The sequence below is a fragment of the Pseudomonas sp. QD4 genome (assembly GCF_049199125.1).
GTDB lineage: Bacteria > Pseudomonadota > Gammaproteobacteria > Pseudomonadales > Pseudomonadaceae > Aquipseudomonas.
The window spans coordinates 170,448-222,615 of record NZ_JBLZOM010000007.1 but is presented as its reverse complement, the minus strand read 5'-3'; the positions used below and the strand labels follow the sequence as shown (position 1 = coordinate 222,615).

Here is a 52,168-nt window from a genome sequence, read left to right as displayed (position 1 = left end):
TATCGATGCTGGATTTTTGCAGCTTGGGAAAGGCCTCTTCATATTGTCGCCACTCTGACCCCAGAGTCTTTTTCCAATCGGTATTGGCTTTGATGCCATAGCCGTAGCAAATATGAACAGCCGTCTCACATTTAAGGCCTTCAATTGCCCTTTCCAGGGTGGCCACCCCCCAGTCGTTCACCTCATCAAAGAACACGTTAAAGGCGGGCTCATCAAATTGGATAATATCAACACCGGCAGCCTCTAATTCCCTGGCTTCCTGATTGAGGATTTTGGCAAACTCCCAAGCCAGTTTTTCGCGACTTTTATAATGGTTGTCATAAAGCGTATCGATCATCGTCATGGGGCCTGGCAGCGCCCATTTAATGGGTTGCGTGGTCTGCTGCCGCAGGAACTTGGCATCTTCAACAAAAACGGGCTTTTGTCGAGTCACCGCACCCACGACCGTCGGTACGCTGGCATCATAGCGATCACGAATTCTAACGGTCTCGCGTTTCTCAAAGTCTACGCCGCTGAGGTGTTCAATAAACGTAGTTACAAAGTGTTGACGGGTTTGTTCGCCATCACTGACAATATCAATGCCGGCTTGTTGTTGTTCTTGCAATGCCAAACGCAAGGCATCCTGTTTGCCCTCGATCAATTCCTCATTTTGCAATTTCCAGGGTGACCAGAGTGTCTCAGGTTGTGCAAGCCAAGAGGGTTTGGGCAAACTGCCGGCAGTGGAGGTGGGCAATAGTTTTTTCATGATAAATGACCTTGTGATTTTAATGAGTCAAAGCGCGTAATTGGCAGACCACTGCTCTAGAACGGTCTGGTAGGGTTTGATGAAGTTTTCCTCAACAAACTTGCCCTGCTCAATAGCCAGACGGTTACGTTCTTCTCGATCATAAACAATCAGCGTTAATGAATAATCCTGGTGTTTCAAGCTGGGCTGATAGGATTTTCCGGCCGCTGAATTCGCATTGTAAATCTCAGGGCGGTAAATCTTTTGGAAGGTGTCCATCGTGCTGATGGTGCTGATTAGCTCAAGATTGGTGTAATCACTAAGCAAGTCGCCTGAAAAATAAAAGGCCAAAGGTGCGACACTGTTTGCAGGCATGAAGTAGCGAACTTTCAAGCCCATTTTCTTGAAGTAGTCATCAGTCAAGGAGTATTCATCTTGCTGGTATTCAATGCCCAATACAGGATGCTGGTTTTCAGTCCGGTGATAGGTCTTGCTGCTCGAAACGCTCAGGCATATGACAGGCGGTTTATTGAAGTGGTCTTTGTAGGTGTTTGAGTTTACGAAGCTCTTGAATAGCTTTGCATGCAGATCTCCAAAATTATCCGGAGTGCTGAATCCTGGCTGATCCTTGTTGTGTCCCAACAACAGCACGCTAAAGTCATAATCTCGCACATAAGAGGAGAAGTTATTGCCTACGATGCCCTCAAAGCGTTCATTGGTCTTTCGGTCAACGATGTTTGTTTTCAATATTTCAATCAGGGGGATGGCGTTGCCACTGCTCTCAACATCGATATCCATCTCGACGGAAATGATTTCAAGCTCGACAGTATAACGATCGCCTTTGGGATTATCCCAATGCGCCAAGGCGTTGAAGCGGTTGTCAATCATCCTCAGGGTGTTGCGTAAATTCTCTTGTCGGCTCTTTCCTCTGGCCAAGTTGGCAAAGTTGGTAGTGATGCGCGTTTTTTCGGAGGGGTGATAATTCTCGTCGAAATAAATGCTTTTAATGGTAAATTTAAATTCTTTGCTCATTATAATATTGCGCCTTAATTTCTGAGATAAAGCATTGATTTTTATGGCTTTATACTCAGTGATATTTGTATTATCTGTAATTAGGACGTATTTTATGCTGAGCCAATGCTTGAGTGAAAATGAATTGATTTCACTAAATCGTTAGCCATATTCATGATGTGTTGTACAGCCAGTCGTAAAAGACCCTGTCACGCAGATGGGGAGTGGCACGGCAGTGGCCGAGTTGAGCGGGATCTTTGTTTGAACGCACGAACACCGGGCTTGTCCGTGCGCTAGCTCAAGGAAAAAAGCTCGGGAGATACGAGTCGTTGACCCAACGTCAACAAACTGGAAGTGTTGCAGTTATTGGAACTTGGCATGTCCGTGTCAAAGCTGGGCAAAGACTTCTGACGTCCCGCCAGACCATTATTGGGATTAGCGGGAAAGCCAAGGATGAAATTTATCAGATATCCCTTCAGCACCTATAAAAGATACTAAAAGCTTGGGGGAACATAAGGAATATTTTGGCATTTGCCGTGAAATATTTCCCCATTCTGAATTTTGAAAAGCACTATTTTTCTGGCTTTATTGACCGTCGCTTCAAGTGTGCAGTCGGAACTATGACCGACATTCTCGTAATACTCGGTATAGGTCAAACCGTTCGCTCCCGGTGTCAAGGAAGTTCCGGCCGCTTCAGTGGTCGACCACTGAGATGATTTGTACCACGTCATAACGACAAGTGTGCCTGCGTCAGGACTTTGCGTTGCCTTCATCGTATCGGGCCTGCCAAAAAAATTCAGCGCCTCTTGGGCATCGCGACCTTCCCAACGATTTTGAGCAATGACGGAACAGCCACTGCTGATCATTATGCTTGATATTGCCAGTATTAAAGAAAGCGGTTTAATCCATTTATTTGTCATGGTTTTTTACTTATCTGGCCTTTGCGGGTGGGGGGTTGTCTAGCATCTGCTCCAACTCTTCCATTGGGCTCTTTGGCGGTGCTTGTAACTCGGTGATCATCCCAAGCATTTTCATCTGATCGAACTTGCCCAATGACAGCATGCCGTTGAAGACTCGATCCTGGGGGTTGCACACAAAGGCAAATGTATATAAAAGCGCCTTGTCATCCAACGTATGCCATTCATTGGAAACCTTCAAATCCCGGCGTGCGTTACTCGTTCTCTCTATTGATGTTCCTTTAAGAAAGCGCGCTCTGTGCTTGGAGCACTGGACTTCAACTGAATAGACATCCGCCAATGGCTTGGCTGGGTCGGCGAAAACCTGGTTAACGTTTACTGACTGAAACCCATCCGCCGCTTGACTTCGTGGTGTCATGGAAGTGAGATCGGCGACAAACACTATGTTGTTTTTGCCCGTGCCTGTGCTAAAGACACTCCACCAGTCGCCAATGGGATTCGCTTTGTCAGCTATCGCTGAAGTGGAGGCTGTGAGCAGCAATGTGAGTGTTATGACGCCTTTATTTAATCTCAAAAATTCTGACATGCTGCGTCCTACCTCCTGGAATATAAATTTGACATCTGTTTGCATGAAGAAATTAAGTCATCACGCTAAAAATTTAACCCGCCAACCAAGTGGCTTGCCCTGGCGATAGTTTGTGGTCAGCACGATGCTGCCATGCTCGTAGCGTTTGGTGATGAAGTTAAAAGATCAAGTCAGCTTCATTACGACCAAAAATCAAATAATACATTTCATCGATCATCATCAGCTTCGAGCGTTGAACTACCCAGGCAAACGCCGCTAGTGATGCCGTGCGACCCGTTGCAGCGTCAAATTGGCAGCAGTAGTCGGGACTATGATTGTCGCAGGAGCGAAGAGTCAACTAGCACACATGTGCTATTCCAAGCGCTTAAAGCAACTCTGAAAACGACCTCTCGATCTTGTGAAATTCCCACCACGCACAAACGAAACAGTGGGCCTGCTTGACCAGGGGATTTTGGTTTCGGCGGTCCAAAAAGCAGGCCTTTGCACCTGGCTGAGGTGTGGGGGACTGGCTACCACAACGGACGTTAAAGAAAGCAGGGGAGGAGTGGGGTGTCAGGGAAGTCGCTCCTTGAGCATAGGCACGGATACAAAGGTCACTCGTAAAAAACACTTATAAATCAATCAATTAAGTGATTTTCAAGAATTCAAGATACAAAACATTTCAAAACTCCCGTGTACAGGTGCGGAATGCCAAGCGTAATTTCACCCTCAAGCTGTGCGGTCAACGCTGTTGGGTCTGCAATGGAATTCAGCCTGTAGCATCCCGGATCTTCATGCCTTCACCGGGTTTGCACCTACAACAATAGAGGGAGCTATCCGTGAACTGCATTTTCTGTGCAATCGCCAAGAAAGAATCACCGGCTGCCGTTGTCTACGAAGACGAGCAGTGCCTGGCATTTCTCTCCATCCAGCCGATTACTCCTGGCCATGTCCTGGTCATTCCCAAGGCCCACGCAAGTGGCCTGGGTGATATCCCTCCTGAAACCTGTGGCCACATGATGCGTGTGGGTCAACGGGTGGCGGCCGCCCTGCGTGAAAGCGGCTTGAGCCTCAACGAACAACCCTGTGAAGGTATCAACCTGCTGCTGTGCGATGGCGCTGTGGCTGGGCAAACCGTGGGGCACGCCCACCTGCATGTGCTGGCGCGCTTTGTCGGTGATGGTTTCAACCTGGGGCATGCGGACCTGCCACTCGCGACGCCCCAAGTGTTGGGCGAGCGCGCAGAGCAGATCCGTCGAGCCTTGACCGCGTTGCCACCGGTTTAACTGTAAGTTTCTTTTAGTTTAAAGGCACGCCCGTAATAAGAGGGTTGGGTGCCTTGCTGTGCGCAGTCCGTAAATCATCAACTTGTAGGTGTCTACGCAAGGAGGCGAAGCTATGTATTGTACTGTGGAAACTTAAGTTGCGCTGGGCTGAACTAAATACTACAGATCACAACAAGAAGGGGGTTCTCATGCCGTCACTCGCCAGTAATAAGGCTGCCTTGCCTTCGGCAAGTATGCAGTTGGTAAAAGATGATTCAGCCGGATCGGCCATCTACAGTTTCTATGATTCAGTACTCCAAGAGTTGTGTCAGTCTGACAAGGTTAAAGTCAGGCAAGTGGTTACTCCTGCACAGTTTATCGAACTGTCTCGTGCCCGCAGTCGGTTGTACGGGCAACGAAAGATTTACTACAAAACGCTGTTTGGTAACTCGGTCGATGAAAGCGTCTGCCTGGATGAATACGATTCCCGTTCTTACGTGTTTGCCTTTTATTATGACGGTGAAATTATCGGCACCCAGCGTATTACGCCTTTTCCTCATGAGTCGGGCGAGTTCATCAGCCATGAACAACTGGTGCAGTTCTCCGGGCCCAATTACGAGCGTGAATGCGTTGAACTCTCGCGACTTATTGTCGACAAGCATTCCCCGGTCAAGAACGTGGTCAACGGATTGGCCATGACTGGCGCCTCGCTGGTCGCCCTGGAAGGCGGCTACAAAACGTTCATCACCTACGTAAAGCCGAGACTTGCGCCAAAGTTTGACAGCTTCGTCTTTGATCAGGACGGTATTTTCTTCCAAATCAAGGCTCGCGGCGATCATTACTACGCCCTGTACAAAGGCGATCTGTTGCCGTCGGTCACGCCTTTCTTCGGCCTGCAAAGCTGCCCCGCAGACCTGAAGGACGTTGATGACTTGATTCGCTACACCTTGGCCGCCCGTACCGCTATGCACTCACTGGCGGTATGAGCATCCCCAAATAACGACAACATTGAGGTTGATCCAAGATGGAAGCCAGGAACAAAGAAGTGGTTATCGAGTTTTACGAGCGCATGTTTGGCCAGCGTGAACTGGCGGTCGCCGATACATTGATTGCCGAGGAATATGTACAACACAATAACGTATTTATTCCGCCGCGCCGGGAAGGCTTCAAGACCTACTTTACGCAGTTCTTCAAGACGTTCCCCGAGTCGGGTACCAGCATTGAACGGGTCTGTGCGGAAGGCGACTATGTGTTCCTGTATGCCAAACATTGGGCCAAGCACAAGTTCTTCACCGTGAATTACAAGGTGATCGATATTTATCGTGTGGAGAACGGTGTGTTGATGGAACACTGGGACACTATCGAAGGCTTGGGGTTCTTCTCCAAATTCATCTACATCATTAAGTCCGTGTTGCGCCTGTAAGTCCGTGTTCGCCTGAAAGTAAAAAAAGCGTCATAAGCGATTTATCAACCCCCCCAAGGAAGAGAGTGAAATGACTGAAGTGACCGAGTTTCGCAAAGAGCTGAAAGCCGTCTGTGATGCCGAATGGGAAAAGATCAAGGTCGGCCGTTTTTTCCAGATGATGAAGCGCCCAGAGTTGCAGCGTGAGCTCTACATCAAGTCGATTGTTCAGGTGTATCACTACACCAAGAACAACGCGATCAACCAAGCGGTGGCGTGCTGGAACCAGGACCACAAAAAGGTCGGCTTGCTGCGCTTTGCGATGAAGCATGCGCTGGAAGAACTGGGCCATGAAAACATGGCGTACAACGACCTGATCGCCATTGGCGTCGACAAGTCCGAGTTCGAAAAACCAATGCTGCCGGCCACCGAAGCGTTCTACGGTTACCTGGATTTCGTCTCTGTATGCCGCGGCATCATTCCACGGCTGGGCTACAGCTTCTGGGCCGAAGACTGCTACGAGCACCTCGAGCCATTGATGGACGTATGCAAAAACCATCTCAAGCTGACCGATAAAGAACTGACCTTCTTCGTCGCCCACGCGATCATCGACGAGAAACACTCCGAGCAAGTCAACGCAGCCATCGACCGCTGGGTCGAGACCGACGAAGAAAAAGAGGCGGTCAAACAAGTCGCACGCACCACGGTTTACTTGATGGGCAAGATCCTCGAGTCGGTCGCCGACGAGTTCTAAGTCTTGGCAACAGGCGTCCTCGCGCACCCCGCTGCGTGAGGACTTTTTTACATGGCGTGCACAACAATAAAAACGATCGGTTGGTCATGGCGCTTGTCGAACCGCCTGGCTGCCACGGTCAATCCACTAGGAGGTGCCATGAGTAGCAATAGCGACATGATTACCTGGGGCATGATGCTGCGCAAAATCCCCTCGATCACCCGGGCCATTCCTCGGCTCGTCAGGGGAGTCAAAGCGTCCAAGCTCAAGGTCGATCAGCCCTGCGGCCTGGGTTGGGCCTTCGAACAGGCGGTTGCGCGCAACCCTCAGGGACCGGCGCTGCTCTACAAGGACAATCGTTTCAGTTATGAACAGGTCAACCAGTGGGCCAACCGTTTCGCCCATTACTTGCTTGCCCGTGGCCTGAAAAAAGGCGACGTGGTCGGCATCTTTATTGAAAACCGCCCGGAATTGCTGGTCAGCGTGCTGGCCGTCAGCAAGATCGGCGGTATCTGCGCCATGCTCAACACCTCGCAGACCAAAAATGTCCTGATCCACAGTTTGAACCTGGTCAATCCCTCGGCGATTATCGTCGGCGAAGAGTTGGTGCCATCCTTTGACGCGGTGCGTAACGACATCGCCATCGATGAGCTGAGCACGTTCTTCCTGGCTGACACCGATACCACTCGCGATGCGGGCATCGCGCCCGAGGGTTACGTCAACCTGACCCGCGTCAGCGAAGAGCATTCCACCGCCAATCCGGCGAGCACCCAGCAGGTCTATTTCGACGACGCTTGCTTCTACATTTACACCTCCGGCACCACCGGTTTGCCCAAGGCTGGAGTGTTCAAGCACGGGCGCTGGATGAAAGCCTACGGCAGCTTCGGCATGATCGCCCTGGATATGCGCCCCGATGACATCGTTTATTGCACCTTGCCGCTCTATCACGGCACCGGGCTGTGCGTGAGCTGGGGCTCGGCATTGGCCGGCGCCTCGGGTTTCGCCATCCGCCGCAAATTCAGCGCCAGTCAGTTCTGGGATGACGCGCGCAAATTCAAGGCCACCACCATTTGCTACGTCGGTGAATTGTGTCGTTACCTGATCGACCAGCCTCCCGCGCGCAACGATGGCGACAACCCGGTGGTGAAAATGATTGGCAACGGCCTGCGCCCAGGCGTGTGGATCGACTTCAAGACTCGCTTCAACATCGAGCGGGTCTGCGAGTTGTATGCCGCCAGTGACGGCAACATCGGCTTTACCAACATCCTTAATTTCGACAACACCATCGGCTTTGCTCTCAACACCTGGTCGCTGGTGGAGTACGAACACGACACCGGTGAGCCGCGGCGCGGCGCGAACGGTTTCATGCAGAAAGTCGGCAAGGGTGGCCAAGGCTTGTTGCTGGCCAAGATCGACGACAACGCCCCGTTCGACGGTTACACCGATCCGGAGAAGAACAAAAAAGTAGTGCTGTACGACGTTTTCGAAAAGGGTGATCGCTACTTCAACAGCGGCGACTTGATTCGCGATATCGGCTTTGGCCACGCTCAATTCGTCGACCGCCTGGGGGACACTTACCGCTGGAAGGGCGAAAACGTCTCCACCACCGAAGTCGAAAACATCATGGTGCAACACCCCCACATCGCCGAAGCCGTGGCCTACGGTGTGGAAATCAAAAACACCAACGGTCGCGCCGGGATGGCCGCCATCACCCCAACGGCCCCGCTGGAGCAACTGGACTTTTGCGACTTGCTGCGCTTCGTCAAAAGCCAGATGCCTCACTACGCGGTCCCGATGTTCCTGCGTATCAAGACCTGCATGGAAACCACCGGCACGTTCAAATACCAGAAAACCAAGCTAAAGACCGAAGCCTTCGACCCCAGCCAAACCGGCGAAGACCCGGTCTACGCCTGGCTACCGGGCACCGAAACCTACGTGCGCGTGACCGAGCAGGTGCTGCAGGACATTCATGGCGGCAAGTTCCGTTATTGAAGAGCAACTGCGCGAGGGTTAAACCACAAGGCCGGCATCACTAAGTAATGCTGCTCACTTAAGCGGAGCAGCATTGCTGGATGCCTGGGCAGGAAGGCGGTAGATTCAGCCCCCAAAGGATGAAACACACCTGTGGAGTGGATTTTGCGCAAACTGATTGTTGTGCTTGTGCTCGGTTTTTCGTGCAGTTTTCCCGCCATTGCGGGTGATGGCAGGGCGGTCGAAGTCTCGGCCTTTGGAGCGATTGTTTCATCGAGCCTTGCTGTGACTCTTTCCCCCGTGACGCTGACCGAAGACAGTCAAGAAAGTAGTCGGAATAGTTCAAACAGAGGCGACCGAAAGATAGTTGCCGCTCGCAATGATGCTGCAGCTTTCGTCGCGAGTGATGGCGTTATTAGAGGCGCAAACCTGGAGGCGGCATTCGAGGTTTTACGGACTCAGAATGCGATGGGTACAGTCAGCGACATCGAGCTGGCTGAAGCCGTTCTGGTTTACCAATTGCGCTAGAAGAATGGAGTTTCGATGACGGGTAGCCGACCCGCCGCTGCGCTTTTTCGTCTCACGCACCCCAGGTGTGTGGTTCGCTAGTGCGAGCTGTGCAGTGTCGAGCCGCGCCCGGTATGCGTCGTGGTCAGCGATGTTTGAATACGCTTCCGTTGGTGCGCTGCCCGGTGATCGTCATGTCATCCATTTCCCACACTTCGGTGCGGTTTCTGAATACTTGCCGACGGGCCCCTTTCTCTTCTAATACCTGCGCTGCCATCTGGCCGGCCATTCCCTCTGGATCGACCATGGTGGTTACGACGCGCTTAAAAGCGCGAGTTTGGTAAAAAATTTGCTAGTGTTTATCCGCGTGATAACCAGACGGTTTTCAAGAGCATTACCTTTAAAAAAGGGTGCGGATATCCATGACCAATGCGACGCCAGCCATCAAGCTCAGCACACTCAGGCAAATTGCCCCCTATCTGAGTATGCGCGGGGTGTCGCCACTGGAGTTCTTTCGGCGCTTTGGTATTTCCCCGCATGTTTTTCAAAACCCTGAAGCTTGGGTATCGCGAGCGGCCTGCTTTCATATCGCCAATGAAATGGCTGCCGTCGCACAGGACCCCTTCGGCGGAGCGATGATTGGGCACCTGACCGATGTGCGCTCAACCGGCATGTGGGGCGAGTTGATATTGGGCTCGACCAACCTCGCTCAGGCGTGTGCAGCGGCGGCGGTCCATACGAACCTGGTGCATCAGGGAAGCGAAGTAAAAATTGTCACCGAAGGCCGCACGGCGAAACTGATCCAACATTTTACCGGGCACCACGGGGCTGATCCGAAGCAGGTCATTTTCGGCACTCTGGCGGTGCTTAGAAAAGTGCCGCTCATGTCCGGCGCGCCTGGCGCTATACGGGTGTATCTAAAAAACTCGAGAGAGCGAGGCGACGAGGCGCTTGAAGAGTACCTGGGCCCGAACCTGGTCATGAACGCTGAGTACAACATGATCGAATTTGATCGTGAGTTACTCGAGATTCCCCTGCAACCTGTTCGAGATGTTGCCTGGAAAACCACCCAAGCCTTGAAGTCGACGGCTGACACCGCTGACGTGCTCGTCCAGCAGATCGCGAATCAGGAACTTTCCAAACTTGTCACTGTTTCAAGAAAGATTGGACTGTCTGCTCGAACCCTTCAGCGGCGCCTCGAATATTGCGGCATCGACTTCGACGCTTTACGTGACGAGACCCGTCGCAGTGAAGCCCAGCAGTTGATTGCCTGCGGCAGATACAGCGCAACCGAAATTGCCTACATGGTCGGCTACAGCGATCCAGCGCACTTTACGCGCGCCTTCAAGCGTTGGACGGGAAGCCCGCCGTCTCACTATCGCGCCCTCTTGAAACAAGACCAGAACATCCTCGTTTAACCCCTCTCCCAAAAAATTGGCCTCTTTGCGCGGCGGCCTTCTCGTACGCGCTCGCATTGCTTTTGGCACCAAATGGCAAGTTTGCGCCAAGGCGTTCTTATACAGTCAAAAAATCAACGCCAACTAATAAAATCAAGGGGTTCAAATGTCCCATTCATCCACGGCCAGCATCTTTGCCATGGCGCTGGTCGCTGCTGGAAGTGCTAACGCTCAGTCATCGCCAGAGGCGGCGATACCGGTGGGTGTCGATAACTTTATCCGTGCCGAGTCCGACCTCTACTTGGGGAAAATAGTGGCGAGTGGCAGTTTGGGCCGGTTTGTTCACAGCCGCGAAGCGGTACCCATCGACGCCCAGAATGTGGTCCGGATGAATCGGGACACACTCTATTCGTCAGCCGTGTTCGATCTCGATGCAGGCCCCGTCACCATCACCTTGCCAGAGTCTGGCGGGCGGTTCATATCGATGGCGATTATCAATGAAGATCACTACGTGCCCTTCGTTACGTACGGCGCCGGGAGTCGGACACTGACCAAAGAGGCCGTCGGTACACGCTATGTATTTGTTGCTGTGCGCACGTTCTTCGATCCCGCAGATCGCCAAGACCTTGAACAGGTACATGCACTGCAGGATGCAATCACGGTCAGCCAGGCCAGGGTGGGGGAGTTTGTAGTACCTAAGTGGGACCAGGCGAGCCAGACAAAGGTGCGTGAGGCCCTGGAGGTCCTGGGTTCGACGATTCCTGACTACAACCAATCCTTTGGCCCCAAGGGCACGGTCAATCCAATCCATCACTTGATCGGCACAGCAACGGGGTGGGGTGGGAACCCAGCCAAGGACGCTATCTACCTCGGTGGCGTGATGCCTGAGAACGATGGGAAAACCGTTTACCGGCTCACAGTTGGAGATGTACCGGTCAAGAGCTTTTGGTCGGTCAGTGTTTATAACGCCGACGGTTATTTCCAGAAGAACCCCTTTGACGCCTATTCGTTGAACAACCTCACCGCCAAAAAAAGTGCGGACGGCTCGATTGTTATCCAGTTCGGCGGTTGCGACGCGAGTATCGCTAATTGCCTGCCTACCCCACCTGGCTGGAACTACACCGTCAGGCTTTATCAGCCGAGCGAACAAATACTGAATGGCCAATGGCGCTTCCCGAAGCCGCAGCCCGTCGCGCTCTAATTCATAACGCCTGACGTTTATAACTCGGCATAAACGCCCATCAATACGTGTTGTTTACACCAAAGGAAGGAAACGATGACCACCACCGGCGGTTCAAACTTTTTCAAGTATCAAGCGACGCTCATGATAAGTGCGACCCTTGCGTTTTCGACGGTGTTGCCTGTTCACGCAGACGATTCAGGTGAGCCCTCCGTGACCGTGGGTGGCGGACTCGCCGTTGGCCCGCTGTATGAAGGTTCCTCACACTACGCCTCGTTCCCGTCACTGAAACTCAAAGCGGTTTTGCCGACTGAAAACTGGGGCAAGTTCACCGCAGCCTTCCCGGACGGACTGCGCTGGGACTTGCCGGGGTTGTCGCCTTTCGGCATCGCCCTGTTGCTGGGTTACGACCAGGGACGCAAGGAAAGAATCCACACTCTGGGCGGTCGTGATGACTACCTGAAGGGCATGGGCAACCTGGACAGCACCGCTCTTGTTGGAGCGGAAGCGTATTGGGTTCTGTCGGCCGGTCGTCTGTTTGTTCGTGGCCTGCAAGCCAGCCAGAGCCGCGACTACGGTGGCGAGAGCCTGGGGCGTACCGCGTTTCTGGAAGCCGGTTTCGCCACTGCATACGCGCTGTCTTCAACATTGACCCTGGACTCGACGCTGTACGGCACCTGGAGCAATGAGAAAGACATGATGGCGCGCTTCGGCGTCACCGCCCAACAAGCTGCGCGCACCGGCTTCGACGAGTACCACCCGGGTGGCGGCATGCGTGACGTGACCTTAAAGCTGGGCCTCACGTGGCAATGGCAACCACAGTTGGCACTGGAAGGCGGCATCAAGACCTACGCGCTGGTCTCTGATGCCCGCAACAGCCCGCTGACGGGTGAAAACGTGGGCGCAGGCGCCTATCTGAATGCCCTTTACCGGTTTTGATAAGGGAACACTCGATGAAAACAGTACATAAGCAGTTGGGGCTGGCCAGCCTGCTCTGGTCGGGACTGGTGCTTGCCGATGCCGCGGCCACAAAGGTTACGGACCCTCACTTCAAGCTGGCCCCGGGTTATCTGAACTCGGCAGACTTGCCGCTGCGCCTGGCGTTGCTGGGCGCCCCACCTAAGCCCGACTCTGCGGCGCTTGCACGGGATGAGGAGGCTCGGCGAGCAGCAGTGTCACTACGCGGTACGGCGCGGGAAAAACTCGCCGCGGCGGATGCAGAGCTGTCATTCCCGGGCCCGGCCAACGCATTCTCCTGCGCGATGGGCACCCCGATCAGCGAGAAAAGTACACCGCATCTCTACACCCTGATGCAGCGCACCCTGACCGATGCGGGAGGCTCCACCTATGCCGGGAAGAATGCCTACAACCGCACCCGCCCCTTCGTGGCACACAACGAAGGAACCTGTCGCAAAGACATGGAACCGCTGTTGCGCACGGATGGTTCCTGGCCTTCCGGCCACTCCGCCGCCGGTTGGGCCTGGGGCCTGTTGCTGGCCGAGATTCAACCTGAACGTGCAACCGAGTTGATGACCCGCGGGTTGTCATTCGGCCAGAGCCGAATCATCTGCAACGCACACTGGCAGAGCGACGTCGATGCAGGCCGCATCATGGGCGCTGCGACGGTAGCAAGCTTGCATAGCAATCCGGCGTTCCTGGCGGATCTGGCGGCCGCGAAGGAAGAGGTCAAGGCCGCGCAAAAAGCCGGTTTGAAGCCTGCAGAGGACTGTGCGGCCGAGGGCGTGGCGCTCTCGCTGACTCAGCACTGATTGGGGGAAGCACCATCATGTACCGTGACAACCCTCCCTCGGCTCTGCTGCGAAAGCACGCACGTCTGGCCCTACTGGCTAGCGCCTGTATCTGCGTCGGGCCCGCCATGGCGGCAGACAACGATGACTGGACGTTCAACGGCGGACCTTATGTATGGGGCGCAGGCATTCGTGGACACGTGGGTCATAGCAGCACTGGAACCCAATTCATAAAATCCGATTTTTCCGATATCGCCAAGACGGTCGATATGTCGGTGATGCTGATGGGGGAGGCGCGTCGGGGCCCCTACAGCGTGCTCGCCGACCTGATGTACATCGACACCGACACCCGCAACCGCTTGCCCGGGGGCGCCAAACTTGAGGTGCAAAGCAAGACCGCCTCCGGGTTCCTGGGTGGCGGCTACACAGTGTTGGGCGATGAAACCCGTCGACTGGAAGTCGCCGGTGGCGTACGCGTCTGGTACAGCGGTACCACCCTCAGCTTCCATGGTGGACCGCTGGGTGGCTTATCGGGCTCTGATAATGCGACCTGGGCAGACGCCATGGCGGGCCTGCGTGGGCACTATGCCGTGAACGATCGATTCTGGTTGTCGTCCTGGGGGATGGCGGGCGCCGGGCAGTCTCGGGAAGACTGGGATCTGGCAGCGCTGGCAGGCTGGGAATTTTTGCCCGGCTTTTCGGCGGTGGTCGGTTACCGGGCGATGGGGGTGAATTATCGCCATGATGGCTTCGTCTACGACATCGTCCAGAAGGGGCCTTTGCTGGGTATCAGTGGGCGCTTCTGAAGCCTTATATCGTTTTGATTTCACTCGAAAGGACTGTCGCGGAGACCCGGCATATGGTTCAAGAATTCAACCACCACCGTGAATGGATGGCAGCGCTTGATAAGTACGAGAAACTGCTGATTGAAAATCCCAGTCTCCGCTGGGAAGAGTTGCCGGGCGATCAGCACACCCGTATGGCACTCGGACTGTACAAGCTCAAGTGTTTCGCCGGGCGGATGCTCGAAGGCGATACGGCAATCTGGGCCAGACTGGAAGCCATGGACCAGGTTCGGCTCCATTTGATTAGCGAGCATCACTGGACCCTGCATGACGTGCGGCAGATACAGGACGAAGAGGATTTTGTGTTCCTGCTTCATGATGAATTGGAACAGATGAAGTTGACCAAGCAAGAGGCTGAACCTGTTCGCCAGTGGACGGATCATCTTGGGACACGGGCGGAGTACCAGCAGCACTACCGGGATTGCGCGTCATAGTGGGGCTCGATATTGCAACTCGCGCCAGTAGCAAGCCTTGCGCGTATACCCGGCAGCCCAGCTTTCGCGGGTAGCGTCACTCTGCCAGCCAATAATTGGCTCGTGTGCGCCAGCGACTCAACGAAGCGGCTCAAGTCTTCAGTGACCACTGTGGGTTTGCGCTGCAGGAGTGTTGAGGAATAGGCGCTGGGCATCGGCAACCAGGCATAGCTCTACGAGGATAACGCCACAGACTCGATGGACTGTTTAGCTTGGGCGATGCTGAGCCCACTCGGCAAGCTCGCGCCATTCTTGGCCGCAAGGATCTCGGCCATCACGCTGACGGCGATTTCTGCAGGCGTCTTACTGCCAATGTAGAGGCCGATTGGCCCGTGCAGGCGTTCAAGCGACGCCTCGGTCTCACCAAAATGCTCGATCAGGCGTTCGCGGCGCAGCTGGCTGTTGCGCCGCGAGCCGATGGCGCCGATGTAGAATGCCGGGCCGTGGAGGGCTTCGAGCAGGGCCAGATCATCGAGTTTGGGGTCATGGCTCAACGCGACGATGCAGGTGCGCAGATCCACCGCGAAGTCCCGTACCACGTCATCCGGCATGCCAACGATGCGTTCCACGCCGTCTACCGCCCAGGTCTCGATGTACTCGGGACGCGGATCGCACACCGCCACCTTGAAACCATTGAACAACGCCATGGTGGCCAGATACTCGGCCAGCGCACCGGCACCGATCATGAGCATCCGATAGCCTGGCCCCAGGGTATTGAGCATCTGCGAATCATCGAAGCTGAATTGCTCCGGCGTCGCGGTCGACTCAAGTGCGACCTGACCGGTCGCCAGCGCCAGGCGACGGCGAACCAGTTGACCGGCGTCCAGTTGCACCAGCAACGCGTCAAGAGACTGCCACGACGGGTTGAACTCAAGGATCAGTTCAAGCGTGCCACCACAGGGCAAGCCAAAGCGATGCGCCTCATCGGCGCTGACGCCATAACGCACCACTTGCGGCGCGCTGTCGCGAAAAGCGTTGCCGCCATGGGCCGTGGTATAGCGATGGATCAGATCGTCTTCGATGCAGCCACCTGACACGCTGCCCACCACGCGACCGTCGTCACGCAAGGCCATCATCGACCCCGTCGGGCGTGGCGAAGAACCCCAGGTGCGCGCCACCGTGGCGAGCAACACACGCTCGCCGGCGGCTAGCCAGCCCCGCGCGGTGCGCAGAACCAGCAAGTCGATGCTTTCCATCAAAATCTCCTCTTAGCGCATGTGCAGGATGATCGGGCTGCTGCTGGCCGGGTCGGTGTGTTCACGCAGTTTGCCCACCGTCTGCGCATCAACCGCACTGCCCTGATTGCCCCAGGTGCTGCGCATGAAGGTCAGCACTTCGGCGATCTGCTGATCCGACAACTGCTCACGGAAGGCCGGCATGCGATAAGCGTCCGGCACGCCGGCAGCCACCACACGTTGCGAACCATTCAGGGTGATGTTGATCGCTGAAGCGCTCTCCTTGGCCAGTGCAGAGGTGGCGCCCGCCAGCGGCGGCATCCATTCAGGTTGTCCCTTGCCGTCCAGGCCGTGGCACGAAGCACAGCGCGTCTCGTAGGTGTGGGTGCCAGGGGCATTCAGACGCGTCGCTGCCGAGGCCTCTTGATACTGCCAAGGCTGCCCGTCGCGCTGGCGGTCGCCGGGCAATGACTTGAGATAGCGGGCAATGGCCGTCAGGTCGTCATCGGTCATGAATTGCGTGGAGTTGTTGAAGGCTTCGGTCATCGAGCCGTAGACCACCGCGTGTTTGTTGCGACCGGTCTTGAGGAATTGCACGATCTCCGGCTCGCTCCAGCGGCCCAGGCCAGTATTGTGATCATCCCGCAGGCTCGGCGCGTACCAGCCATCAAGCAAGGCACCCGCGAGGAACGGCGTGCCGGATTCATCCAGTGCCTTCTCGTTGAACGCCAGGCCACGCGGGGTATGGCAACTGCCGCAGTGCGCTGCGCCTTGAACGAGGTAAGCGCCACGGTTCCACACGTCATCCTGCGACGGTTTGGCCACATAAGGCTCGGCGTCGACAAACACCCCGTTCCACAGTGCAATCGGCCAACGCAGGTTCAGCGGAAACGGAATCGCACTCGGGATGTTCGCCTGTTTCACCGGCGCCACGCCTTTCATGAAGAACGCATACAGCGCACGCACGTCATCGTCACTGAGCTTGGCGTAGGACGGGTAGGGCATCGCCGGATACAGACGGCGACTCTCGGGCGCCACGCCGTGGCGCACGGCCCGGTCAAAGTCCGCCAGGCTGTAGTGGCCAATGCCGGTTTCCGTGTCCGGGGTGACATTGGTCGCATGGATCGCGCCCAGCGGCGTGGCCATTTCCAGTCCGCCAGCGAATGGTGCACCGCCCGGCACGCTGTGGCAGGCCACGCAATCGCTGAGTCTGGCGACGTATTCGCCGCGGGCGACCAGTGCCGGGTCGATGTCGGCCACGGCGATCGGATGGTTTTCAAGGCGCGAGACAGGCTCGCGGGTGACGTACCAGGTCAGCAGGCCTGCCGCGACCAGGCACGGCACCGCCAGCCAGCCAGCGGTTCTTGCGAATCGACTGTTGTTCATGAACGCTCCGGCGCTGATCAGGTGAAGGTGTGTCGGCTCATGGGCAGGCTGCGCACCCGCTGGCCGGTTAGCCTTGCCACCGCATTGGCGACGGCGGGCGCCACGGCGGGCAACGGCGGTTCGCCGATACCGCCCATTTTTTCCCCGCTCTCGACCACACGCACGTGTACCCGAGCCATCCGCGCAGGCGGCAGGATCGGATACAAATCGTAATTGCGCGCCCGGGGTTTGCCATCAATCCACACTGACTCCTCCACCAGCGTCTGGGACAGTCCCAGCGCCACGGCGCCATTGACCTGAGCGTCGACAATCGCCGGATTGACGATGCTGCCCGGGTCAATCGCCTGCCAGATGTCGTGCACCTTGACCTGGCCGTTCTCGATGGACACCTCGGCGATCACCGCCGTCTCTGTACCGAACGGCGAAGCCATGGCCACGCCGCGCGCACGTCGGCTGCCATCCTCGGCAGTAAACGGCCCGCGTTTCCAGCCGCCCGACAGCTCACCCACCGCCTGCAGCAACGTGGTCAGCCGTGTGTTGTCGCGCAGCAAATGCAGGCGCAGGTCGAACGGGTCCTTGCCACCCTTGTCGGCCAGTTCATCAAGGAACGATTCATAGAAGAAGTCGTTGAGGGAATTGCCCACCGAACGCCAGTAACCGAGCATGGCCGGACCTTTGACGTAGATCTGTGCGATGCGCTTGTTGGGGACCGCATAGGACTTGCCCGACAACCCTTCAAGCGCCGTCGGATCAAGCTTTTCACCTTGCTTGCCAGCGAGGGCTTCGGTCGGGCCTTCGGTGGCACTGATCGCTTCGATTGCCAGCGGCCAGCCGTCGCTGTCCAGCGCAGCGCGGAAATTCACTGCGGCAACGGGACGGAGCACATCACGCAGGAACTCTTCCTCGCGACTCCAAATCAGTTTGACCGGACGGCCAACCGCCTTGGACAGCGCGATCGCCTGAGGGTAGGGACTGGCCGAGTCGTAGAGAAAATGCCGGCCGAAGAACCCGCCCAGCAGCGGCGAATGCAAGGTGATGCGCGACGGATCCAGGCCCGTGCGTTTGGCGATGTCGGCACGGAACATGTCCGGCGCCTGATTCGGCAACCAGACTTCCAGCGAGCCGTCCGGATTGAATCGGGCCAGTGCAGAAGGCGGTTCCAGTTGGCCGTGGTTCAAGTATTGGTTGTGGTAAGTGGCGTCGACCCGGGTCTTGGTCCCCTTGAGAATCGACGCCACGTCGCCTTCATTTTCATCATCTTTGGCGGGGCCTTTATCTTCAGCGAGGCGCTTGAACCAGGCATCGCTGGAAAAGTCGGCGGGCATCGGCCGCACGTTGCTGTCGGCCGTTGGCTCCTGCCAGTCGACCTGGATCGCCTCGACGGCACGTTTGGCGTGCCACCAACGCTCGGCGACCACCGCCACGGCGCCCGGCAGACGGTGCACGGAATGCACGCCTTTCATGGCCTTGACCTGGTCTTCGTTGCGCAGGTTGCCCACCGTCATTCCCAGGCGCGGGGCATGTTGCACGGCAGCATGCAGCATGCCGTCGACCTTCAGATCGATGGTGTAAAGCGCCTTGCCCGTGGACTTGTCGTAAGCATCGATGCGCTTCACCGGTTTGCCGATCCAGCGGAACGTGCTCGGATCACGCAGTTGCACGGAGGCCGGATCGGGAACCGGCAGATCCATCGCGCGTTCGGCCAGTTCACCGTAGGCCAGCGAGCGCCCCGACTTGGCATGCACGACTTTGCCTGGCTCGGTGCTCAACTCGTGCACTGACACCCCAAGCTGCTGCGCGCCCGCCTGCAGCAGCATGGCGCGGGCAAGGGCACCGAGGCGGCGCATGACCGGGTAACTCATGCGCACCGACATGCTGCCGCCGGTGATGCGCATGCCGTTCTCCATCACCACATAGGCCTCGCCGGGCGGGGCGGCTTCCACCAGAAAGGTCGCCGGGTCGGCATCCAGTTCTTCACCGACGATCTGCGCCATTGCGGTGAATGTACCTTGTCCGCCTTCCATGAACGGGCAGAGCAAGCGCACGCGGTTGTCCGGGCGGATCTCGAGAAACGCCGGGACCTGCGTGCCGCGCTCGGCCGTCGCCGCCGTTGCTGCTGCAGCTTGCACGCGAGTCGCGCCAAGTGGCAGACCGAAACCGAGGACCAGTGCACCGACGGCGGTACCGGTCAGAAAACGTCTGCGCGAAACATTGATCGGTTCGTGCAGGTCCAGTGCCGAGGCGTGCTGTGAAGGGTCGATATGAACGTTCATCACGCGTCTCCCTTGGCGGCAAGTTCATGCACGGCGGCATGAATGGCGTTGTAAGTGCCGCAGCGGCACAGGTTGACCATCGCCGCCTCGATCTGCGCATCACTGGGTTTGGGGTTGTGTTTGAGCAGCGCGGTGGCGGCCATGACTTGCCCGGACTGGCAGTAGCCACACTGGGCGACCTGCAGATCGACCCAGGTCGAGACCACCCGCTTGCCCACTTCATCGGCTTCGATGGCCTCAATGGTGGTGACCTCGCGGCCGACCACGCCAGCCACCGGCGTGACGCAGGAGCGCACGACGTTGCCGTCCACCAGCACCGAGCAGGCGCCGCATTGCGCCAGTCCACAGCCGTACTTGGTCCCGGTCATGCCCAAGTCATCGCGGATCACCCACAGCAAGGGCGTATCGGCGTCGGCATCGACCTGATAGGTCTTCTGGTTGATTCGAAGTTCCATGGTTCACCCGCTTGATCATCGGTTGACGTGCATTGTTATGAGCGGTGACACGCGGCGAGGCGCATCACCGGTGACGCTGGTTTTTGTTCAGTTCGCTGCGGTGCCGAGTGCTTCTGCCTCGTATGGCTGCCCACGTAGAAGCGCAATGTCACGACTGGGCGCGGTACCGAACAGCCGGCCATATTCGCGGCTGAACTGCGAAGGGCTTTCATAGCCGACTGCAAATGCAGCCCGCGAGACGTCCAGGTGCTCCATCAACATTAGTCGACGAGCCTCGTTCAGCCGCAGCCATTTCTGGTACTGCAGCGGGCTCATGCCGGTGAGCTGACGGAAATGATGGTGAAAGGTCGGGGCGCTCATCTGCACCCGTGCGGCCAGATCGTCGATGCGCAGGGCATCGGTGTAGTTGACCTTGAGCCAGTCGATGGCCTTGGCGATGCGATAACCCTGACCATCGACGGCAGTGATTTGTCGTAGCCGCGCGCCTTGATCGGTATGGAGCAGCCGATAGTGGATTTCTCGCAGAATCAGCGGCGCCAGGACCGGGATCGCCTCGGGTTCATCCAGCAATGCCAGCAGGCGATCGAGCGCGTCCTCCAGAGCACAAGACAGGCTGCCGATCCCGGCGCCCGTACCCATTGATTGCTGGCGCTTCGCAGGCAAGCCGCTCTTGGTGATGACCTCGGCAAGCATGCTGATATCCAGTTTGAGTACGAGACCGACACAGGGCTGTTCGGGACTGGCAAGCATCACTTCGGAGTTGGCGGGCAGGTCCAGTGAGGTGACCAGAAACCGTGAAGGGTCGTAGTTGTAGCCCTCACCACCGACCCACAAGCGCTTTTCGCCGCGACCCACGAGAATCAGGCTGGGTTCTACCATGCACACGGCGGGCGGCGCCGGCTGGTCGCGACGAAACAGCGACAGCCCGGGTATGGCCGTGGCGAAGTCACCCGGTGCGCTCACGCGCGGGTCAATGTTCAACGCCAAAGGCGATTCATGGCGCAGAGGGGTATCGATCATGTCAGGTCACTCCTGTTGGTCGAACTCTAATCCGCGCAAGAGACGTTTCCTATCCATCACCCTGCATCCCCAGAGGATCAGGCAAGCATTCAAGAGGAATGCACTGGGGAAGGGCCGGATTGACCGGGAGAATGTGTCTATCTGTTACAGGGGCAGTGCCCGGATGGGCGACAAACGGCTTGCTCCTGCGCATCGCACCCACTCGTTTTTTTGCACCTCAGGCAGTTCCCATGACGTTTCCTTCTACAGATCCTTCTAAAAGAACAGGCGGCTGGAGCGCAGTGCTGGCCATGTCGTTGGCCGCATTCGCCTTGGTCGCTTCAGAGTTCATGCCCGTTAGCCTGCTGACGCCCATCGCGGCAGACCTGCACATCACCGAAGGCCAGGCAGGGCAGGGTATTTCCGTGTCCGGTGCCTTTGCATTGATCACCAGCCTGCTGATTGCCTCGGTTGCCGCTCGCGTTGAACGGAAGAAGTTGCTGCTGGGCCTGACCTTACTGATGATCGTCTCCGGTACGGTCGTCGCGCTCGCGCCGGACTATCCCTCATTCATGTTTGGGCGTGCCCTGATCGGGATCGCGATCGGTGGTTTCTGGTCATTGTCGGCGGCGACTGCAATGCGCCTGGTGCAGCCTGATCAGGTTTCCCGGGCGCTGGCCATCGTCAATGGCGGTAACGCTCTGGCGACGGTCATCGCCGCGCCGGCGGGTAGTTTTCTTGGCTCGTTGATCGGCTGGCGCGGTGCATTCTTCTGTGTGGTCCCGGTCGCAGTGCTTGCCGCCGTGTGGCTGCTGATAAGCCTTCCGTCCTTCAAGGCCGAGCGCCAGGCAGGCAGCGGCAACGTTCTGCGGCTGATGAAACAGTTGCCAGTCGCCTTGGGAATGGTCGCCGTCAGCGTATTTTTCATGGGCCAGTTCATGCTGTTCACCTACCTGCGGCCATTTCTCGAGGGCGTGACTGGCGTCAGTGTCTCAAGCTTGTCGTTGATGCTGCTGGGGCTGGGACTGGCAGGTTTTGTCGGCACCTTTCTGATCGAAAGGTTTATGGGCCGCGGCCTCTACCGCACGCTGAGCGTCATCCCGCTGATCATGGCGGCCATCGCGCTGGCGTTAGTCAGCTTCGGCAAATCACCGGTACTGACCGCCGTGTTGCTCGGACTCTGGGGACTGGTTGCGACGGCCACACCGGTCGGCTGGTGGACATGGCTGGCGCAAACGCTTCCGGATGATGCGGAAGCCGGAGGCGGCTTGCTTGTGGCCATTGTCCAACTGGCGATTGCCGGAGGCGCGATCATTGGCGGTCTGGCCTTTGACCTGAGCGGTTACAAAGCCACATTCGAGCTCAGTGCCGCGGTGTTGGTTGCGGCGTCAGTGCTTGCCTGGCTGGCGGGTCGCAATGCCACGCACGTTCATCTTGTCGAGTCGAGCGCGACAGCCTGACGTGATCAGCCGTCTCTCAGCGGATGGGTTATGGACATGAGCAGAAGTGGCGAGCAATCAAGCGTGTGGCTGACTTCCCGCGATCTTGTGTCCATGCTGCCGCTCACGTTGAAGTTCAGCGACTACAACGCTGTCGAGAAAATCGCTTTCCTGCCGCGTAAGCTCTCAACCGGATCTGCCCCGTTCGGCCTGAAGCCATCCGTGGGAGACTTCGCGCTGTATGTGCCATGGGGCATTTTGGTGGTGTACTACCGAAGCTTTCAAAGCTACGACGACCTCGTTCACTTGGGCCGTTTTACTTCAGGGATCGAGCAGCTTGCGGCGATGGAAGGGGAGTTTGATCTCCATCTGGAGTTGAGCGAGTGATGTTGCGGTTGCTGGATTGGCTCATTACCCGCCTGGCCAAGCACCTCATTTTGTTAACTGTTGAACATCGTTGCGTTGAAATGCCTGAGAAACCAAATTCAATTAGAGGTTTTCACGAGAAGCTGCTAAACCTAGCCGCCCAGCTAGATGAAAATACATCAGCAGGGCGCATTGTTATGACTGTTGATTTAAGGACGGGCGTTACAGTTCCCTCCATTGGATCGGTTGTTGCCGATATTGTTAAATTCGGCCCATGTGAGCCGCAACACCATTAACAATCGCGTCAATTAGGGCGCTCGCAAGTTCGCGCCTATTACGCGTGTGTTAGACCGCAGGAAAGAGTATGTCCGACATCTCCATTATCAAATCGACGGAAGTGTTCTCTCGCTTTAGCGCATCTCATCCCAGTGTCGAAGTTTGGCAGGATGGCGAGTTTTCAGATGATGGTTACGCTTACTACTGGCTGGTGGCGCACAGCGATGGCGCGACCCGTATGCTTTCCTATGTCCGCTGCAAAGATGGTGGCTGCGAGCAGCGCACCTATGATCTTGAGGGCGATGATCTTTGGATCCCCGCGGGCACTGCTGCGGCCTGACAATTCATTCAGGCGTAGCACCGATGCTCAATTTGCTCAGGTGAATGCAAAACTCGGCGCAGCATGATCAGTTGATGACCGTGGGGGGGATGGCGAGCTCCGAGGTGTCAATCTTGTCGCCCGAGCTATTACGGGTTTCCGGCATAGCCAGCCATAGCAGGAAGAAAGCCGCGCCAGCAATCGCGGCCAGGGTCACGAACGCGGCATCGTAGCCCGCTGCCTGTACCACCAGCCCCGCTAAGCCGGGGCTGAGGGCTGCGCCCAGGCCAAATACCGCAGACAGAGCGCCTAAGCTGACATTGAATCGCCCAGTACCCTGCGTCAGGTCTTTGACCACTACGGGAAACAAGGCGCCGAAGATTCCGGCACCAATACCGTCGAGCAACTGCACGGAAACCAGCCAGTACGGGTCGTCGGACACCACGTAAAGCAGGCCGCGCAGCGGCAGGATCAGGAAACCGGCCAGCAGCAATGGTTTGCGCCCCCACAGGTCAGCCTTGAGGCCGACCAGCAAGGCCATCGGTACCATCACTAACTGCGCGGCGACGATGCAGGCGGAGGTCAACGGCGTGGCCATCTGCAGGTTGACCTGGGACAACTTCTGGCTAACCAGTGGCAGCATGGCCGCATTCGCAAGATGGAACAGCGAGCAGCACACGGCGAACAGCAGCAGCGGCCGGTTGGCCAGCAACACCCTCAGTCCGGACGGATGCGCATGGCCGCCCGCCGGGGTGGAGGCAAAACCGCGCGCGACCTCGTGATCGATGGCCTTGGCCGAGACCAGGCTGACGGCGATCACGCTGCCCAGTGCCATCACCGCCATCAGGTAGAACACCACCACCGGGCCGAACAGATAGGCGAGTCCGCCGGCCAGCAGTGCGGCGCAGGCATTGCCTGCATGGTTGAAGGTTTCGTTGCGTCCGGTGCGGCGGGTGAAGGCTCGGGGGCCGGTGATGCCCAGCGAGATCGCGGCGATGGCCGGGGCGAACACGGAGCTGGCGATGGCACTGACGGTTTGCGTCAGCGCCACCAGCCCGAACGAGGTCACCCACGGCAGCAGCAGGCAGCTACCGGTTACCAGCAGCGCGGCGACTACCACTACCGCCCGTTTCGCCGAAGTCCGGTCGATCAACGCACCGGCTGGGGTCTGCATGAGCAGCGCGGCGACTCCGGCCAGTGTCATCACTAGACCGATGCTTGCCGGCTCCCAGTTATGCACGGCCAGCAGATAGATCGCCAGATAAGGCCCCAGTCCATCGCGCACATCAGCGAGGAAGAAGTTAAGCCAGTCCAGGGACAGTTCGTTGCTGCGCTCTCTACGGCGGGTATCCAATTACGCGGTCTCGATAGGCCTAATTGTGGCATCAGGGGCTGTTGGCGGCTGACGAGCATACTTAATCGCCGGATCTGTGCGGGTCCACGGCCCTCGGTTTCCAGGCGCTCGACGAGCCCGAGCAAGAGTAGCAAGCTCTGCCGAACGATACCTTCGGAATAGGTAGAGCGCGCCAGGGTGAGGTTCAATCCGTGGATGTTCACTTCCTTCAGCGTTCGATCTCGAGAGGCATGCGCGCGGTAGTCTTGTATCGGCAGATAGGCGGCCGCGTAAAACCAATACTCAAAAAACCGCCCGGCTTCTCCTAAAAACTGTCAGTGAGACAAAGCATCCAAAGGAGGCGTCAGCAAGTTGAACAAGGTGGGCTTGCCATCGCCATCGCCACTGCGCAAAACCGGTTATCCCGAGTGAAGCGAATCATGGCCTGGACGCTAAGCCAGCCCCGCGGAACTAGCTTGTGCGTTCCTGAGTTGAATATTTGCCGCGATGCTCGCTCAATATCAACGTCGATATAGCGACCAATACAGGTACAAAAGCAAGCGCACAGATAATGGTCCAACCGTATCGATTCAATATACCGCCCGATGCAAACGAGCCGAGCACCACGGCGCCCAAGACAATGAAATCATTGAACGCTCGGACACTGTTTTTTTCGCTTGTTTTATGGCACTGAAGAACGAGCGCAGAGGCGCCGACAAAGCCGAAATTCCAACCAAACCCTAGAAGTACCAAACATAGATAAAAGTGGTAGGACTGCATGCCGGCAAATCCGACAGCAATAGAAGCGCTGGTTAATATCAACTCCATCAATACAACGCGGTTTGCCCCACAACGGCGGATCAGATTTCCAGTGAAAAAACTGGGTGCGTACATTGCAATTATGTGCCACTGCAATGCCAGATTCGATGATTCCAGTGAAAGCCCCTCATGCTTCATTGCTAGTGGGGCCGAAGTCATCAGGAAATTCATCAACGTGTAAACTATGACACCACAGAGCAGGACGTTGATAAGTTGAGGCTGCCGAACAATCACCGCAAGTGGGCGACCTGAAGTACGAACAGCCGCCTCATGGCGTGGCACATCGATCCCTAGCAGCACTGCCGCCGAAACCACCGCCATTAATGCGGCTGCAACATAAGTAACGATAAACAGGTGGGACTCCCATAGGTCCATCGTATAGGTGACCGTCTGTGGACCAAGTACACCCGCCGCTAGCCCGGCAGCCATGACGATTGAAAGCGCCCAGGGTTGCCTGTTTTCTGGAACGCATTCTGCGGCGGCGAAACGAAACGTCAGAACCACAAAAGAACTTGCTGCTAAGGGCCAAAATCGGCGATATCCATTGCTGTCACTCGGAATTGATGCAACTGCATTTACGGCGCCGCTGGGAGAGAGGCCTACTTACTGAAAATTGGGGCGCACCGTATCAACACAATCCTTGTAGATGCCAGGCAAAACACGGAGCGCCGGGAAATTCTTAGCGAACCCGCCGACGCCAGATTTCGACGTATTGAAGACAAGCAGATTGTTTTCTGTCTCAGTTACCCAGAGACCAATGAACGGATCGTAGTTAAATTTCGAGAGGCGTCGATGCTGGTTGTGACCGTTCAAAGTATTAGTTCTAATGGGCTGTCTCAGCAGAAAAAGCACCCTATTCGTTTTGGTCCAAGATGAAGTGGTGTCTTTCCTTCGGTTGATAGAGCCCCACCATCCCTCACGCACCTTTGCTTCAAGTAGAGCCCCTGATGCTGGAATTAGCTTCGCATGTCTAAAACTATTGATATCCAATCGATCAACTCGAGGGCAATTAAATTGCACCGTGCAGGAGACGTAGAACAGTTCCCATCTGGCTACACGACGTACTTAGCACCGTTACCTCTTCCTACAGAGACATCGCCACATAGCCCCTACGTCAGCGAACTCAACGACATGTATCTGGACTTTGGAGGAGGAAAACCCCAAGTTTTTTCATGGCAGATGACCCTGGGAAGTCCGTTTACTGCCGCGCTCTTTATGATAGTAGGTACTCAGCTGACTATGGGACTAATCGCCGCTACCAGCGGCTTTGGATTGACTGAAATTCTGGAGTTCAGTGCAGGCCTTTTTATCGCTACTCTGAAACCAGCCTTTTATATGTACATAGTTGGACTTACTGTTGGATTAGTGGTGTGGATTTACAATCATAACAAGTACACAAATGTCATCCCCACTCGCTTCAACCGTCAGCGCCGTGAAGTCTGCTTTATGCCCACAGGCGCAGAAACTCCAGTTTTCGTGCCTTGGGAATCGCTATCCGCCTGGGTGGTTCAGGCGCAAGGCACCACGCAATATGGTGTCCGGCGACAGTACGGGATGGGCATGGGATATCAACATGAGGGCCAGATGGTCAGCATGGAATTCGTTTGTGGAGGCCTCCCGCTCGCGATTGCCCATTGGGAGGCTGTGCGTGCCTATATGGAGTACGAAGTCCATGACCTCAAAAGCATTCAGGACCCCATGAACCTACAAGGCCCCAACGATCCGCCCCATGAAGGGATGCACACGTTCCGAAATGCGCGAACACGCCTACACCGCAGGATTCGCGAAAAGGAAGTGGGCTGGATTCACGGGTTCTTCTGGTATCTCTTCCATGTCATGACGTTCTGGACCTTACCCAATCTACTTGTCGAATGGGAAATTCGCCGAATTGCAAAAGTTGGGCGCAAAGCTTTGCCTGAGGTCATGAGTACATGGTCTGAGTCACTACCTGGGGAGCAATGGGCAAAACCCAGTGAGGATTTAATACGCCTGAGTAATCAGGTCAAGGAAATGAAAAAACAAAAACCAACACGCTTAATCACTGAAATTTTTGCAGACGTTTACCAAAAAAGAAAATAGTGAGAAAACTGTGGGTGATGATTGGCGCAACAGCAAAGCGCCTGCAGGCTCAAACCGGTGGCGTCGTGAACATCTGCGACCAGGTCAAGCGCGACTGGGTGTTACGCAATACTGACGTCTCGGAGGTTTGGGGGCATAGGGCGGCGAATGAAAGCGCACCTGGACGCCATGGGTATCAAGACCGCGATGGCCTGGCCAAGGCCGACCCCTGGACGCTGCGCAAGAACTTCAGCGTGGTGATCGAGAAGACAGCGCGGGAGCTGCCGGCACGCCGTGCCTGGAGCTGGACGAGCCTGACCCGCCGAAACAGGAGATCTGCTGCAGCCGGATGTTTGGCAAGCGCCTCAAGGACCTGGCACCGATTAAAGAGGCCGTGGCCACCTACATGATGCGCGCCTCGGAAAAGCTCCGCGCACAGAACTCCCTGTGCAAAAAGATCCGCGTCAGCATCCGCACCGGCATGTTCAATCCGTAGGAGGCCAACTACGCCAATGGCGTGATAGTGGATCTGCCATTAGTGCTGACGATCTTGCTCCTTCTCGGGTTCGACGCGATGCAAAGTGAACCGAACAGCGATGGGTCGAGTCTCAAAATGTCGACGCTCATTCTGATGCTGATTGGTTGTGTTGTGCTCATGGGGCTGGTCTTCGCCTGGATTTCCTCTGCCGCTAGAGTGCTGGCCTTCACGTTCGACGAAAACCAGCAACTGCTTACCCTCACGGTCACCCGTCGCGGTCGTAAGCCCACCGAGGTGCAGGTGCCATTTAGCGACATTATTTGTATCAGCCCTTACGTGTTAGCCAGTTATGACCGTCATTGCTATTTTAGCGTCGTGTGTCGGGGGCCAAGGGACGAAGAGGTTGAATATCGATTGGCTGAGGGTACTTCTCTGGAGGAAATGGAGTTTCACACTGCTTGGTTGCGGTAAATAATTGGCTTACGGATGCACCATGTGCTGAATCTGGACAAATGAACTGCTACATCGCTTTGATACGGGCTATCCGGCGCATGAATTGCCCTGGCGCGCTTTGGGGTAGTCGATGCCGTGGGCGGCGATGATCCGTTCAAAGGCCTTGTTGCCGATCGCCAGCCTTCCGCAGCACTGGCGCCGGGTAATGCCCAGCTCCAGGAAGGCTCGAATCCGCTCGGCGAGTCGAGCATCCGTTGCTTCGTCTACTTCCTTGTGCACCAGATTGCGCGCCCCACCTCGGGTTGGAGCTTTGAACGTGATGCTGTGCTCCTGGCCAATCTTTGAAACCGTCCGCCGGTCGATACCAAGTTCGGCTGCGACCTCGATCTTTGGATGACTGGCGGCCAGCTCCCGGACGCGCTCGACAAGCTGCAGGCGCTCTTGGTCCCGAACATCGGATCGCGCCAGGGGCAGGGGAGCCGCTCTGGCTGGGCGCGCACTTTACCTCAGGGATCTTATAGCTTCCACTGGCCGAACCTGTAGGCCTGGGGAAGTGTTGACGAGCAGAAGGACAGGGGGTGGAAGAGGGGGGATAGTCTTCGGGTCTCGCAACTGCTGCGGACCCGAAGGGCTTGGGGCGTACTTAGATGCGGTGGATCTGAGTGATGTGCGGCTTGCCGTTAATTGGCGCGTAGATCTCAACTATCGCCTGCCAGCTGCTGGACGAGCCAGGCAGCGTTGCTTTCGTCTGATAGCGATAGTTGGTGCCATTGACCACCTGGGTCGAAACCAGTTCGGGCGTGTAGTTAACACCTACGAACCCGGCCAAGGCCTCTTTAAAGACTTCCTGATCCTTTGGGGTCAGTTTGTGGTAAGCGGTCCATCCACCAACAAGATGTTCTTGAGCAGTCATGAATTAAATCTCCATATTTAAATTCCTACTCGTCTGGCTTTTCGGATTTCGCCCCGTCTATTGAATGGTTTCCGGAATCCATTTCCTGAATGGTTTTCCGAGCACCTCTACTCCGATTTACTGTGAACTCGGGTTGCTTGGGAAAACACCGATACGAGCCTACTGCCGGTCCGGAGGAGTGTAGATCAGGAGCCTGGGTGGTCAAGGCAAGGAGTTGCAGAGGCGAAAAGTGCCCTGATTTGGATGCGGAGTGTCGGGCTCGATGCTATAGCTTTACTGCGGTTTTAATCTGAAGGACCAAGCTATGACCCCTAACGAGTTTGGTATGAAAGCGTGGGGTGTCGCGACTGTGGTTTTAGCGGTTGCGGCCCTCGCGGTGGTCGTCCTGGGAGGTGCTTATCTAGGCCTGAATGGTGCGCTTGCGTCGGACACGCCTCGCTGGATCGGGGGAATGTACTTGGCACTCAAAGATTGCGGAACCATAGTGGCCGGCATCATTGGTTTCAGCGGCCTAGCTTGGTCGAACTTCTACGTTGCTTCGTCAGCGGCTTACAGCAGTGCTGCTGAAGGAAAGAAATCCAGGTAAGGGGATGGTTAAGGACTCAGATCTGGAAGGGCAGATACAAGAAGCCCGGCGCTGGGCCGGGCTAGTTGTTGACTTAACTGGGTGCACTCATTTGACTTAGTTGAGAACACTTCATTGCGTACGTCCTATTAAAAAATGGTCTCTCCGGATGGTCGAATATATTGGGTATTATTTGTTTTTGTTGTTTGCGATAAAATTCAAGGTAAACAAAAAATGCTCTTGAGTTGAAGTGCAGGACAAGCCAGGGCCGCTAGCAAAGCTGCTGACCAAGGTTTGTTTCGGTCTCATCCTTGCGGTATTTGCGTTCATATTCCTTGTGATGCTCTGGTGGATGATTACAGGCCAGATTGATCCCTCTGTCGCTAGCGACGCAAGACGGAAATAACGCACCTAAAAGATCAAGCCCGGCCAAGCGCCGGGTTTTTTGTTGGGTGGGCTCCATGTACAGTCAAGGCTCATCTGACACGGAGTCCTTCTGACTATGAGCAATAGGTTCGGTGAGTTTCTGAATGCACTCAGGCGAGTACAGGAGGTCATGTGCGATGTCGAGGCGTGGAACAATGATGACGATAACTACTTGCTTAACCGGGTCGCTTTCTCGGGGATAGGCGGGGTCAGTTCTGAGGAACTGCGGGAGCCAATTCGCCAAGCGCAATCGCTTGCGGCAGAGGTTCTGGAGTTCGGTCAAACTGGGCTTATAAATCGCATGCAGGCCAGAGCCATTCGTGAAGAAGGCTTTCAAATATCGGATACCTGTCGTAGCGATTTTGTTGCGCTGAATGTGCCCCCGGCGCAATGGGCTTTCCATGAGTTTGAAGAGGAAATCCAAGGCGCGCCTCGAGATGAAAGGCAGCGCGGGCCAGCAACCATGAGCTTATTGTTAATCAACTTTCGATACTATATTGAGGGCGATTCACCGCCTTACACCAACTGATGTGAACCCCGCCTGAGCGAGGTTTCTTATTGCCTGAGTTTTTACCTGTAGCCAGGACAATCCTCGGGAATGCCTGGACGTCGATAGCCGGAAAGTGCGACGTACGGAATCAACGCCGGCAGCCCGCGCACCCTTACCTCACATGCTGTCGGAGTGGCGCGAGACCGGGCCGGCGAGATCGATGCGACGCCGGGAAGGTCTTTCGCAGGCAGCGCGGAAAGACGGGCACACGTATTCAGGCCCTGGCATCCGCCGGGGCTTTTTCGTTTATGCGCAAGTGCGGTAACCTCGGCGTGGCCATTTGGCATTATCTGCAGAGGGATATGAATGCGCAGGAACAAAGATATCGCGTTGCAGTTGCTGAACATCTTGGCTGAAGAGCCTGGCGGGTTCGCCATCCAGCGCTACGAACTGCGCCAGGAGTTCGTCAACAGCGCCTTGAGTTCAGGTCTCGGCATTTCAGACCTGCGGAGGGTGGCCGACTATCATCTTCACATTCTCGAAACGGCAGGCTTCGTAAAATTAACCAAGGATGAAGAGATAAAAGGGTGCTCCCAATCCGATTACTTTCAAATGACTTGGGCAGGACATGACTATCTAGAGTGTAACTCTCCTGGGTACATCCCCGAAAAGTAACTATCTGTTGAAGTTTTCAAGTTCGCCCCCCGGCATTGCGCGGCGCATTGTGTTTTGTGAAGTGAACACGGCTAGGGTGGGCCTGGACGCGGTATTGCTGGTAGTCACGCCTTACGAAAGAACACCGGCAGCTTGAGCTGCTCATCCTTTGCTATTGGGGTCGGCTCAAGCGGACAGGCGTGGAGAGACAAGCACGTTATGCAGATGATGCGCTCAGGCAACTGAGCTAAGTCGGTAGTGGCGTGGATCAAAGCCGCGCGCTCCTCGATCGATTGCGCGATGAGAGTCTGGGGCACGTGACCCAACGAGCCAGACCGCCAAGCCGGGTATGCACCGGCCCTCTATACCCATTTGAGCCTCGGCATTTGCCGGGGCTTTTACATTTTTGGAGCACGGCAATGCAGAGTTCGAACTTTGTTGAGGGTGTATCAGGCTGGCGTATCGCCGATGTGTACGGTCGGCAGGACGCCGAGGAGGGGGAAAAACGGTCTGAGTTATGGAAGGGTTCCATAATAGTTATGGAACACCTTGCCAGTGCGACCGGCACCACCAAACCCCAGAAACGAAAAAGCCCTGAATAATCAGGGCTTTTTCATACAAATATGGCGGAGGCGATGGGATTCGAACTCATGGACCTGTTACAGTCGACGGTTTTCAAGACCGCTATTTAAAGCCGGTGAAACCGTGGCTTGTAGCTGTTTTTCGTTACAGTACTTTGGATTTTCCGGTCCTCTGTAGACCGCATTCTACAAGGGGTGGGGTTTGAGTTTTGTAACGGGGTTACTGGCTATTTCGACGGTTTTGCGATGGCGCCGATGCGGCGGTAAACGCGCTCCGTGATATCGCCTTTGGTGTGACCCAGGAGCAGGCTGGCGTCGGCGACGTCGATGATTTCCGACGCAGCTTTTGGCCGGATGTCGCGGAATTGGAAGCTGCCGATCCTCTCGGCGAGTTGAGTGTCGCCTTTCTCTTCTGCCTCTTTCCTGGCCTTTTCCCGAGCCTTGTCCCACCGATCGCGGAGCATCTTCGCGGTCATGCGCTTACCACGCGCACTTACGATCAGATAGCTGCAAATGTGCTGAGCATTGCGCTCGGCCATTTTCGCGATCAACGACCCCAGGCTGTTAAACTCATCGCCGTCAGTCATCTGAATACGCAGCTTCTTGTGCGTCTTGTTCTGCTGCACGCCCAAGTATTTCCCCTCGACATCATCCTTCCTCATCACCAGGACGTCCGCTGGCCGTTGGCCGGTCAGATACGCCAGGTCCATCGCGTCTTTCAGCTCTTGAGCTGCCTTCTTGTAAACAGCGTCCCAAACCACATCATTCGCGTAATAGTCCCGCGGTGTTTCCTTATTTTTGCGCACGCCCTGGCAGGGATTTTCTTTGGTCGTCAGCCCCCACTCCCGAGCGATATTGAAGACGTGGGAGAGGGTGGCAATCTCGCGGTTCGCCCGCACCTTGGCTGTCCGCGCATCACGGTATCCGGCAATCGTGGCCGGGGTTATCGAGTCAATCGGCGCGCTGTCGAACATCGGCCTGAGCTGCTTGATCTCCGCCAGGTTGTCCTTCTGAGTGCGCGCCGCTTTCTTCGAGACGATATCGCGGATATATCGATCGAAGATGCCCTTCATGGTGCGTAGGTCCAGCGGTTTTTCCTTCGCTTCGAGCTCCGCCCATTTGATCCTGGCCAGGTCCAGGTCTTTACCCAGGGGAATCGCCTTACCAGTCAGGTCCAGGTAGTAATAGGCAATCCAATCCTTTCCGCTTTTCCGTGGCCGCGTCCATTGATACATCCGGGGCGGCAAATTGCGTGTTTCGGCCTTACGGGGTCGCATATCAGTTCACTCGCGAGAAGTCAGGCGTCCATGCCGGCGCCGCCGGCGGTGGGCTGGTATCCATGATGGTCGGGGAGAGCATGCCCAGCTTCATGCGGGCGTACATCCGGCCAACAAGTGGTCGCTTTCCGCGGCTTTCGATGAATACCCATTGGCGATCAACCAGCCAGCGGCGTTGGTAGGCCCGGGCCTTGTAGCCAGTGAGCTCTGCCAACTCCTCGTCGGAGAGGATTTCAGTTTCCATGGTGATGCTCCGCGCCGCGCTGGGCGGCAGAAGGTGGTTATAGGTTCCGGAGTTCTTTTCGTTGTGCTGGCGACTGCGCGGGATAGCCGAAGTAGAAGCGTCGTTTGCCGGTATAGCCGCACTCGCTACATCCAGACGACGGGCCGCAACTGCAGCCGCCCTCACATCCGCAGCTGCACCCGCTACACGCCAACGTTACGACGCCTTCTTCCTCGACCTCGCCGTCCTGGGTAATCCAGTATTTGCGACGTCGATCAAGCCGGAATCCCGCAACCTTCTCGGCTTGGTCGTATGTCGCGGGCTCCATACGGAACCCATATTTCGCGCTAGGATCTGCGACGGATCGCATAACTTTTGGCATACGAATTCCTCGCCCGCCGGCCGGCAGGCTGTTCAGATTGTTGAGAGGGTTGTTTCAGATGGTGTTGATGGCCGCCGGCGTTGCGCCGTGGGATGGTTGGGTGGCTCGCCCGGCCTATGTCCTGGCCACCCCGCTGACTGCTCTCGGGGCTGGGCGGGCTTCTCAGATCAGTTCTGTAGGCACACTGACTACATCGCCCAGCTTTGCGGCAACGATGGCGCGGCAAGCTGCGACAAGGGGCTGCCATCCGCCTTGGCAAAAGTCCTTCCCGCGAATCGTCACCCATGCCGCCCAGCAATCGTCGCTGGTTTGAGGGCTGTGCAGATTGACTTGATGGCTCGCGATCAGCGGGCCGCCCTGGCTCCAGTTGGTTGATGGTGACCAGTGAGTGCCGATGCAGCGTTCGCCCGCGTACCAGTAGGTGTACTTCAAGTCGGCCGGTGTGTGTTGACGCATGTCTTCAGCTTTCGCCAATGCCCAGTCCAGCGCCGGCCCGATTAGATCGGCGGTCTTCACTTCGATCATTTGCGTCATGGCCTTGGCCCCGTGTAGATCAGGTAGAGCATGTAGGCGAGGGCGATCATGGGGTCACCTCCTGAGCAAGCGACAGTTCTCTGGCAAGGTCCTCAGCCAGCCCGACAGGCCACCAATAACGTGCGCGCTGATAATCAGGATACGACTCCTCTCGAATCACCAGACCTTTGCGCTGAAGAGCCTTGAAGGTGCTTAGCACTGAAGGGGCCGATACGCCGAGGCGGATCGCAACCTGATAGGTCAGGCCGCCCATGCCGAACACGCACGCCTGGTCACCAAGGATCAGCTTCTCGCAGTCCTTCTGGTGCAGGTACGGCTGGGTATCACGATAGAGGTAAGCGTTTTTTCGCCCGATCTTGCGCAGCTCATTGAGGACAAGTTGCTGCTTCTCTGTGAGCTTCATGGCGTAACCCGCTTGAATTCGACCACCCAGACCCACGGGTTGGCGTTCCAGTTGCCGCCGGTGGATTGCCATAGCAGCTCGAAGGATTTTCGAGGGTCGGCGCTGTAGGTCTCAATCCCTTCTACGTGCCACCAATCACCAAGCTCAGCATGATCGGTATAGAGCCGAACGCCCTCGGCCTTGGCCTGGTCCTCGCTGATGTCCTGCAACCGCTCGACGCGCACGGCGGTGATCTCCAGAAGGATGCGGCTGGCGACACGGGGCATATGGATGCTTGGCTTCCAGGCGGAGCGATCATCCCCGCCGCCGTCATCGTCGCCGGCCCAGGCTGCTTCGCCATCGGCGCGGTAGATAACGTGCCCTGAGTAGTAGCCCTGACCGAAGCGCATTTCGCGGATTGGCGAGGCCGGTCGATCAGGCTCCCAATCAATCATGTTTCCGTGCTCATCGAAGTCATGACTGATGACGCCCCAGGTCTCGCGCACCCACAGGCGGTCGCCGGGTTTGCCGAAGGGGCAGCAATGCTGCGAGAAGTTACGCGAGGTTTCGCGGTCATCAGAGCCGCAACCGAAGAGATGGCCTTTCCAGGCAAAGCCCGAGCCGTCGGTAAGTCGCGGCTGCGGATTAACAGCTCGGCGCGTGACCGTCTTCCGGCCTTCCAGGGTGGCGCGCACCATCGGGGCGTTGAACAGGATCGGCCGTTCTTTTACTTCAGGCATGACTTCGTCCTTGCCGCTATAGCGGCTGACTTTGAAGGGGTAAGAGTTAATGGCGCTTCTAGATTTTTAATGACATTTTCTGCTGTTTAGATGACGCTTCGTCGGCTCTAACGCTGACACTCTATTAGGGGGCAACATGGATATTGCTGCGGCTTATCGACTGTGTTTCAGAACGCAGGCTTTAAAGCGAGGTTTGCGTTCTGTTCAAGAATGCCTTGAAAAACAGGCAGCATATGGTTGGCGAGTTGAGGAAGCCGCCATAGACGTTTTTCATAAAGTCGAGGGATATAGAGTCAGTACGCCAGATGTTATAGCTTTTTTTCCGAGAAACTTGAGTGTTCCGATAACGCATTCAGGGCTGACTGGAATGCGAGATGATTTTCTTTCGGTAGACATCGTTGTTCCGCCCTATTATCAGATGGGTATGCTAAGCAAGCTAGCGTTCGCAGTTCACTGCGCCCCCTCAATGGAGGAGAAGCTTAAAATCGCAGATGCTGGCTTGATCGGAATGTTTGATTGTGAGTCGTTGGCAGCGCTTGTTGAAGGTGTATATCGTAAGAAAAGGACGATGAGTAAGTATGCCGATCAAATAAGCGAGTCAATAAAAGCATATTTTTTAGGGCTATACGGAGTGGCGATCACCGGCCTAATTCCATGTGTAGAAGGCATAATTAGGACGATGGGTAATGATATTGGCCTATCAGTTGGCGAAAAAGTGGATGCTCGCTCCCTACTCAGGGTTTTCAAGAAACTGAAGCAGCAAGAAGTTGATAGCGCACTAGACGGTTATGGTTGGTACCCAGAACAGATGAATATAGCGTTTTTTGAGCGATTTCATGAGCGTATTCAAATGCTCGGTAATGTTGTTGTATTCATCGAAACTGCTCTCTATCAACATACGTCTTTATATACTCGTGAAACTCTTCTAAATAGGCATGGGATTTCGCATGGATTATTTGAAGGTTACGCATCGGCAGCAAACTTCCTTCGGTTAATCAATCTTATTAACGCGTTGTCCGCAGCTGCTATATTAGTTGAAGGGCGCGGCAGTTTTTTTCATCCGCCAGTGACTGATGAATCAAAAAAAATTGCATGGAATTATCGACGCTGCTGGCTTTTGAAATCTTCTGTTAGCTGATCTGCATCCTAAACCCTTGGCATGCCCGGGCGGTGGGGGTGGTGAGGGATCAGCTACAGTTCAGCGATCAGCCAAACGGAGGTGGGTATGACTTGCTTAATCTGTTCGGGGCCGGCTAAAGAGATCCCTACTGGCGGGCATTTTTTTGAGATGGAGTGCCAGGAGTGCGGGCACTACGGAATACCCAAGCTATTGGTTAAGATGATGTCGGATAATGGAAGCTGCTTTGATGTGGGCCGTGTCAGGCAATATTTGCGGATGCGAGTTGAGAACAAGGAAGAGCCTTGGATAACTCCTGTCGACATCAATAACTATCAGTTGCTTGGCGGTGGAACTGGGGATGGTGGAGGCTAGTGATCTAGTTGTTTTAGAAGGCGCCGCCCGATCCAGCGAACCACGGTGACGGCTTTGCTGTTGCCGATCGCCTTGTAGCGTGGACCGTCCGGGCATTCGCTGGCAGGCTTGCTGCGCCAGGGGATCAGCGTGTAGTTGTCGGCCATGCCCTGGAGGCGCTCGCATTCGACTGGTGTAAGTCGGCGAACGGCTGAATCAATCAGTGCATGCGCTTTATCGCCACCGCCGCCGGATGCTCGTAAGCAGTTCTGCACGTCACCGCCCAGCTCAGCTGTTCCGCTGCCCTCGCGACCACGCAGCGTGATAGAGAGAACTACGTTTTCCTGACCATTGTTTCTTCCCAGGCTGTGCGCCTGGTCAACGCTGATGCAGGGGTCTTGCGTGCCGTGCACCACTAGGTGGCTGTGGCCGTGGTTCGCATCCTGGCCAGAGCAGCCCTGCAGCCGCCCATAGCTCGCGTCGAGGGTAGCGGCAACGCATGGCACATCGTCGTAGCTGTAGCCGCCGTTTTTCCGTCCGCCGCCGGCGAGCGTAGGAGCAACAAGGAAGTGTCCTGCCGCTGCGCCCTCAGGCCTGCCGCCTGAGCCTCCACTGAACGCGTGGCTTGTGAGCGTCCCGGAGACCTCGGGGTGAATGAAGAATGTCTCGCTTTCGATGTCGAGTCGGCTGTCCTTGGCAGTGAGCGTTGCAGCACGCTCGATCGATCCGCCCAAGCTATGGCCACCGAACGCCGGGATGCCGCCGAACATATCGACCGCCGGCCCTTCATCACCTTCGCAGTTCGGGCAGCCGTATTGGCCTAAGGATTCAGCGAAGACGTATCCACATCCGCACTGGAGTGCAGGGCCGAAAGGAGCTGTTCCGGTAACGTCTTGCCCCTCGCCTCGGCGCGGCGCAGTATCCCGGCGCACGCCTTCGCGCTCAAAAAGTACCTCGGCGGGATCGAACCCGTCTCGAGCACTTGCGACAACGAACACACGGCGGCGTCGTTGGGCCAGGCCGAAATATTGGGCGTCCAGGATCCGCCACGCGATTGTTCTTTTTGATCCATACACACAACCAGCGTCTGTCCATTTTTTCCCTGAAGGCTGCAGTTCGCAGTCTTCCCCAGCAAGCGCGCCAAGAAAACATCCGAAGGCGTTCCCTTTATCACTGAGGACACCGGGGACGTTTTCCCAGACGACAACGCAGGCGGGCTTTCGCTGGCCGGCGCGAACATAGTCAACTGCATCTGCAAGCTCCACATATTTGATGGTGAGGGCGCCGCGCGGGTCTAGAAGACCTTGGCGCATGCCGGCGACACTGAATGCCTGGCAGGGGGTTCCGCCGACCAGCACATCAGGTGCTTCTATCTTGCCGGCCAGAACTAAGGCTCCGAGGTTGGTCATGTCGCCGAGGTTTGGCGTATTCGGGTAGTGGTGAGCCAGTACTGCGCTGGGGAAGGCTTCGATCTCTGCGTACCATGTAGCGTGCATGCCGAGGGGGAGCCAGGCCATAGTCGCAGCCTCGATGCCCGAGCAGATCGAGCCGTAGGTGATTTCCATGCGTGATCCTCTGCAGCTAGTGTGATTTTAAAAAGTCGGGTAAAAGGGAGGATGGCAGTTCGCCATTTGTAGGAGCTAAGGATGCAACGTTTGGGTGATGTTGTGGAATCTCTAGGTGGCTTTAACGTACACGCAGTTGAGTAATTACAATCAGACGGAAGTTTAAAGTTCTCGGGTATATGGCCAGAGGACTAGGCATGGGAGAGAAGCCTTATGCAAGTGTTCAATTGAATCGTTATTGATTGTGTCGTTGGCTGTTGTTCGATTAAAGAGAATAAATTAATGCAGCAGAGATTGTTTTTTAATTCGTCAAAAACTATTGTTGCCCAGATGACAGCTATATTTGACTTCATTTGGCCAACAGCCGCTGCGATGTGGAATCTACGATGGCAAGTAAAGGGTCTAGTCGGAGAAAATCCGGACATTGGCCATGATGCGCTTCTCGGCAGATTTGTCGCTGGGAGTGATATTCGTGGAGTTAATTTGAGAAGGTCATGTCTTGAAAGTACATGGGAGCAACAGAAGGAGCAGTTTGCAAAAATTATGCTTTCTGAGTTCTGCGCCTTATACGAGGCTTGGTATTCGTCTCTTAATGAGGAACTCTCAGGGCTGTTACCAGGACGAAAAAAGAAAGACTATGAGTACCCCGCGATTTTGGCGCAGATTCAGACTATGCCAGATAGTTTGCCATTAGAATCTGTTATATATACTGTTCTTGTGCAGAATAAAAAATATAATCAGTCTGCGCTCCCTCATATGATAACTTGCTATCGGTTTTTCAAAGAGCTGAGAAATGGCTTTATTCATGGCGGGGGGGTGGCTGGGACGAATCAGTTGAATGCATATAAATTATACGCTTCTCTTACGGCTGCCGATTTAGGTGTGGCGGAAATTCCAGAGGGCCCAGTGATCGTCGCTGGAGGAATCTATAATGTTACTTTAAGAGGGGTTGTTGGCTTTGGGGATGTCGTGTTGAGGCTTATTACGACGCTCGACGCGGAGCTTTCGAGAAAGCAAGTGGCGGAGCCTGTGTTTATTAAAAAGTGGAAAGAAACAATTACTAATAACTACACTCTCCCAGCAGATGAGAAGGAGGCGGATAACCTTATGAGAAGGCTGGTTGGTAAGTTGAATTTGAAAGCGCCTGCTACAGCTCTGCCTCTGAAAAATTTTTTGAAAATACATGGATTGGTAAATACGTTCTAAATTTTTGTAAAGTGTACTTTGATTTTGTCGTGATATGACAAGAGGTTTATAGTTGGGCTTCTAGTTGTTGTTTTATAGAATGTAGCTTTTAGGGTTTTTGCGAGTTCTATCCACCCTCTATGACCGGATGTGCTGTCGAAAGGGGTTTTAAGTGTGCTAAAACAAGCAAACCGAAATAGGAGGTGTTTATGGCGCTTGATTTGCTTGAGGATGTAATTGGCAAAAATGAAGCAGGTCTTATTTGCCATCCGTACAAAGGGCAGAGAGGTGAGGGAAAGGGCCTCTACAGCTACACCCTCGAAACTGAAAATAATCGAAACTTCATCAATGTAGACGAGCTAAAACTCCGGAGTTTGATCGAAAAAGGTCAATTCAACGAGAAGGGGCGTATTCGGATGGTACCTGCTGGTAGTGTCGATACTGCTCGCCAAGGTGCCCTCAACGTTCTGCGCTACAACGGGCACCTCCTTCCTATCCGTGGATAACATCGACGGCTGTCTTGGCGAATTCTTCAAGTTGTCGGGACCACTTTGCGGTCACGACAATTTCAGGTCGCGACATGGTAGCGAGCCGAGCAGACACTTCTGCGGGCGCAGCGGCTAGGTTGATCAGGAGGGTCGAATCCATCTCCTGCCATTCCTCGAAGTCGTGACGCTCGCCCAGCACCTAAAGCGCATCAGCGAGCGCTTTCGACACAATCAGCGAGCGTTTCTCTGCGCCGATCCGATCGAGCAGCGCCTTCTCCTTGGCTCGCTTGTCCTTCTGCAATTGCGCGCTGCTCTTGGCCATGGCCTACCTCTTCTATTCCGCTGGCCGGCAGTGCAAGCCAGGTTTGACGTTTGCGTTGCTGGATGCGGGCTATGCGGCGCATGAAGTGCCCTGGCGCGCTTTGGGGTAGTCGATGCCGTGGGCGGCGATGATCCGTTCAAAGGCCTTGTTGCCGATTGCCAGCCTTCCGCAGCACTGGCGCCGGGTAATGCCCAGCTCCAGGAAGGCTCGAATCCGCTCGGCGAGTCGGGCGTCCTTCGCTTCGTCTACTTCCTTGTGCACCAGATTGCGCGCCCCACCTCGGGTTGGAGCTTTGAACGTGATGCCCTGCTCCTGGCCAATCTTTGAAACCGTCCGCCGGTCGATACCAAGTTCCGCTGCGACCTCGATCTTTGGATGACTGGCGGCCAGCTCCCGGACGCGCTCGACAAGCTGCAGGCGCTCCTGGTCCCGAACATCGGATCGCGCGAGGGGCAGGGGAACCGCTTCAACCCGCCGGCGAACAAACGGCTTCGGCGCCGGCGGCATTTGGTTGCTGTGAGTGATTGGCTTGGGTTTGTAGCCAAGCGGTGGCGCCTCGTCGATCTTGCCGCCCGCTGCGAGGAACTGGGCAACCTTGGCGGCGATGTCTTCTGATGCTGGCCGAAGGTTTTCTACCAGGCTGAGGTTGTTACTGATCATGGTGAACTCACTTAATCCGGATCGAGCTTTCGCCACGCTCGAGGTGGGCCCAGGTGGGCTCTTCCAATAGTTCGGCTTCCGCGTCCTCTCCAGCAGCCATGCGCTTGCGGACGGCTTCGTTGTGATCGCGGATTTCCTTGAGGCGGGTGGCGATTGTTTTCTTGTCTGGAGTGATCACGCTTTTCAACGACACAAACTCATCAGGTACTGCCTGTTCGTTGTCGACGATCACCCGCTCGGGCGATAGGGCAAGAGTGATGGTGAACAGCGGGCGCTTGATCGACTTGATATCTGCCGCTTCCATGTTCCGGCGCAGGTAGTCGCTGATCTGGCCCACGGTGTTCTTTTTGATGCGCTTGAGCTCGTTCAGGCGGTCGACTTCCTTGTCGATTGCGTCAATGTCGCCTTCGATGTTCCGGCGCAGCATGACGATATTGTCGGACTTCACTTCGAACTCACCCTTGATGCCGTCCATAGTGTCCTGGATGGCCTGGCGCAGCCCTTCATCGTCGGTGTCAGCAAGTGCAGCGAGTTCGGCCATCAGGCCAGTCAATGCGTAGAGTTCAGTCATGCTGCACCTTCCAAAGAGTCTTCAAGGTCCGCTTTACGAGCGTCCTTGGCACGGGTGAATTTGAGCTTATGGGCCTCGCGTTCTGGATCGTTCTTTCGAAGGTCCAGCTTGCGCATGGCAGACTTGTAGATCTGCTGCAGCTCGTTGAGCGACTGCGCAGTACCGATCAGATGGAGGGTTTCAGTCAGCCATTCCCGGTACTCGGCGGCCAGGCGCTCTTTCGCTTCGATCTTGTCTTCGGCTCGCTCAATCTCGGCCTCTCCGAGGCGTTCGTTGACGTAGTGAATGTCGTCGTAGAGCCCCAGGCGAACGTCAGCGGAGAAGCCAAGCTGACTCAGGCACTTGCCTATCGCATCGGTGAGGGACTTCTTCGGCGCGTCGAAATCGGTGCTGATGCCAAACCGGTTTTGCGTGATGAATGGGGTGTGCCCGTAGTGTGTGATCGTCTTGCGCTCACCGTCGCCGCCCAGGTACCACAGAGCCACCTTGAGGGTGTGCACCTGGGCGTGGGCTAATAGCGCGCCTTCCTTGTTCAGCAGCGGGCCGCCGATGTCGAAGCGCTCCTCGATCACTTCATAACCCCAGCCGGTACCGCACGGGCCGAACTGCTCCGTGGCGCGTTTGGCCAGGTACTGGGCATTCACTGCGGTACCCGTGAAACCACCGGGGCCGGTGTACTCTTTAGTGAACTTTGGGTCAGTCCTTTCGACTTCGTCCCAAAGAGCGAGGTTTGGTGCAGGCATGACTGTCTCCCGCCGCGCAGGTGCGCAGCTTTGAAGGAAGTGGGTTATTGAGCGAGGTGATCGGCGAGGGTGCTGATCAGCATTGCGAAGGTGCAGAGGGCGAGCGCTGAGAAGGAGCTGCGCCAGTAGAGAAGGGCGATCACGACTCTTCCAGCGACAGCAGCCTTTCGCCCAGGATGATCTTGGCGTTGGCTTGCTCTTTCTTGATGCCAGTGGCCTGGGCCACCTCGGAAAGCGATAGACCTTCCCGGCGCAGCTTGGCGCAACGGATCGCCAGATGCTGTCCACGCTTGTGCGCGCCGGCCCCACTCATTGTCGCTGCTCCAACTGGGCAACCCGATAGCGCAGGACCTGCAGCACGCGCCCGCGGTAACCAGGTTCCGCGTACTGCTCAACCGGTGGACCAAAGAAACCCCGGCGCTCGGCCAGGCTGTAGGCCTCGCGCAAGTTGTGAGCGGTGATGTCTTCCAACTGCTCGTCGATGAGCGATTTGACTGGAGAAGTGGTCATGCTGCCTCCTTGCGCCGCTGACAGGCTTCCATCAGGCGCTTGCAGTAGTGGTTGAATTCGTCGGTGGTGATCGCGCCGTCGGTGTAGAGGCGCGTGATTAGGCTTTGCACCAGGACGTCGATGTCTGCCTGGCTGCTTGGGTCGGCAGCACCTTCCAACGCCTGGTCAATGAGGATGTGAGGGCTCATAGATCAGCATCCACATCGTCTTCCTGCTCTTCGCGCTCAGCTGCCACCGCATCGGCGGCGTACGGCTTAAGCAACTCCATGGCGATCTTCTCGGCAGCCTCAATTGGGCGCTGATGACCGATCAGATCGGCCGCATCGCTGTGGCAGTTACTCTGGCTGCCGAGGATCGCCGACAGAAACAGGCGAGCAAACGAGTCGCGCTCGTCCAAGCCGTCGATCTGGCGCTGGTTCAGGATGCCTTGCAGGTAGGTGCAGAGCTGGTCATAGGTCACCGCCTGTTGCTGGCCGTAGCGGCGCTTCCACTTGATGTCCATGCCGCACACGAGCTGCTCGGCCGAGTGCTCAAGCCACTCCTGTTCGGCGCTGGCCTCGCTCACCACTGGAGGCAACTGAGCGTCGTAACGCTCTTGGCATATCTTCAACGCTGCGTTCATGCTGCCTCCGGCCAGTGGCGCTCAATACTCTCTTTTGCGTAAGGCGACAGGCGTCTGTATCCGTCCACCGAGCCGCAACCAGGCATCGTTCCCTCCAGTTCGACACAGGCACGGATGTCACAGCGCCGTGAGCAGACCCAGCCGCCATAGTGGCAGCGGTGGACTTGGCCTTTGGGCTCAGGGTGGTAGGCGATGCCCGCCTTCCAGGAAGGCGATCCGCGCAACTTGAGGCCGCAACCTCGGCAAACTGCTTGGGTATCGGTACAGCTGTGCATGGCGACCTCCAGTGTTTGGGGTTAGGCTTCGATTTCGGTAATTTCAAACTCTGCGTCTGGATCATCGTTCGCGTAGTTCTCGCGGAATGCCTCGGCAAGAGTTGAAACGCCGCCGCCATTTCCCGATGCAAAACCCGTGGCCGCATAATCGGCATCAGCACGATCATCGAAGCCCACGCACTCGCTGCCTGATTCATTCCAAACCAAATAAATCGTCGTCATGACTCTCTCCATTCGCTGGTTCACCTGTATTCGTCAACACTCATGCCTCCCGCTAGTTGCCGATGGGCGCGGGTGAGGAGTGCTGACGCAATAGAGGCGGAGCGGGGCAGGTGTTAAGCTGATAGGGCTTTGACTAGGGGCGTGCTGGCCTCAGCATCTATAAATAAGGAGCTTTGAATGTCAGTAGTAAGGATTTGTAGGCTGTCGCTATGCTTGGCAAGCATTTGCTTCGCGGCGAGTTCTTTCGCAAATGAGAGTGAAGAACTGCATCAAACCGCTCTCACTGCCATTGCAATGGAACAAGTTTGCGATAAAGCAAACCCGGGTATGAACGCAAGCATCGAGAATGCCTTCGCCAACGAACCATCAATGGAATCAATAAAGCCTGAAGTTAGAAAAGTGCAATCAGACCCTGCTTATAAAGCTGAAGTGGCAGCGATGGTAAACACCCTAAGCGCTCCACCCTTTCAGGTCCTTCAGAAGGAACTGTGCGGTCCTTACGCCCCAAAATAAGATCATCACTCCGAGTTGAATTTCCCTACAGTTCTTCCAAGGGATGCAGTAGCCCGCCACCCCGTGTTGTTGCATCAACCTGTGTGTTCAGACCCGCCCCGATACAGCCTGCGCTTCGCACGCAGGTGCTCGGGCAGTTAACGACAGGCTGTCGTGAAGCGTGCAGGGTCGGCGCGCAATTGAATTGCTATGCGACCCGAGCAGCAGCTGCGATTGCTCGCTGGAGCTCCAGCACTAACGCGGTTGGCAGGCTGAGCGTGTGCCCTGAACCCTCCAGGCATCCATCCGGAAGCGCTTTCACCAGTTCTTGCGCTGCAGTGCGTACTGCTTCGAGCTGCTGACGAGGCGTCGTAGGTCCGCGCATAGATCCCGCGGTCACTTTTGATTTGCCAGTGGCCTTCGCCTTTTGCAGCTCGCCGCCCAGTACCTTGCCCGCATCCTCGCCGTGCTGACGCACAACCTGGACAGCCGTTGTCGCAGATACCTGGCCTGACGCAACCAACTGCTGAACATCTGTATTGGCGTTGCCCAAGGTCATCACCTGCTCAACGTGTTGCCGGGTCTTGCCGATCTTCTTGGCAATCTGGTCTGGCGCCCATCCAAATGCGGTAAGTCGTTTGTAGCCGTCGGCCAGCTCTAGAGGCGAGAGCTTCTTTCCCTCCTGGCTGGTGATGACACGAGCCACACGCTCTGCATCGTTGCCCTCGAAAGGGACAATGGGAATCCATGATTCCAGACGCTCAGGATCGTCCTTGCTCGGTACTCTTGGTAACCGGCCGGCCTGATCCAGTTTCAGGTAGGCGCGACGGCGACGGTGGCCGTCGACAACCCACATACCGCCATCAGCGCGAGGTCGAACTTCCAGTGCCGGGATCTGGCCACCGGCGAAGATGAACTCCGCCAGCGCATCGATGCTCTCTTCCAGCTCGTCGCCTTCAGCGCGAAGGTTGAAGCCAGGTTCCTCATGGAGATCTTCCAAGCGCGCCTTCATCGCATCGGCGCGCTTCAGATCGCCATCCTTGATCATTTGTTTGAATGACTTGGCCATGCAATTAATTTCCGAGTGGTTGTCATCCCAAGCAGCCCTCGCGAGAAGGCTGCTCAGTGATGCTTTCCATCTTTGTCGCGCCTCCTGCCGGGTCATTCGCCAGTTCGGTCAACACCTCGTCCGCCGTCGCAGTTCTGCGCGTTGGTAGCCCTTCTTGGCTATCGGATCGCCGGTCGCCAGTAGTGGCAGCGCGATTTTGTTCACCTGACTTTCTCTCGCCCCACAGGTGTGGCCGGGGCTGACCTCCCAGCTAATCGCCGGGTAATCGTTAATGGCGCGGGTTGTTAAAGAGCGGCGCGGCTTTCGCTGCTGGGCCGGTGTTGCGTTGGCTTGAGGTAAATTTACCATTTGGAAATTACCTGTCAATAAATATTGGTAAATAATTTGGTAAACATTTTGATGTTGATGGTAAATGCCTGATGCCGCTTGCTTTTCTCTGAGTACAAAAAAGCCCGCGCTAGGCGGGCTTGAATTAAGTTTGGCTGGTGTTATCTCGATGGGGATGGGGAGGCCCATCGCTTGAGGGTCCAATAGTTGAATTTGCCTAGATCAGGATTCTTCGAGTACTCGGACGCCCGCTTTATACCGATCTGCATGAGATCGTCGCGCACCTGCAGTACCGTCCATGCAATATCTGCTTCTCCATCCCTCCGGAAAAAACAGTATTTGTCAGCAGTGATTTCTGCCCAAGCCGAGTACTCAGCCCGATTGTAATGATCCTGCGCGCGCTCAAAATCAGACAAAGACATGCAGCCGAATGCGCCAGAGCCAAGAATCACCTGTTCATCAGCCTTTGGTTCGTAGGCTTTTTTCTGAGGCCGGTTGATGGCGACCGGGGCAGCTTTGGTTAGGCGGTAAACAGCCGCGCTGATGATTACGCAGATAAGGGCGAGGCACAGGTATTTGAATTCAATGCTGGACTTCTTAGGGGGGCTCGGATCGTAGGGGCCCGCCGCTACGGCTGCCGGGATGGTCGGGGCTTCCAGTAATGGATGGTCGGGCCTGCCTACATCTGCAGCAACATCAGCCCCGCAGTGTCTGCACTTGATGGCGGCATTCTTGATGGTTTCCGCGCAGGCGGGGCAGGGGCGGGTATCAGATGCAGTGGTTGCCGACGGGGCAGAGCCTTTTCCGCCGAGCAGAGCCATAAGCAAGCCGGCGAGGGTGATCATCCCGCCAACGATGGTGTGTAGCTGGCGGTCAGCCATAAGGCCCAGATTGTTCACTCTGCCGCCAGATCCAGTAGCGACAGACACGTCCATGCTCAGTGCGAACACAGCCCAGCAAATGCCCACCACCAGGGCAAGCGTCCCAATTCCTTTCATTGGATCCCTCCCATAATTGACCCCGCACCTTACCATTCGTGGCGTGCAGCCCCATTGGTCTAAAGCCCGCCTTGATGCTCGTCAGCAAGACTATGCTGAAGTCACCCCATTACTGTGATAGAGGCTCCCCTGAAAGAGGCGCAGCGAAGACTGAACCTGACAGCCTGGCGAGCTTTCTGCACTGGCTGGAGGTCGAATGGACGCAGAGGTGAAGTATTTCGAATTGCTGAGACGGGCTGACGCCATGGAGCGATCCGACATGATCACGAGTGATGAGTGGAGAAGGCTTGTGAAGCATGCCGGAGCATTGCTTTGCAGTACTGCGCAATGTATGGGCGGACCGGGGTAGGGCAGAAACAAGAAGCCCGGCGCTGGGCCGGGCTTCGATGTAACAGCGTCAGAAACTAACGATGCTTGTTCTTGTGTTTATGCTTGTTGTTGCCTTTGTGCTTCTTACCATCCGACCGATGATTGCTCCCATCATCCGCTAGGTTGTTTCCTAGCGCGCCACCCGCAGCGCCGCCGAGACCTGCACCGATAGTCGAGCCAGTTGTGCCGCCGAGGCGATTCCCAATAAGTGACCCGCCAGCCGAGCCTATACCGCCGCCTAATGCAGCTTCCGCTCTGTTGCCTCTTTGAGCACCAACAGCGCTACCAGCAGCACCACCTACGCCTGCGCCTACCGCCGCGCCAGTTGAGCCACCGAGCTGTTGGCCTACGATGTTGCCAAGTGCACCACCAACGCCGCCTCCAAGAGCGGCTGTGCCGTCTCCGGCTGCCATCGCTCCTTGCGAAATGAGGACACCCAAAGCTAGGACGGGTAGTGTCATTTTCATTTTTTGAACCTCTATGGGTTGTCAGCAGGCGCTCACGGTTTAAAGCACGCCTAGCATTAGGACTGGAGCAAAAGTTTGAAGTTCTCTACTTACGGTGCCTACAGGTGAATGGTTGTAACAAGATATGCCGTGATGAATTCTGATGCGGAGGGTGGGCTTAGGCTGTTACTAGGAATTAGGATGACCAGAGGAGCCCTAGTGTGAAAGGGCAGAAACAAGAAGCCCGGCGCTGGGCTGGGTATGACAAGCTGAATAGTCAGCGCATTCGCGCTCAGCCTCTGCTAATCGACATAATAATTCGGTAGAAACCCAGCCCAGTGCCGGCAAGCTGTATTGCCGCCAAGGACCCTATGAATATGTTCAGGAGCAGGAGAAGCTGCTTTTCTCCTGCCCATGGAAGCAATAGGCATACTGATGACGCAAGGAGCAGCAAAAAAAGGAATGCACAGACGAAGCTTCCGGAGATTAGTATCCGGTATCCCCCGGTCGACCTGAGATTTTTCAACAGATCCCGATCCATCACTGATGCCATCAATGCGATTGCAGTGATCAGGAACCCGAGTATCGTTCCAGAAGCGCCAGCAAGGACGCCGGCCAGCGTAGAAATTTCGCCAGGCTGGAAGCGGAAGTTATATCTGTGAAACATCCATGTTATGAATATCGCAGTGGATAGTTTAAATAATTCTATTAGTTTTGCCGAAATAATCATCTACTGATTCTCTCTGTTCTTCCTTTGCCTTGTCAGCAAGTTTATACATGCTTTCAGGAGGCGGAAAAGATGAGTTGGTTCTGATGGTCTGAGATGAGTATATCCTATTGGCAATTAAGTCTATAGGTAGTATTTTGCCATTTTCATCGGTTTCAATTTTTGCTTTAGTTGCACCCATTGTTAAAAGGTAGCCAATTGAACTTTGTATGGCACTACTCAGTTTTCCTGAGCTTGTATCAAGCTTGTTATCAATTGTGAAGGTTACGTCGAGAAAGTCGGCACCTGATTGATTTAGGAGTTCTAAAGTTCTGGCGCTTAAGTTGTCTTGTGGATACAAGTCAGGGTTGGTTGGTTTGGGGATTTTTACGGAGAACTTTTTTATGCTCAGTTTTTTATTAAGGAGCATCTCTGCTTGGTCCGGTCTTATGATCGGGCTGGCAAAAAAAGTCACGCCAGCACTAGCCGTCAGCAGTTGCGCAAGATGCAAGCCAGTGTTTCCGTCATCGTTCCTGTGTATAACCAGTAGGGAATTTTCTTTGTAGTAAACAAAAAAATTCTTTTCAATAACGCCTTCGTCCATTTTCAGCTCAATCTTTTTTCCGTCTTTCCCCAATGCTCCAATTTCTGGAAGATCTGCTTTCCGTATTTTGCGGATTTGGCCCGCGTATGAATTGGTATTGCTACGGTAATTAAGGCCGAAGACTTCTCGTATACACCCATAGCTCGCATAGCTTTTAGGGTGATCCCCGTTTATTATCTTCTCGAATGCGGCCTCTGTGGTCATGGCGAAGAGGTCATGCTGGACTGACGCTATCGAATAGAAATCAAATATGTAGCGCTTTTGCTTTTCCTGTTTCACCAATTGAACTCCATAAATCTCGCGATACCAGCAAAACACAATTGCGATTGTTATTTTAACGGACATAAAAATTTTTTATTTCAAGGTCGTAATCCTTCCCGCCTTCATCTCACCCGCATAACCCGCCAGCTTGTCCTCGATTTCCTGATAGCTCGCAGCAATCTTCAGCAGCTCTTTGGCTTCATCTTCCTGACCAGCCTCGGACAGCCGCACAGCCTGCATCAGATCTACGCCCGACCACTTGAGCAGCGCTGCAGCCTCTTTCAGGTCGCGGCGCAGTTGCTGGCTGGGTTTTGTGAGGGGATAGCTATTCCCGGGTTTCCGGCTGGCGAGCGAGAGCTATCGTCGAGGGCAGTTTATCTTGAACCTTCGAATGGACAGCGCTTCGTTCCTAGCGTCTTTCTCATGTTGATTTTTCATTGAGAATGTACCGTCTTGATAGCTCTTGGCCATGGCGCTGTTGTTTCTATCGATCTCGCTGTAAATGTGAGCGCACTCAACGGACTTTGCCTCGTCAGTAGCCGGTAGCGGTGCCTTTTCGACATCGAGTACATATTGAGACTTTTGATAGGTGCAGCCAGCCAATATGGATAGCGAAAGAAGTGCGATGATTTTTTTCATGAAACCTCCGTGTCATTTTCTGTGAATCTGTTGCCCTAAAACTTTCGAGCATTCCATACCAGCAGAACGCGTTCCTGGATATCGGTCTCGTTACGCATCACGCAAAATCCTTCCCACCTTCACCGCTTCCGCATACCCCCGACAGCTTGCCCTCGACTTCCTGAAAGGAGAGAGCAATCTTCATCAGGTTCCGCGCATCATCCTCAAGCCCCGCCCCGGAGAGCCAAACAGCCACCTGCATGATGTCGACGCCTGGCTACTTGAGCAGCACTGCAGTCTCTTTCAGGTCGCGGCGCAGTTCCTGATTCGGTTTGGTGAGGGACATAGGGCCTCCTGCGTTTCGCATGGCGCCAGGTGAGCCGGTCGCGTTATCTGGCTTTGGCGCTCTTGATATCGCTGATGATCTGCTTCGCGATCGCCTGCACCTGCTCTTGTGTCATCGCTGACATGACGCCTTCCCAGGCTGAAGATGAGGTGTCATAGGTGCGTGTGCCAATCAGCTTTCCTGAGTTCAGGTCTGAGAAGTCTGCGTTGGAGTTGACCCAGGCATTCCCCACCATTACGCCGGCGCCGTAGCGGGCCCCAGTGGTCAGATAGCGGAAGTTGGTCACGTTAATCGCGATACCGACGCCGTCACCGGCACCTGGCTGCAGCTCTTTGGCTTCGCTGATCTTGTAGCCGGCTCGTTGAGCCTCGACTTGGAGGGCGTCACTCCAATCTCGCTTCAGTGTAGGCCAGTCATGATTCTGCTGGACCTTGTCATTCCCGCGGAAGTTGACGACCAGGTTCTGCTTGGCTGACTCCTGGATCGCCAACGAGCTGCTACCTCCTGTTTTAACGGAGGCGGCACAGCCAGTGAGCATCGACACGACTACAGCAAGCGATAGGGCGAGGGGGAGCTTTAGGTTTTTCATTGAATGTCCATATCCAAATAGGAGCAGCTAAGAGTGAAGGGGCAGTATTCGCTCGGGTTAGCGAGCAAACATCCCCCACCAGAACACATGGCCCAGGATTGAGATCTGCTGCTCTTGGATCTCCTGGAACGTGTAGTCCTCATCTGGGTGTTCGTCGCGGTTGAAGCTGCGCAGACGCAGGCCGGTGGGCAGGCGGTAAACCTGCTTCACGCGTAGCTGGCCATTGTGGTTGATCGCGTAGAGGTCGCCATCGACGATATCGCCAAGCGAGTTCTTTCCAGTGTTCACGCCGACCGTGGCGCCATCGCGTAGCACTGGAAACATGCTGTTGCCGCGGACGATCACACACTTGGCATTGCTGAACTGCACATTGTTGCGGCGCAGATCACTCTTGAAGAAGCGCAGCTTGGCAGCGTCACTTTCCTCGATCACAAACCGGCCAGAGCCGGCTGCCAGCTCTACTTCGCGCAGGAAGGGGACGTAGACCTCGTCGTCAGGGAGCGGGGTTGTGTCGTCCCAAGTCTCGATGGATGGCAGTGGGATTTCGACTTGAAGCCTGGGTTTTGCGGCGCCAGACACTGATGCTGCTGATAGCTCGCCCTCGCTCAATGGGAGGTCAAGCGATCCGGGCGTAAGTCCGCATTTCAACTCGAAGTCGCGCGCCATCTTCTCCCCGATGTTTCGGAGATGCTCAGCTTTCTCGGTGAAAAGCCGGGAGATATATGAAGGTTGCTTGTCCACCTTGGCGGCGAAATCAGCGTCCTTCCCACCAAAGTCGCGGTCAATGACCTGGCGAACTCTGGCTCTGCGTATGTCTTTGATTTCCATCTTCCCATTAGAACCTTTATTTCCCTTTGGGGAAATTACCTTTACTTGGTAAACATTTATGGTAAATTCGCGCATAAATGAACCAGAAGGTAAATCCGTATGGACTTCCCCACGTACGCAAAGCAGCTTCCGCGCGGCGGAAGAAAA

General features: G+C 55.7%; 65 protein-coding genes and 2 pseudogenes (2 of these 67 only partly in view). 26 read left to right on the top strand and 41 right to left on the bottom strand.

Features of this window, described 5'->3' with window-relative positions:
• The 4 genes from ACOZJV_RS30155 to ACOZJV_RS30140 all read right to left on the bottom strand — a co-directional run.
• Positions 1–745, bottom strand: partial view of a methionine synthase gene (locus ACOZJV_RS30155; protein ID WP_421549186.1) — the 5' portion only. The gene continues 290 nt to the left of window position 1, outside the view; the window shows 745 of its 1,035 coding nt (coding positions 1–745); it begins with the start codon at positions 743–745; its stop codon lies off the left edge, out of view.
• A 27-nt stretch (positions 746–772) separates the two neighbouring features.
• A complete protein-coding gene (locus ACOZJV_RS30150) occupies positions 773–1,756 on the bottom strand; it encodes a DUF1852 domain-containing protein (RefSeq protein WP_421549185.1) in 984 nt (327 codons plus the stop codon).
• A gap of 473 nt (positions 1,757–2,229) precedes the next feature.
• Entirely contained in the window at positions 2,230–2,655 is a 426-nt protein-coding gene (locus ACOZJV_RS30145; RefSeq protein WP_078468633.1) for a hypothetical protein, read from the bottom strand.
• A gap of 10 nt (positions 2,656–2,665) precedes the next feature.
• The gene (locus tag ACOZJV_RS30140; RefSeq protein WP_421549184.1) at positions 2,666–3,238 is read right to left on the bottom strand and encodes a hypothetical protein; all 573 of its coding nucleotides are present in this window, start codon (positions 3,236–3,238) and stop codon (positions 2,666–2,668) included.
• 818 nt (positions 3,239–4,056) lie between these two features.
• Between ACOZJV_RS30140 and ACOZJV_RS30135 the strand changes: the two genes are divergently transcribed.
• The 6 genes from ACOZJV_RS30135 (at position 4,057) to ACOZJV_RS30110 (ending at position 9,116) form a co-directional block, all read left to right on the top strand.
• Entirely contained in the window at positions 4,057–4,503 is a 447-nt protein-coding gene (locus tag ACOZJV_RS30135; protein ID WP_078468635.1) for an HIT family protein, read from the top strand.
• Between the two features lie 188 nt (positions 4,504–4,691).
• The gene (locus tag ACOZJV_RS30130) at positions 4,692–5,468 is read left to right on the top strand and encodes a hypothetical protein (RefSeq protein ID WP_238596105.1); all 777 of its coding nucleotides are present in this window, start codon (positions 4,692–4,694) and stop codon (positions 5,466–5,468) included.
• Between the two features lie 38 nt (positions 5,469–5,506).
• Positions 5,507–5,905, top strand: a complete 399-nt coding sequence (locus tag ACOZJV_RS30125) for a nuclear transport factor 2 family protein (protein ID WP_020297373.1) — start codon at positions 5,507–5,509, stop codon at positions 5,903–5,905.
• Positions 5,906–5,975: 70 nt separating this feature from the next.
• Entirely contained in the window at positions 5,976–6,638 is a 663-nt protein-coding gene (locus ACOZJV_RS30120; protein WP_020297374.1) for an iron-containing redox enzyme family protein, read from the top strand.
• Between the two features lie 138 nt (positions 6,639–6,776).
• Positions 6,777–8,609, top strand: coding sequence for a long-chain-acyl-CoA synthetase (locus ACOZJV_RS30115; RefSeq protein WP_201131548.1), 1,833 nt, complete (start codon positions 6,777–6,779; stop codon positions 8,607–8,609).
• Between the two features lie 144 nt (positions 8,610–8,753).
• Positions 8,754–9,116 carry a DUF2388 domain-containing protein gene (locus tag ACOZJV_RS30110; protein ID WP_421549183.1) on the top strand — a complete coding sequence of 121 codons (363 nt, stop codon included), beginning with the start codon at positions 8,754–8,756 and terminating at the stop codon, positions 9,114–9,116.
• Positions 9,117–9,240: 124 nt separating this feature from the next.
• On the opposite strand, the gene ACOZJV_RS30105 is transcribed toward ACOZJV_RS30110, so the two are convergent.
• On the bottom strand, positions 9,241–9,402 hold the full coding sequence (locus tag ACOZJV_RS30105) for a hypothetical protein (protein WP_421549182.1): 162 nt from the start codon (positions 9,400–9,402) through the stop codon (positions 9,241–9,243).
• A 115-nt stretch (positions 9,403–9,517) separates the two neighbouring features.
• Here ACOZJV_RS30105 and ACOZJV_RS30100 point away from each other — a divergent pair, with 115 nt between their 5' ends.
• The 6 genes from ACOZJV_RS30100 to ACOZJV_RS30075 all read left to right on the top strand — a co-directional run bounded on the left by ACOZJV_RS30100 (position 9,518) and on the right by ACOZJV_RS30075 (position 14,699).
• Positions 9,518–10,513 carry a helix-turn-helix domain-containing protein gene (locus ACOZJV_RS30100; RefSeq protein ID WP_421549181.1) on the top strand — a complete coding sequence of 332 codons (996 nt, stop codon included), beginning with the start codon at positions 9,518–9,520 and terminating at the stop codon, positions 10,511–10,513.
• A 145-nt stretch (positions 10,514–10,658) separates the two neighbouring features.
• Positions 10,659–11,693 (top strand): DUF1254 domain-containing protein, encoded by a 1,035-nt coding sequence (locus ACOZJV_RS30095; RefSeq protein WP_421549180.1) that lies wholly within the window; start codon positions 10,659–10,661, stop codon positions 11,691–11,693.
• A gap of 75 nt (positions 11,694–11,768) precedes the next feature.
• Complete coding sequence (locus ACOZJV_RS30090) at positions 11,769–12,611, top strand: MipA/OmpV family protein (RefSeq protein ID WP_421549179.1); 843 nt, start codon at positions 11,769–11,771, stop codon at positions 12,609–12,611.
• A gap of 14 nt (positions 12,612–12,625) precedes the next feature.
• The gene (locus ACOZJV_RS30085; protein WP_421549178.1) at positions 12,626–13,441 is read left to right on the top strand and encodes an acid phosphatase; all 816 of its coding nucleotides are present in this window, start codon (positions 12,626–12,628) and stop codon (positions 13,439–13,441) included.
• Positions 13,442–13,455: 14 nt separating this feature from the next.
• Positions 13,456–14,226, top strand: coding sequence for a hypothetical protein (locus ACOZJV_RS30080; protein ID WP_078468643.1), 771 nt, complete (start codon positions 13,456–13,458; stop codon positions 14,224–14,226).
• Between the two features lie 53 nt (positions 14,227–14,279).
• On the top strand, positions 14,280–14,699 hold the full coding sequence (locus tag ACOZJV_RS30075; protein WP_078468644.1) for a hypothetical protein: 420 nt from the start codon (positions 14,280–14,282) through the stop codon (positions 14,697–14,699).
• Between the two features lie 212 nt (positions 14,700–14,911).
• Here the strand turns inward: ACOZJV_RS30075 and ACOZJV_RS30070 are convergent, their stop codons facing one another.
• From ACOZJV_RS30070 to ACOZJV_RS30050, 5 genes are all read right to left on the bottom strand, one after another.
• Positions 14,912–15,934 (bottom strand): XdhC family protein, encoded by a 1,023-nt coding sequence (locus ACOZJV_RS30070; protein ID WP_421549177.1) that lies wholly within the window; start codon positions 15,932–15,934, stop codon positions 14,912–14,914.
• 12 nt (positions 15,935–15,946) lie between these two features.
• Positions 15,947–17,299, bottom strand: coding sequence for a c-type cytochrome (locus ACOZJV_RS30065; RefSeq protein ID WP_421549176.1), 1,353 nt, complete (start codon positions 17,297–17,299; stop codon positions 15,947–15,949).
• Between the two features lie 17 nt (positions 17,300–17,316).
• On the bottom strand, positions 17,317–19,572 hold the full coding sequence (locus ACOZJV_RS30060; protein ID WP_421549175.1) for a molybdopterin cofactor-binding domain-containing protein: 2,256 nt from the start codon (positions 19,570–19,572) through the stop codon (positions 17,317–17,319).
• Positions 19,572–20,027, bottom strand: coding sequence for a (2Fe-2S)-binding protein (locus ACOZJV_RS30055; protein WP_201131540.1), 456 nt, complete (start codon positions 20,025–20,027; stop codon positions 19,572–19,574). Before ACOZJV_RS30055 ends, ACOZJV_RS30060 begins: the two co-directional genes overlap by 1 nt.
• An 87-nt stretch (positions 20,028–20,114) precedes the next feature.
• Positions 20,115–21,047: an AraC family transcriptional regulator N-terminal domain-containing protein gene (locus tag ACOZJV_RS30050; RefSeq protein WP_421549174.1), complete on the bottom strand. Its 933-nt coding sequence runs from the start codon at positions 21,045–21,047 to the stop codon at positions 20,115–20,117.
• A 230-nt stretch (positions 21,048–21,277) separates the two neighbouring features.
• Here ACOZJV_RS30050 and ACOZJV_RS30045 point away from each other — a divergent pair, with 230 nt between their 5' ends.
• The 4 genes from ACOZJV_RS30045 (at position 21,278) to ACOZJV_RS30030 (ending at position 23,447) form a co-directional block, all read left to right on the top strand.
• The gene (locus ACOZJV_RS30045; protein ID WP_421549173.1) at positions 21,278–22,486 is read left to right on the top strand and encodes an MFS transporter; all 1,209 of its coding nucleotides are present in this window, start codon (positions 21,278–21,280) and stop codon (positions 22,484–22,486) included.
• 30 nt (positions 22,487–22,516) lie between these two features.
• Positions 22,517–22,852: a cyclophilin-like fold protein gene (locus ACOZJV_RS30040; protein WP_421549172.1), complete on the top strand. Its 336-nt coding sequence runs from the start codon at positions 22,517–22,519 to the stop codon at positions 22,850–22,852.
• Entirely contained in the window at positions 22,852–23,127 is a 276-nt protein-coding gene (locus tag ACOZJV_RS30035; RefSeq protein ID WP_421549171.1) for a hypothetical protein, read from the top strand. Before ACOZJV_RS30040 ends, ACOZJV_RS30035 begins: the two co-directional genes overlap by 1 nt.
• A gap of 68 nt (positions 23,128–23,195) precedes the next feature.
• Positions 23,196–23,447 carry a hypothetical protein gene (locus tag ACOZJV_RS30030; RefSeq protein WP_421549170.1) on the top strand — a complete coding sequence of 84 codons (252 nt, stop codon included), beginning with the start codon at positions 23,196–23,198 and terminating at the stop codon, positions 23,445–23,447.
• 67 nt (positions 23,448–23,514) lie between these two features.
• Here ACOZJV_RS30030 and ACOZJV_RS30025 read toward each other — a convergent pair whose 3' ends face one another.
• From ACOZJV_RS30025 to ACOZJV_RS30015, 3 genes and pseudogenes are all read right to left on the bottom strand, one after another.
• Positions 23,515–24,780: an MFS transporter gene (locus ACOZJV_RS30025; protein WP_421549169.1), complete on the bottom strand. Its 1,266-nt coding sequence runs from the start codon at positions 24,778–24,780 to the stop codon at positions 23,515–23,517.
• Between the two features lie 20 nt (positions 24,781–24,800).
• A pseudogene (locus ACOZJV_RS30020) lies at positions 24,801–25,022 on the bottom strand (diguanylate cyclase); the annotation flags it as partial.
• A 208-nt stretch (positions 25,023–25,230) separates the two neighbouring features.
• Positions 25,231–26,082 (bottom strand): MFS transporter, encoded by an 852-nt coding sequence (locus tag ACOZJV_RS30015; protein ID WP_421549168.1) that lies wholly within the window; start codon positions 26,080–26,082, stop codon positions 25,231–25,233.
• Positions 26,083–26,544: 462 nt separating this feature from the next.
• Between ACOZJV_RS30015 and ACOZJV_RS30010 the strand changes: the two genes are divergently transcribed.
• From ACOZJV_RS30010 to ACOZJV_RS30000, 3 genes and pseudogenes are all read left to right on the top strand, one after another.
• Positions 26,545–27,657: a hypothetical protein gene (locus ACOZJV_RS30010; RefSeq protein WP_421549167.1), complete on the top strand. Its 1,113-nt coding sequence runs from the start codon at positions 26,545–26,547 to the stop codon at positions 27,655–27,657.
• 29 nt (positions 27,658–27,686) lie between these two features.
• A pseudogene (locus ACOZJV_RS30005) lies at positions 27,687–28,129 on the top strand (DNA polymerase V subunit UmuC); the annotation flags it as partial.
• A gap of 24 nt (positions 28,130–28,153) precedes the next feature.
• Positions 28,154–28,585, top strand: coding sequence for a hypothetical protein (locus tag ACOZJV_RS30000; protein ID WP_421549166.1), 432 nt, complete (start codon positions 28,154–28,156; stop codon positions 28,583–28,585).
• Positions 28,586–28,654: 69 nt separating this feature from the next.
• Here ACOZJV_RS30000 and ACOZJV_RS29995 read toward each other — a convergent pair whose 3' ends face one another.
• On the bottom strand, positions 28,655–28,846 hold the full coding sequence (locus ACOZJV_RS29995) for a hypothetical protein (protein WP_421549165.1): 192 nt from the start codon (positions 28,844–28,846) through the stop codon (positions 28,655–28,657).
• Positions 28,847–29,210: 364 nt separating this feature from the next.
• The gene (locus tag ACOZJV_RS29990) at positions 29,211–29,480 is read right to left on the bottom strand and encodes a hypothetical protein (RefSeq protein ID WP_016963335.1); all 270 of its coding nucleotides are present in this window, start codon (positions 29,478–29,480) and stop codon (positions 29,211–29,213) included.
• Between the two features lie 304 nt (positions 29,481–29,784).
• On the opposite strand from ACOZJV_RS29990, the gene ACOZJV_RS29985 reads away from it, so the two are divergent.
• The 3 genes from ACOZJV_RS29985 (at position 29,785) to ACOZJV_RS29975 (ending at position 31,636) form a co-directional block, all read left to right on the top strand.
• On the top strand, positions 29,785–30,066 hold the full coding sequence (locus tag ACOZJV_RS29985) for a hypothetical protein (RefSeq protein ID WP_201131530.1): 282 nt from the start codon (positions 29,785–29,787) through the stop codon (positions 30,064–30,066).
• Positions 30,067–30,547: 481 nt separating this feature from the next.
• A complete protein-coding gene (locus tag ACOZJV_RS29980) occupies positions 30,548–31,000 on the top strand; it encodes a hypothetical protein (protein WP_421549164.1) in 453 nt (150 codons plus the stop codon).
• A 327-nt stretch (positions 31,001–31,327) separates the two neighbouring features.
• Positions 31,328–31,636, top strand: a complete 309-nt coding sequence (locus ACOZJV_RS29975; RefSeq protein ID WP_201131528.1) for a DUF2513 domain-containing protein — start codon at positions 31,328–31,330, stop codon at positions 31,634–31,636.
• A gap of 787 nt (positions 31,637–32,423) precedes the next feature.
• Here ACOZJV_RS29975 and ACOZJV_RS29970 read toward each other — a convergent pair.
• The 5 genes from ACOZJV_RS29970 to ACOZJV_RS29950 form a co-directional block, all read right to left on the bottom strand.
• Positions 32,424–33,473, bottom strand: coding sequence for a tyrosine-type recombinase/integrase (locus ACOZJV_RS29970; RefSeq protein ID WP_421549163.1), 1,050 nt, complete (start codon positions 33,471–33,473; stop codon positions 32,424–32,426).
• A gap of 1 nt (position 33,474) precedes the next feature.
• Positions 33,475–33,717: a DUF4224 domain-containing protein gene (locus ACOZJV_RS29965; RefSeq protein WP_421549162.1), complete on the bottom strand. Its 243-nt coding sequence runs from the start codon at positions 33,715–33,717 to the stop codon at positions 33,475–33,477.
• 523 nt (positions 33,718–34,240) lie between these two features.
• The gene (locus ACOZJV_RS29960; RefSeq protein WP_421549161.1) at positions 34,241–34,612 is read right to left on the bottom strand and encodes a phage protein NinX family protein; all 372 of its coding nucleotides are present in this window, start codon (positions 34,610–34,612) and stop codon (positions 34,241–34,243) included.
• Between the two features lie 46 nt (positions 34,613–34,658).
• Entirely contained in the window at positions 34,659–35,015 is a 357-nt protein-coding gene (locus ACOZJV_RS29955) for a hypothetical protein (protein WP_421549160.1), read from the bottom strand.
• Positions 35,012–35,734 carry a hypothetical protein gene (locus ACOZJV_RS29950; protein ID WP_421549159.1) on the bottom strand — a complete coding sequence of 241 codons (723 nt, stop codon included), beginning with the start codon at positions 35,732–35,734 and terminating at the stop codon, positions 35,012–35,014. The genes ACOZJV_RS29955 and ACOZJV_RS29950 overlap by 4 nt, the downstream gene beginning before the upstream one ends.
• Positions 35,735–35,870: 136 nt before the next feature.
• Here ACOZJV_RS29950 and ACOZJV_RS29945 point away from each other — a divergent pair, with 136 nt between their 5' ends.
• Complete coding sequence (locus tag ACOZJV_RS29945) at positions 35,871–36,872, top strand: hypothetical protein (protein ID WP_421549158.1); 1,002 nt, start codon at positions 35,871–35,873, stop codon at positions 36,870–36,872.
• Positions 36,873–37,222: 350 nt separating this feature from the next.
• Here the strand turns inward: ACOZJV_RS29945 and ACOZJV_RS29940 are convergent, their stop codons facing one another.
• Positions 37,223–38,770, bottom strand: coding sequence for a DNA cytosine methyltransferase (locus ACOZJV_RS29940; protein ID WP_421549157.1), 1,548 nt, complete (start codon positions 38,768–38,770; stop codon positions 37,223–37,225).
• Positions 38,771–39,052: 282 nt separating this feature from the next.
• Between ACOZJV_RS29940 and ACOZJV_RS29935 the strand changes: the two genes are divergently transcribed.
• A complete protein-coding gene (locus ACOZJV_RS29935) occupies positions 39,053–39,976 on the top strand; it encodes a hypothetical protein (protein WP_421549156.1) in 924 nt (307 codons plus the stop codon).
• A 188-nt stretch (positions 39,977–40,164) separates the two neighbouring features.
• Positions 40,165–40,461: a hypothetical protein gene (locus ACOZJV_RS29930; protein WP_421549155.1), complete on the top strand. Its 297-nt coding sequence runs from the start codon at positions 40,165–40,167 to the stop codon at positions 40,459–40,461.
• A gap of 181 nt (positions 40,462–40,642) precedes the next feature.
• On the opposite strand, the gene ACOZJV_RS29925 is transcribed toward ACOZJV_RS29930, so the two are convergent.
• From ACOZJV_RS29925 to ACOZJV_RS29830, 20 genes are all read right to left on the bottom strand, one after another.
• A complete protein-coding gene (locus ACOZJV_RS29925) occupies positions 40,643–40,765 on the bottom strand; it encodes a hypothetical protein (RefSeq protein ID WP_421549154.1) in 123 nt (40 codons plus the stop codon).
• Between the two features lie 69 nt (positions 40,766–40,834).
• Positions 40,835–41,425, bottom strand: coding sequence for a hypothetical protein (locus ACOZJV_RS29920; protein ID WP_421549153.1), 591 nt, complete (start codon positions 41,423–41,425; stop codon positions 40,835–40,837).
• A gap of 7 nt (positions 41,426–41,432) precedes the next feature.
• Positions 41,433–41,996: a siphovirus Gp157 family protein gene (locus ACOZJV_RS29915; RefSeq protein ID WP_421549152.1), complete on the bottom strand. Its 564-nt coding sequence runs from the start codon at positions 41,994–41,996 to the stop codon at positions 41,433–41,435.
• Complete coding sequence (locus ACOZJV_RS29910; RefSeq protein ID WP_421549151.1) at positions 41,993–42,739, bottom strand: hypothetical protein; 747 nt, start codon at positions 42,737–42,739, stop codon at positions 41,993–41,995. Before ACOZJV_RS29910 ends, ACOZJV_RS29915 begins: the two co-directional genes overlap by 4 nt.
• A gap of 139 nt (positions 42,740–42,878) precedes the next feature.
• Positions 42,879–43,052, bottom strand: coding sequence for a hypothetical protein (locus tag ACOZJV_RS29905; protein ID WP_201131127.1), 174 nt, complete (start codon positions 43,050–43,052; stop codon positions 42,879–42,881).
• Positions 43,049–43,249 (bottom strand): hypothetical protein, encoded by a 201-nt coding sequence (locus ACOZJV_RS29900; RefSeq protein ID WP_201131126.1) that lies wholly within the window; start codon positions 43,247–43,249, stop codon positions 43,049–43,051. Before ACOZJV_RS29900 ends, ACOZJV_RS29905 begins: the two co-directional genes overlap by 4 nt.
• Positions 43,246–43,437: a hypothetical protein gene (locus ACOZJV_RS29895; RefSeq protein ID WP_201131125.1), complete on the bottom strand. Its 192-nt coding sequence runs from the start codon at positions 43,435–43,437 to the stop codon at positions 43,246–43,248. Before ACOZJV_RS29895 ends, ACOZJV_RS29900 begins: the two co-directional genes overlap by 4 nt.
• Positions 43,434–43,871: a hypothetical protein gene (locus ACOZJV_RS29890; RefSeq protein ID WP_421549150.1), complete on the bottom strand. Its 438-nt coding sequence runs from the start codon at positions 43,869–43,871 to the stop codon at positions 43,434–43,436. The genes ACOZJV_RS29895 and ACOZJV_RS29890 overlap by 4 nt, the downstream gene beginning before the upstream one ends.
• A gap of 296 nt (positions 43,872–44,167) precedes the next feature.
• Positions 44,168–44,368: a hypothetical protein gene (locus tag ACOZJV_RS29885; protein ID WP_421549149.1), complete on the bottom strand. Its 201-nt coding sequence runs from the start codon at positions 44,366–44,368 to the stop codon at positions 44,168–44,170.
• A gap of 700 nt (positions 44,369–45,068) precedes the next feature.
• The gene (locus ACOZJV_RS29880; RefSeq protein ID WP_421549148.1) at positions 45,069–45,929 is read right to left on the bottom strand and encodes a ParB/RepB/Spo0J family partition protein; all 861 of its coding nucleotides are present in this window, start codon (positions 45,927–45,929) and stop codon (positions 45,069–45,071) included.
• 108 nt (positions 45,930–46,037) lie between these two features.
• Entirely contained in the window at positions 46,038–46,445 is a 408-nt protein-coding gene (locus ACOZJV_RS29875) for a hypothetical protein (RefSeq protein ID WP_421549147.1), read from the bottom strand.
• Entirely contained in the window at positions 46,418–47,254 is an 837-nt protein-coding gene (locus ACOZJV_RS29870) for a hypothetical protein (protein ID WP_421549146.1), read from the bottom strand. The genes ACOZJV_RS29875 and ACOZJV_RS29870 overlap by 28 nt, the downstream gene beginning before the upstream one ends.
• A 404-nt stretch (positions 47,255–47,658) precedes the next feature.
• Entirely contained in the window at positions 47,659–48,090 is a 432-nt protein-coding gene (locus ACOZJV_RS29865) for a hypothetical protein (RefSeq protein WP_421549145.1), read from the bottom strand.
• Positions 48,091–48,361: 271 nt separating this feature from the next.
• Positions 48,362–48,799 carry a hypothetical protein gene (locus ACOZJV_RS29860; protein WP_421549144.1) on the bottom strand — a complete coding sequence of 146 codons (438 nt, stop codon included), beginning with the start codon at positions 48,797–48,799 and terminating at the stop codon, positions 48,362–48,364.
• Positions 48,765–49,658 (bottom strand): DUF6731 family protein, encoded by an 894-nt coding sequence (locus ACOZJV_RS29855; protein WP_421549143.1) that lies wholly within the window; start codon positions 49,656–49,658, stop codon positions 48,765–48,767. The genes ACOZJV_RS29860 and ACOZJV_RS29855 overlap by 35 nt, the downstream gene beginning before the upstream one ends.
• Positions 49,659–49,733: 75 nt before the next feature.
• The gene (locus ACOZJV_RS29850; protein ID WP_421549142.1) at positions 49,734–49,880 is read right to left on the bottom strand and encodes a hypothetical protein; all 147 of its coding nucleotides are present in this window, start codon (positions 49,878–49,880) and stop codon (positions 49,734–49,736) included.
• A 117-nt stretch (positions 49,881–49,997) separates the two neighbouring features.
• Positions 49,998–50,279, bottom strand: coding sequence for a hypothetical protein (locus tag ACOZJV_RS29845; protein WP_421549141.1), 282 nt, complete (start codon positions 50,277–50,279; stop codon positions 49,998–50,000).
• Between the two features lie 97 nt (positions 50,280–50,376).
• On the bottom strand, positions 50,377–50,520 hold the full coding sequence (locus ACOZJV_RS29840; RefSeq protein WP_421549140.1) for a hypothetical protein: 144 nt from the start codon (positions 50,518–50,520) through the stop codon (positions 50,377–50,379).
• Positions 50,521–50,647: 127 nt separating this feature from the next.
• On the bottom strand, positions 50,648–51,193 hold the full coding sequence (locus tag ACOZJV_RS29835) for a hypothetical protein (RefSeq protein ID WP_421549139.1): 546 nt from the start codon (positions 51,191–51,193) through the stop codon (positions 50,648–50,650).
• A 57-nt stretch (positions 51,194–51,250) separates the two neighbouring features.
• A complete protein-coding gene (locus ACOZJV_RS29830) occupies positions 51,251–52,021 on the bottom strand; it encodes a S24 family peptidase (RefSeq protein ID WP_421549138.1) in 771 nt (256 codons plus the stop codon).
• A gap of 99 nt (positions 52,022–52,120) precedes the next feature.
• Here ACOZJV_RS29830 and ACOZJV_RS29825 point away from each other — a divergent pair, with 99 nt between their 5' ends.
• Positions 52,121–52,168: the beginning of a transcriptional regulator gene (locus ACOZJV_RS29825; protein ID WP_421549137.1), read on the top strand. The gene runs 165 nt beyond the window's last position; only the first 48 of its 213 coding nucleotides appear in the window; it begins with the start codon at positions 52,121–52,123; the stop codon falls past the right edge of the window.

What these genes read in the sequence shown, in the direction of transcription:
- ACOZJV_RS29895 (WP_201131125.1), bottom strand. Translation starts at nt 43,437, where the DNA reads ATGAGCCCTCACATCCTCATTGACCAGGCGTTGGAAGGTGCTGCCGAC.
- ACOZJV_RS30145 (WP_078468633.1), bottom strand. Translation starts at nt 2,655, where the DNA reads ATGACAAATAAATGGATTAAACCGCTTTCTTTAATACTGGCAATATCA.
- ACOZJV_RS29980 (WP_421549164.1), top strand. Translation starts at nt 30,548, where the DNA reads ATGAGCAATAGGTTCGGTGAGTTTCTGAATGCACTCAGGCGAGTACAG.
- ACOZJV_RS29965 (WP_421549162.1), bottom strand. Translation starts at nt 33,717, where the DNA reads ATGGAAACTGAAATCCTCTCCGACGAGGAGTTGGCAGAGCTCACTGGC.
- ACOZJV_RS29830 (WP_421549138.1), bottom strand. Translation starts at nt 52,021, where the DNA reads ATGGAAATCAAAGACATACGCAGAGCCAGAGTTCGCCAGGTCATTGAC.
- ACOZJV_RS30040 (WP_421549172.1), top strand. Translation starts at nt 22,517, where the DNA reads ATGGACATGAGCAGAAGTGGCGAGCAATCAAGCGTGTGGCTGACTTCC.
- ACOZJV_RS30105 (WP_421549182.1), bottom strand. Translation starts at nt 9,402, where the DNA reads ATGGTCGATCCAGAGGGAATGGCCGGCCAGATGGCAGCGCAGGTATTA.
- ACOZJV_RS29990 (WP_016963335.1), bottom strand. Translation starts at nt 29,480, where the DNA reads ATGACTGCTCAAGAACATCTTGTTGGTGGATGGACCGCTTACCACAAA.
- ACOZJV_RS30075 (WP_078468644.1), top strand. Translation starts at nt 14,280, where the DNA reads ATGGTTCAAGAATTCAACCACCACCGTGAATGGATGGCAGCGCTTGAT.
- ACOZJV_RS29860 (WP_421549144.1), bottom strand. Translation starts at nt 48,799, where the DNA reads ATGATTATTTCGGCAAAACTAATAGAATTATTTAAACTATCCACTGCG.
- ACOZJV_RS29890 (WP_421549150.1), bottom strand. Translation starts at nt 43,871, where the DNA reads ATGAACGCAGCGTTGAAGATATGCCAAGAGCGTTACGACGCTCAGTTG.
- ACOZJV_RS29920 (WP_421549153.1), bottom strand. Translation starts at nt 41,425, where the DNA reads ATGATCAGTAACAACCTCAGCCTGGTAGAAAACCTTCGGCCAGCATCA.
- ACOZJV_RS30130 (WP_238596105.1), top strand. Translation starts at nt 4,692, where the DNA reads ATGCCGTCACTCGCCAGTAATAAGGCTGCCTTGCCTTCGGCAAGTATG.
- ACOZJV_RS29940 (WP_421549157.1), bottom strand. Translation starts at nt 38,770, where the DNA reads ATGGAAATCACCTACGGCTCGATCTGCTCGGGCATCGAGGCTGCGACT.
- ACOZJV_RS30045 (WP_421549173.1), top strand. Translation starts at nt 21,278, where the DNA reads ATGACGTTTCCTTCTACAGATCCTTCTAAAAGAACAGGCGGCTGGAGC.
- ACOZJV_RS30100 (WP_421549181.1), top strand. Translation starts at nt 9,518, where the DNA reads ATGACCAATGCGACGCCAGCCATCAAGCTCAGCACACTCAGGCAAATT.
- ACOZJV_RS30060 (WP_421549175.1), bottom strand. Translation starts at nt 19,572, where the DNA reads ATGAACGTTCATATCGACCCTTCACAGCACGCCTCGGCACTGGACCTG.
- ACOZJV_RS30115 (WP_201131548.1), top strand. Translation starts at nt 6,777, where the DNA reads ATGAGTAGCAATAGCGACATGATTACCTGGGGCATGATGCTGCGCAAA.
- ACOZJV_RS30120 (WP_020297374.1), top strand. Translation starts at nt 5,976, where the DNA reads ATGACTGAAGTGACCGAGTTTCGCAAAGAGCTGAAAGCCGTCTGTGAT.
- ACOZJV_RS30010 (WP_421549167.1), top strand. Translation starts at nt 26,545, where the DNA reads ATGTCTAAAACTATTGATATCCAATCGATCAACTCGAGGGCAATTAAA.
- ACOZJV_RS29880 (WP_421549148.1), bottom strand. Translation starts at nt 45,929, where the DNA reads ATGGCCAAGTCATTCAAACAAATGATCAAGGATGGCGATCTGAAGCGC.
- ACOZJV_RS29900 (WP_201131126.1), bottom strand. Translation starts at nt 43,249, where the DNA reads ATGACCACTTCTCCAGTCAAATCGCTCATCGACGAGCAGTTGGAAGAC.
- ACOZJV_RS30070 (WP_421549177.1), bottom strand. Translation starts at nt 15,934, where the DNA reads ATGGAAAGCATCGACTTGCTGGTTCTGCGCACCGCGCGGGGCTGGCTA.
- ACOZJV_RS30065 (WP_421549176.1), bottom strand. Translation starts at nt 17,299, where the DNA reads ATGAACAACAGTCGATTCGCAAGAACCGCTGGCTGGCTGGCGGTGCCG.
- ACOZJV_RS29945 (WP_421549158.1), top strand. Translation starts at nt 35,871, where the DNA reads ATGGATATTGCTGCGGCTTATCGACTGTGTTTCAGAACGCAGGCTTTA.
- ACOZJV_RS29925 (WP_421549154.1), bottom strand. Translation starts at nt 40,765, where the DNA reads ATGGCCAAGAGCAGCGCGCAATTGCAGAAGGACAAGCGAGCCAAGGAG.
- ACOZJV_RS29935 (WP_421549156.1), top strand. Translation starts at nt 39,053, where the DNA reads ATGCAGCAGAGATTGTTTTTTAATTCGTCAAAAACTATTGTTGCCCAG.
- ACOZJV_RS29975 (WP_201131528.1), top strand. Translation starts at nt 31,328, where the DNA reads ATGCGCAGGAACAAAGATATCGCGTTGCAGTTGCTGAACATCTTGGCT.
- ACOZJV_RS29885 (WP_421549149.1), bottom strand. Translation starts at nt 44,368, where the DNA reads ATGACGACGATTTATTTGGTTTGGAATGAATCAGGCAGCGAGTGCGTG.
- ACOZJV_RS29955 (WP_421549160.1), bottom strand. Translation starts at nt 35,015, where the DNA reads ATGAAGCTCACAGAGAAGCAGCAACTTGTCCTCAATGAGCTGCGCAAG.
- ACOZJV_RS29835 (WP_421549139.1), bottom strand. Translation starts at nt 51,193, where the DNA reads ATGAAAAACCTAAAGCTCCCCCTCGCCCTATCGCTTGCTGTAGTCGTG.
- ACOZJV_RS29850 (WP_421549142.1), bottom strand. Translation starts at nt 49,880, where the DNA reads ATGCAGGCTGTGCGGCTGTCCGAGGCTGGTCAGGAAGATGAAGCCAAA.
- ACOZJV_RS30085 (WP_421549178.1), top strand. Translation starts at nt 12,626, where the DNA reads ATGAAAACAGTACATAAGCAGTTGGGGCTGGCCAGCCTGCTCTGGTCG.
- ACOZJV_RS30050 (WP_421549174.1), bottom strand. Translation starts at nt 21,047, where the DNA reads ATGATCGATACCCCTCTGCGCCATGAATCGCCTTTGGCGTTGAACATT.
- ACOZJV_RS30055 (WP_201131540.1), bottom strand. Translation starts at nt 20,027, where the DNA reads ATGGAACTTCGAATCAACCAGAAGACCTATCAGGTCGATGCCGACGCC.
- ACOZJV_RS29845 (WP_421549141.1), bottom strand. Translation starts at nt 50,279, where the DNA reads ATGAAAAAAATCATCGCACTTCTTTCGCTATCCATATTGGCTGGCTGC.
- ACOZJV_RS29910 (WP_421549151.1), bottom strand. Translation starts at nt 42,739, where the DNA reads ATGCCTGCACCAAACCTCGCTCTTTGGGACGAAGTCGAAAGGACTGAC.
- ACOZJV_RS29970 (WP_421549163.1), bottom strand. Translation starts at nt 33,473, where the DNA reads ATGCGACCCCGTAAGGCCGAAACACGCAATTTGCCGCCCCGGATGTAT.
- ACOZJV_RS29950 (WP_421549159.1), bottom strand. Translation starts at nt 35,734, where the DNA reads ATGCCTGAAGTAAAAGAACGGCCGATCCTGTTCAACGCCCCGATGGTG.
- ACOZJV_RS29985 (WP_201131530.1), top strand. Translation starts at nt 29,785, where the DNA reads ATGACCCCTAACGAGTTTGGTATGAAAGCGTGGGGTGTCGCGACTGTG.
- ACOZJV_RS30030 (WP_421549170.1), top strand. Translation starts at nt 23,196, where the DNA reads ATGTCCGACATCTCCATTATCAAATCGACGGAAGTGTTCTCTCGCTTT.
- ACOZJV_RS29930 (WP_421549155.1), top strand. Translation starts at nt 40,165, where the DNA reads ATGGCGCTTGATTTGCTTGAGGATGTAATTGGCAAAAATGAAGCAGGT.
- ACOZJV_RS29960 (WP_421549161.1), bottom strand. Translation starts at nt 34,612, where the DNA reads ATGACGCAAATGATCGAAGTGAAGACCGCCGATCTAATCGGGCCGGCG.
- ACOZJV_RS29905 (WP_201131127.1), bottom strand. Translation starts at nt 43,052, where the DNA reads ATGAGTGGGGCCGGCGCGCACAAGCGTGGACAGCATCTGGCGATCCGT.
- ACOZJV_RS30125 (WP_020297373.1), top strand. Translation starts at nt 5,507, where the DNA reads ATGGAAGCCAGGAACAAAGAAGTGGTTATCGAGTTTTACGAGCGCATG.
- ACOZJV_RS29870 (WP_421549146.1), bottom strand. Translation starts at nt 47,254, where the DNA reads ATGAAAGGAATTGGGACGCTTGCCCTGGTGGTGGGCATTTGCTGGGCT.
- ACOZJV_RS29840 (WP_421549140.1), bottom strand. Translation starts at nt 50,520, where the DNA reads ATGCAGGTGGCTGTTTGGCTCTCCGGGGCGGGGCTTGAGGATGATGCG.
- ACOZJV_RS29865 (WP_421549145.1), bottom strand. Translation starts at nt 48,090, where the DNA reads ATGAAAATGACACTACCCGTCCTAGCTTTGGGTGTCCTCATTTCGCAA.
- ACOZJV_RS30140 (WP_421549184.1), bottom strand. Translation starts at nt 3,238, where the DNA reads ATGTCAGAATTTTTGAGATTAAATAAAGGCGTCATAACACTCACATTG.
- ACOZJV_RS30035 (WP_421549171.1), top strand. Translation starts at nt 22,852, where the DNA reads ATGTTGCGGTTGCTGGATTGGCTCATTACCCGCCTGGCCAAGCACCTC.
- ACOZJV_RS29875 (WP_421549147.1), bottom strand. Translation starts at nt 46,445, where the DNA reads ATGGGCCTCCCCATCCCCATCGAGATAACACCAGCCAAACTTAATTCA.
- ACOZJV_RS30095 (WP_421549180.1), top strand. Translation starts at nt 10,659, where the DNA reads ATGTCCCATTCATCCACGGCCAGCATCTTTGCCATGGCGCTGGTCGCT.
- ACOZJV_RS29915 (WP_421549152.1), bottom strand. Translation starts at nt 41,996, where the DNA reads ATGACTGAACTCTACGCATTGACTGGCCTGATGGCCGAACTCGCTGCA.
- ACOZJV_RS30150 (WP_421549185.1), bottom strand. Translation starts at nt 1,756, where the DNA reads ATGAGCAAAGAATTTAAATTTACCATTAAAAGCATTTATTTCGACGAG.
- ACOZJV_RS30090 (WP_421549179.1), top strand. Translation starts at nt 11,769, where the DNA reads ATGACCACCACCGGCGGTTCAAACTTTTTCAAGTATCAAGCGACGCTC.